58 protein-coding genes and 2 pseudogenes are annotated in these 56,026 nt (G+C 57.5%); 40 read left to right on the forward strand and 20 right to left on the reverse strand.

The features are described 5' to 3' along the window. From ACTF5F_RS11750 to ACTF5F_RS11765, 4 genes are all read left to right on the forward strand, one after another. Positions 1-236 (forward strand): hypothetical protein (locus tag ACTF5F_RS11750; RefSeq protein ID WP_438957063.1); only part of this gene is annotated, 236 nt, incomplete at its 5' end. A 151-nt stretch (positions 237-387) separates the two neighbouring features. Beyond that, positions 388-759: a helix-turn-helix domain-containing protein gene (locus ACTF5F_RS11755; protein WP_438957115.1), complete on the forward strand. Its 372-nt coding sequence runs from the start codon at positions 388-390 to the stop codon at positions 757-759. 67 nt (positions 760-826) lie between these two features. Further along, a complete protein-coding gene (gene hisN, locus ACTF5F_RS11760; RefSeq protein WP_438957116.1) occupies positions 827-1,630 on the forward strand; it encodes a histidinol-phosphatase in 804 nt (267 codons plus the stop codon). Then, on the forward strand, positions 1,623-2,957 hold the full coding sequence (locus ACTF5F_RS11765) for an 8-oxoguanine deaminase (protein WP_438957064.1): 1,335 nt from the start codon (positions 1,623-1,625) through the stop codon (positions 2,955-2,957). Before hisN ends, ACTF5F_RS11765 begins: the two co-directional genes overlap by 8 nt. Here ACTF5F_RS11765 and guaD read toward each other — a convergent pair. Beyond that, positions 2,950-4,239 carry a guanine deaminase gene (gene guaD, locus ACTF5F_RS11770; protein WP_438957065.1) on the reverse strand — a complete coding sequence of 430 codons (1,290 nt, stop codon included), beginning with the start codon at positions 4,237-4,239 and terminating at the stop codon, positions 2,950-2,952. The genes ACTF5F_RS11765 and guaD overlap by 8 nt on opposite strands. A 103-nt stretch (positions 4,240-4,342) precedes the next feature. Between guaD and mgtE the strand changes: the two genes are divergently transcribed. From mgtE to betA, 11 genes are all read left to right on the forward strand, one after another. Next, complete coding sequence (gene mgtE / locus ACTF5F_RS11775) at positions 4,343-5,716, forward strand: magnesium transporter (protein ID WP_438957117.1); 1,374 nt, start codon at positions 4,343-4,345, stop codon at positions 5,714-5,716. Beyond that, positions 5,704-6,258 (forward strand): 5-formyltetrahydrofolate cyclo-ligase, encoded by a 555-nt coding sequence (locus ACTF5F_RS11780; RefSeq protein WP_438957066.1) that lies wholly within the window; start codon positions 5,704-5,706, stop codon positions 6,256-6,258. Before mgtE ends, ACTF5F_RS11780 begins: the two co-directional genes overlap by 13 nt. A gap of 42 nt (positions 6,259-6,300) precedes the next feature. Continuing rightward, on the forward strand, positions 6,301-7,116 hold the full coding sequence (locus ACTF5F_RS11785; RefSeq protein WP_438957067.1) for a TIGR00282 family metallophosphoesterase: 816 nt from the start codon (positions 6,301-6,303) through the stop codon (positions 7,114-7,116). Next, positions 7,113-8,048: a DMT family transporter gene (locus ACTF5F_RS11790; protein ID WP_438957068.1), complete on the forward strand. Its 936-nt coding sequence runs from the start codon at positions 7,113-7,115 to the stop codon at positions 8,046-8,048. The genes ACTF5F_RS11785 and ACTF5F_RS11790 overlap by 4 nt, the downstream gene beginning before the upstream one ends. A gap of 6 nt (positions 8,049-8,054) precedes the next feature. Then, positions 8,055-9,833: an SLC13 family permease gene (locus ACTF5F_RS11795; protein ID WP_438957069.1), complete on the forward strand. Its 1,779-nt coding sequence runs from the start codon at positions 8,055-8,057 to the stop codon at positions 9,831-9,833. A 74-nt stretch (positions 9,834-9,907) separates the two neighbouring features. Continuing rightward, the gene (locus tag ACTF5F_RS11800) at positions 9,908-10,657 is read left to right on the forward strand and encodes a YebC/PmpR family DNA-binding transcriptional regulator (RefSeq protein WP_438957070.1); all 750 of its coding nucleotides are present in this window, start codon (positions 9,908-9,910) and stop codon (positions 10,655-10,657) included. Positions 10,658-10,702: 45 nt separating this feature from the next. Next, positions 10,703-11,602 carry a DMT family transporter gene (locus ACTF5F_RS11805; RefSeq protein WP_438957071.1) on the forward strand — a complete coding sequence of 300 codons (900 nt, stop codon included), beginning with the start codon at positions 10,703-10,705 and terminating at the stop codon, positions 11,600-11,602. A 70-nt stretch (positions 11,603-11,672) separates the two neighbouring features. Then, positions 11,673-12,242 (forward strand): choline-binding transcriptional repressor BetI, encoded by a 570-nt coding sequence (betI, locus tag ACTF5F_RS11810; RefSeq protein WP_438957072.1) that lies wholly within the window; start codon positions 11,673-11,675, stop codon positions 12,240-12,242. After that, a complete protein-coding gene (gene betC / locus ACTF5F_RS11815; protein ID WP_438957073.1) occupies positions 12,239-13,747 on the forward strand; it encodes a choline-sulfatase in 1,509 nt (502 codons plus the stop codon). The genes betI and betC overlap by 4 nt, the downstream gene beginning before the upstream one ends. A 34-nt stretch (positions 13,748-13,781) precedes the next feature. Beyond that, positions 13,782-15,239 (forward strand): betaine-aldehyde dehydrogenase, encoded by a 1,458-nt coding sequence (gene betB, locus ACTF5F_RS11820; protein WP_438957074.1) that lies wholly within the window; start codon positions 13,782-13,784, stop codon positions 15,237-15,239. Next, positions 15,239-16,897, forward strand: a complete 1,659-nt coding sequence (gene betA, locus ACTF5F_RS11825; protein ID WP_438957075.1) for a choline dehydrogenase — start codon at positions 15,239-15,241, stop codon at positions 16,895-16,897. Before betB ends, betA begins: the two co-directional genes overlap by 1 nt. Here betA and ACTF5F_RS11830 read toward each other — a convergent pair. From ACTF5F_RS11830 to ACTF5F_RS11840, 3 genes are read right to left on the reverse strand one after another with little or no spacing between them, the layout of a single operon-like run. Further along, positions 16,894-17,337, reverse strand: coding sequence for an SRPBCC family protein (locus ACTF5F_RS11830; protein ID WP_438957118.1), 444 nt, complete (start codon positions 17,335-17,337; stop codon positions 16,894-16,896). The genes betA and ACTF5F_RS11830 overlap by 4 nt on opposite strands. Positions 17,338-17,396: 59 nt before the next feature. After that, positions 17,397-18,797 carry a helix-turn-helix domain-containing protein gene (locus ACTF5F_RS11835; RefSeq protein ID WP_438957076.1) on the reverse strand — a complete coding sequence of 467 codons (1,401 nt, stop codon included), beginning with the start codon at positions 18,795-18,797 and terminating at the stop codon, positions 17,397-17,399. Positions 18,798-18,849: 52 nt separating this feature from the next. Continuing rightward, on the reverse strand, positions 18,850-20,064 hold the full coding sequence (locus tag ACTF5F_RS11840; protein ID WP_438957077.1) for a multidrug effflux MFS transporter: 1,215 nt from the start codon (positions 20,062-20,064) through the stop codon (positions 18,850-18,852). A 178-nt stretch (positions 20,065-20,242) separates the two neighbouring features. Here ACTF5F_RS11840 and ACTF5F_RS11845 point away from each other — a divergent pair, with 178 nt between their 5' ends. The 5 genes from ACTF5F_RS11845 to ACTF5F_RS11865 all read left to right on the forward strand — a co-directional run bounded on the left by ACTF5F_RS11845 (position 20,243) and on the right by ACTF5F_RS11865 (position 25,218). After that, positions 20,243-21,775, forward strand: a complete 1,533-nt coding sequence (locus ACTF5F_RS11845) for an acyl-CoA carboxylase subunit beta (protein WP_438957119.1) — start codon at positions 20,243-20,245, stop codon at positions 21,773-21,775. A 318-nt stretch (positions 21,776-22,093) separates the two neighbouring features. Continuing rightward, positions 22,094-22,222 (forward strand): hypothetical protein, encoded by a 129-nt coding sequence (locus ACTF5F_RS11850; RefSeq protein WP_438957078.1) that lies wholly within the window; start codon positions 22,094-22,096, stop codon positions 22,220-22,222. A gap of 18 nt (positions 22,223-22,240) precedes the next feature. Then, a complete protein-coding gene (locus tag ACTF5F_RS11855) occupies positions 22,241-22,588 on the forward strand; it encodes a hypothetical protein (protein ID WP_438957079.1) in 348 nt (115 codons plus the stop codon). Positions 22,589-22,927: 339 nt separating this feature from the next. Then, positions 22,928-23,128, forward strand: coding sequence for a hypothetical protein (locus ACTF5F_RS11860; RefSeq protein ID WP_438957080.1), 201 nt, complete (start codon positions 22,928-22,930; stop codon positions 23,126-23,128). A 92-nt stretch (positions 23,129-23,220) separates the two neighbouring features. Continuing rightward, complete coding sequence (locus tag ACTF5F_RS11865; protein ID WP_438957081.1) at positions 23,221-25,218, forward strand: acetyl-CoA carboxylase biotin carboxylase subunit; 1,998 nt, start codon at positions 23,221-23,223, stop codon at positions 25,216-25,218. Position 25,219: 1 nt separating this feature from the next. Here the strand turns inward: ACTF5F_RS11865 and ACTF5F_RS11870 are convergent, their stop codons facing one another. Next, positions 25,220-25,678 (reverse strand): DUF4174 domain-containing protein, encoded by a 459-nt coding sequence (locus ACTF5F_RS11870; RefSeq protein ID WP_438957082.1) that lies wholly within the window; start codon positions 25,676-25,678, stop codon positions 25,220-25,222. Positions 25,679-25,770: 92 nt separating this feature from the next. Here ACTF5F_RS11870 and scpA point away from each other — a divergent pair, with 92 nt between their 5' ends. After that, on the forward strand, positions 25,771-27,897 hold the full coding sequence (gene scpA, locus ACTF5F_RS11875; RefSeq protein WP_438957083.1) for a methylmalonyl-CoA mutase: 2,127 nt from the start codon (positions 25,771-25,773) through the stop codon (positions 27,895-27,897). 67 nt (positions 27,898-27,964) lie between these two features. Here scpA and nhaA read toward each other — a convergent pair whose 3' ends face one another. After that, the gene (nhaA, locus tag ACTF5F_RS11880) at positions 27,965-29,161 is read right to left on the reverse strand and encodes a Na+/H+ antiporter NhaA (RefSeq protein WP_438957084.1); all 1,197 of its coding nucleotides are present in this window, start codon (positions 29,159-29,161) and stop codon (positions 27,965-27,967) included. A 114-nt stretch (positions 29,162-29,275) separates the two neighbouring features. On the opposite strand from nhaA, the gene ACTF5F_RS11885 reads away from it, so the two are divergent. From ACTF5F_RS11885 to ACTF5F_RS11905, 5 genes and pseudogenes are all read left to right on the forward strand, one after another. Continuing rightward, positions 29,276-29,887, forward strand: coding sequence for a VOC family protein (locus tag ACTF5F_RS11885; protein WP_438957085.1), 612 nt, complete (start codon positions 29,276-29,278; stop codon positions 29,885-29,887). Then, the gene (locus ACTF5F_RS11890; RefSeq protein ID WP_438957086.1) at positions 29,884-30,369 is read left to right on the forward strand and encodes a GNAT family N-acetyltransferase; all 486 of its coding nucleotides are present in this window, start codon (positions 29,884-29,886) and stop codon (positions 30,367-30,369) included. Before ACTF5F_RS11885 ends, ACTF5F_RS11890 begins: the two co-directional genes overlap by 4 nt. A gap of 31 nt (positions 30,370-30,400) precedes the next feature. Further along, a complete protein-coding gene (locus ACTF5F_RS11895; RefSeq protein ID WP_438957087.1) occupies positions 30,401-31,081 on the forward strand; it encodes a TerB family tellurite resistance protein in 681 nt (226 codons plus the stop codon). Between the two features lie 35 nt (positions 31,082-31,116). Next, positions 31,117-32,085 (forward strand): annotated as a pseudogene (locus ACTF5F_RS11900) (endonuclease/exonuclease/phosphatase family protein). A 24-nt stretch (positions 32,086-32,109) separates the two neighbouring features. Beyond that, the gene (locus tag ACTF5F_RS11905; protein WP_438957088.1) at positions 32,110-32,469 is read left to right on the forward strand and encodes an AAA+ family ATPase; all 360 of its coding nucleotides are present in this window, start codon (positions 32,110-32,112) and stop codon (positions 32,467-32,469) included. Here ACTF5F_RS11905 and ACTF5F_RS11910 read toward each other — a convergent pair. From ACTF5F_RS11910 to ACTF5F_RS11930, 5 genes and pseudogenes are all read right to left on the reverse strand, one after another. Then, a complete protein-coding gene (locus tag ACTF5F_RS11910) occupies positions 32,466-34,019 on the reverse strand; it encodes a Ppx/GppA family phosphatase (RefSeq protein WP_438957089.1) in 1,554 nt (517 codons plus the stop codon). The genes ACTF5F_RS11905 and ACTF5F_RS11910 overlap by 4 nt on opposite strands. Positions 34,020-34,069: 50 nt before the next feature. Further along, complete coding sequence (locus ACTF5F_RS11915; protein WP_438957090.1) at positions 34,070-36,238, reverse strand: RNA degradosome polyphosphate kinase; 2,169 nt, start codon at positions 36,236-36,238, stop codon at positions 34,070-34,072. 55 nt (positions 36,239-36,293) lie between these two features. Then, complete coding sequence (locus ACTF5F_RS11920; RefSeq protein WP_438957091.1) at positions 36,294-37,004, reverse strand: chromosomal replication initiator DnaA; 711 nt, start codon at positions 37,002-37,004, stop codon at positions 36,294-36,296. Next, positions 36,952-38,049, reverse strand: coding sequence for an AI-2E family transporter (locus tag ACTF5F_RS11925; protein WP_438957092.1), 1,098 nt, complete (start codon positions 38,047-38,049; stop codon positions 36,952-36,954). The genes ACTF5F_RS11920 and ACTF5F_RS11925 overlap by 53 nt, the downstream gene beginning before the upstream one ends. 118 nt (positions 38,050-38,167) lie before the next feature. Beyond that, a pseudogene (locus ACTF5F_RS11930) lies at positions 38,168-38,569 on the reverse strand (fasciclin domain-containing protein); the annotation flags it as partial. Between the two features lie 318 nt (positions 38,570-38,887). On the opposite strand from ACTF5F_RS11930, the gene proS reads away from it, so the two are divergent. The 6 genes from proS to ACTF5F_RS11960 all read left to right on the forward strand — a co-directional run bounded on the left by proS (position 38,888) and on the right by ACTF5F_RS11960 (position 44,638). Beyond that, positions 38,888-40,228, forward strand: coding sequence for a proline--tRNA ligase (gene proS, locus ACTF5F_RS11935; protein ID WP_438957093.1), 1,341 nt, complete (start codon positions 38,888-38,890; stop codon positions 40,226-40,228). A gap of 145 nt (positions 40,229-40,373) precedes the next feature. After that, a complete protein-coding gene (locus ACTF5F_RS11940) occupies positions 40,374-40,892 on the forward strand; it encodes a DUF2937 family protein (RefSeq protein ID WP_438957094.1) in 519 nt (172 codons plus the stop codon). Positions 40,893-40,948: 56 nt separating this feature from the next. Continuing rightward, positions 40,949-42,235, forward strand: coding sequence for a lipoprotein-releasing ABC transporter permease subunit (locus ACTF5F_RS11945; protein ID WP_438957095.1), 1,287 nt, complete (start codon positions 40,949-40,951; stop codon positions 42,233-42,235). Further along, on the forward strand, positions 42,228-42,908 hold the full coding sequence (locus ACTF5F_RS11950; RefSeq protein ID WP_438957096.1) for an ABC transporter ATP-binding protein: 681 nt from the start codon (positions 42,228-42,230) through the stop codon (positions 42,906-42,908). Before ACTF5F_RS11945 ends, ACTF5F_RS11950 begins: the two co-directional genes overlap by 8 nt. A 14-nt stretch (positions 42,909-42,922) precedes the next feature. Next, entirely contained in the window at positions 42,923-43,897 is a 975-nt protein-coding gene (locus ACTF5F_RS11955; protein WP_438957097.1) for an Ldh family oxidoreductase, read from the forward strand. A gap of 288 nt (positions 43,898-44,185) precedes the next feature. Next, positions 44,186-44,638: a DUF3047 domain-containing protein gene (locus ACTF5F_RS11960; RefSeq protein ID WP_438957120.1), complete on the forward strand. Its 453-nt coding sequence runs from the start codon at positions 44,186-44,188 to the stop codon at positions 44,636-44,638. Between the two features lie 3 nt (positions 44,639-44,641). On the opposite strand, the gene ACTF5F_RS11965 is transcribed toward ACTF5F_RS11960, so the two are convergent. Both ACTF5F_RS11965 and ACTF5F_RS11970 read right to left on the reverse strand, forming a co-directional pair. Next, a complete protein-coding gene (locus tag ACTF5F_RS11965) occupies positions 44,642-45,061 on the reverse strand; it encodes a hypothetical protein (protein ID WP_438957098.1) in 420 nt (139 codons plus the stop codon). A 131-nt stretch (positions 45,062-45,192) separates the two neighbouring features. Continuing rightward, positions 45,193-46,395, reverse strand: a complete 1,203-nt coding sequence (locus ACTF5F_RS11970) for a pyridoxal phosphate-dependent aminotransferase (RefSeq protein WP_438957099.1) — start codon at positions 46,393-46,395, stop codon at positions 45,193-45,195. Between the two features lie 81 nt (positions 46,396-46,476). Here ACTF5F_RS11970 and ACTF5F_RS11975 point away from each other — a divergent pair, with 81 nt between their 5' ends. From ACTF5F_RS11975 to ACTF5F_RS11985, 3 genes are all read left to right on the forward strand, one after another. Continuing rightward, positions 46,477-46,869 (forward strand): helix-turn-helix domain-containing protein, encoded by a 393-nt coding sequence (locus tag ACTF5F_RS11975; protein WP_438957100.1) that lies wholly within the window; start codon positions 46,477-46,479, stop codon positions 46,867-46,869. Beyond that, positions 46,866-47,138: a succinate dehydrogenase assembly factor 2 gene (locus ACTF5F_RS11980; RefSeq protein ID WP_438957101.1), complete on the forward strand. Its 273-nt coding sequence runs from the start codon at positions 46,866-46,868 to the stop codon at positions 47,136-47,138. Before ACTF5F_RS11975 ends, ACTF5F_RS11980 begins: the two co-directional genes overlap by 4 nt. A 155-nt stretch (positions 47,139-47,293) precedes the next feature. Then, a complete protein-coding gene (locus ACTF5F_RS11985) occupies positions 47,294-47,734 on the forward strand; it encodes a winged helix DNA-binding protein (protein WP_438957121.1) in 441 nt (146 codons plus the stop codon). Positions 47,735-47,743: 9 nt separating this feature from the next. Here the strand turns inward: ACTF5F_RS11985 and ACTF5F_RS11990 are convergent, their stop codons facing one another. From ACTF5F_RS11990 to ACTF5F_RS12005, 4 genes are all read right to left on the reverse strand, one after another. Further along, complete coding sequence (locus ACTF5F_RS11990; protein ID WP_438957102.1) at positions 47,744-48,418, reverse strand: DUF1194 domain-containing protein; 675 nt, start codon at positions 48,416-48,418, stop codon at positions 47,744-47,746. 29 nt (positions 48,419-48,447) lie between these two features. Then, positions 48,448-48,876 carry a VOC family protein gene (locus ACTF5F_RS11995; RefSeq protein WP_438957103.1) on the reverse strand — a complete coding sequence of 143 codons (429 nt, stop codon included), beginning with the start codon at positions 48,874-48,876 and terminating at the stop codon, positions 48,448-48,450. 168 nt (positions 48,877-49,044) lie between these two features. Continuing rightward, positions 49,045-49,596 (reverse strand): hypothetical protein, encoded by a 552-nt coding sequence (locus ACTF5F_RS12000; protein WP_438957104.1) that lies wholly within the window; start codon positions 49,594-49,596, stop codon positions 49,045-49,047. A 42-nt stretch (positions 49,597-49,638) separates the two neighbouring features. Next, the gene (locus tag ACTF5F_RS12005; RefSeq protein ID WP_438957105.1) at positions 49,639-49,962 is read right to left on the reverse strand and encodes a hypothetical protein; all 324 of its coding nucleotides are present in this window, start codon (positions 49,960-49,962) and stop codon (positions 49,639-49,641) included. A 196-nt stretch (positions 49,963-50,158) separates the two neighbouring features. On the opposite strand from ACTF5F_RS12005, the gene ACTF5F_RS12010 reads away from it, so the two are divergent. The 3 genes from ACTF5F_RS12010 (at position 50,159) to ACTF5F_RS12020 (ending at position 51,758) form a co-directional block, all read left to right on the forward strand. Then, positions 50,159-50,950 carry a thymidylate synthase gene (locus tag ACTF5F_RS12010; protein WP_438957106.1) on the forward strand — a complete coding sequence of 264 codons (792 nt, stop codon included), beginning with the start codon at positions 50,159-50,161 and terminating at the stop codon, positions 50,948-50,950. Next, positions 50,947-51,429 (forward strand): dihydrofolate reductase, encoded by a 483-nt coding sequence (locus ACTF5F_RS12015; protein ID WP_438957107.1) that lies wholly within the window; start codon positions 50,947-50,949, stop codon positions 51,427-51,429. The genes ACTF5F_RS12010 and ACTF5F_RS12015 overlap by 4 nt, the downstream gene beginning before the upstream one ends. A 107-nt stretch (positions 51,430-51,536) precedes the next feature. After that, the gene (locus tag ACTF5F_RS12020; protein WP_438957108.1) at positions 51,537-51,758 is read left to right on the forward strand and encodes a TraR/DksA family transcriptional regulator; all 222 of its coding nucleotides are present in this window, start codon (positions 51,537-51,539) and stop codon (positions 51,756-51,758) included. Positions 51,759-52,228: 470 nt separating this feature from the next. On the opposite strand, the gene ACTF5F_RS12025 is transcribed toward ACTF5F_RS12020, so the two are convergent. Further along, a complete protein-coding gene (locus ACTF5F_RS12025) occupies positions 52,229-52,438 on the reverse strand; it encodes a cold-shock protein (RefSeq protein ID WP_438957109.1) in 210 nt (69 codons plus the stop codon). A 159-nt stretch (positions 52,439-52,597) separates the two neighbouring features. Between ACTF5F_RS12025 and ACTF5F_RS12030 the strand changes: the two genes are divergently transcribed. Beyond that, positions 52,598-52,927 (forward strand): arsenate reductase family protein, encoded by a 330-nt coding sequence (locus ACTF5F_RS12030; RefSeq protein WP_438957110.1) that lies wholly within the window; start codon positions 52,598-52,600, stop codon positions 52,925-52,927. Between the two features lie 44 nt (positions 52,928-52,971). Beyond that, a complete protein-coding gene (locus ACTF5F_RS12035; protein WP_438957111.1) occupies positions 52,972-53,337 on the forward strand; it encodes a hypothetical protein in 366 nt (121 codons plus the stop codon). Between the two features lie 210 nt (positions 53,338-53,547). Here the strand turns inward: ACTF5F_RS12035 and ACTF5F_RS12040 are convergent, their stop codons facing one another. After that, the gene (locus ACTF5F_RS12040; protein WP_438957112.1) at positions 53,548-53,850 is read right to left on the reverse strand and encodes a BufA1 family periplasmic bufferin-type metallophore; all 303 of its coding nucleotides are present in this window, start codon (positions 53,848-53,850) and stop codon (positions 53,548-53,550) included. 217 nt (positions 53,851-54,067) lie between these two features. Next, positions 54,068-56,014, reverse strand: a complete 1,947-nt coding sequence (gene thrS / locus ACTF5F_RS12045) for a threonine--tRNA ligase (protein ID WP_438957113.1) — start codon at positions 56,012-56,014, stop codon at positions 54,068-54,070. Positions 56,015-56,026: the final 12 nt, after the last annotated feature.

The following is a 56,026-nucleotide window of genomic DNA, read 5'->3' on the forward strand; positions in this document are numbered from 1 at the left end:
GCAAAGTTCAAACCGCAGGCTTCAATTCGTATCAATACCTGACCGGCAGAGGGGGCCGGAAGATCAATTTCGACGCACTGTGGTGCAGCCTCAAAACTGCTGACTTGGAAGGCTTTCATGTGTCTATCTCCGACCGACTCAACTTGCAGGTGGCGGTTTACTCGGCTCTTCTGGCGATGAATATCCCCAAAATTAGCCATGATCTCAGTCAATTCGGGCTTTTTGGCCGAATGTAACCTATCCTTTAGTTAGACACCCATAATACAACCCTTGCGTGGATTGAGTCTGCGACCTGATCATTATTTTACCAGGCGATTTTTTTGCGTCGTGAAAGAAAGGTTTGCTTGTTTGGCTATACTCACGTCAGCAAGCGAAGGAGAAGACATCATGAAACACCCTGTTGATGTATATGTGGGCAAGCGCATTCGTCACCATCGCTGGATGACGGGCACAACGCAACAGCAGCTCGCCGAAGCCGTTGGAGTTAAATTTCAGCAAATCCAGAAATATGAAACCGGGATGAACCGGGTCAGCGCCTCCCGACTTTGGGACATCTCGAACGTGCTCGACGTTCATATTTCGTACTTCTTTGAAGGTTTGGACGAAGATGGGTCCGAACGGAAAGAACAAGCGGGCGCAACTGGTGACATCCTGACAGATAAGGAAGCACTAGAGCTTCTGCGCTCTTATTACGCGATTCCTAAAAATCAGCGTCGCCGTCTCTTTGATCTTGCGCGGGTGCTTAGCGGCGCCGCATAAGGACGCGAGGGCGCTTTGAACGGCGTCCCCTCATCCTTGTGTTGGAAAATGGGGCCCCGTCGCTGTGCTGAACCGCCAAGACGAAGAAGACATCAAACGTGTTGCGCACCTTGCGGCTGACGCGGCACGTTTGGAAACGCTGAAATCGTTTCGCAAAACCAACCTACAGACCGAAGACAAAGGCGAGGGGCATTTTGATCCCGTGACGGTGGCCGACCGTGAAGCGGAGCAGGCCATTCGCGCCATCCTTGCTGCCGAACGACCTGACGATGGGATCATTGGCGAAGAATTTGGCACGTCAGAAGGTTCCAGTGGCCTCACGTGGGTGCTCGACCCAATCGATGGGACGCGTGGCTACATCAGCGGCACACCGACTTGGGGGACGCTTATTTCGGTTGGCAACAACGAGGGGCCGATCTTTGGACTAATTGATCAGCCCTACATTGGTGAGCGGTTCTTTGGCGGCACAGGCGGTGCTGGCATGAAGGGTCCACACGGCGCGACAGATCTCAAAGTGAGCACTCAAACCACTCTCTCGGACGCGCTGCTGATGTCGACTTTCCCTGAAATTGGTTCTGACGACGAACGCCGCGCATTTCTGGCGGTTGAGAGAGAGGTCAAACTGACCCGCTACGGCATGGATTGCTATGGCTATGCGCTGCTGGCCTCGGGTACCGTTGATCTGGTCATTGAAGCGGGCCTCGCTGCCTACGACATTCATGCAGGCGTTGCCGTGATCGAAGCCGCAGGCGGCATCGTCACCACGTGGGATGGAAAGCCTGCGCATAACGGCGGGCGCATCCTTGCGGCGGCCACACCTGACTTGCATGCAGCTGCGCTGGGCCTGCTGCAAGCCGCCTTGGATGACTGAGACGCTCCTCAAGAACGCACGTTGCGTCCTGACGATGAATGACGCGCAGGATGAGCTGCGAGGCGTGGATATTCGGATTAAAGACGGCGTGATCACCGAAATCGGGCAGGGGCTTGCGTCGTCGGGGGCGGTGGTTCTGGCTGACAGCACCCTCATCACGCCCGGCCTCGTCAACACCCATCACCACCTCTACCAAACCCTGACCCGCGCAGTTCCAGGTGGGCAAGATGCGCTGCTGTTTGGGTGGTTGCAACGACTTTACCCGATCTGGGCGAAGTTCGGGCCAGAGGAGATGTTCATCTCCGCCCAAATCGGCCTTGCCGAGCTCGCGCTATCGGGCTGCACAATGTCGTCTGACCACCTATACCTCTATCCCAACGGCGCACGCCTCGATGATACCATCGCAGCAGCGGGGGAAGTGGGCCTCAGGTTCCACCCAACACGCGGAGCGATGAGCATTGGCGAAAGCGATGGCGGTCTGCCGCCGGACAGTCTTGTGGAAAAAGAGGAGGCAATCCTCAACGACTGCATCCGCGTCGTGGACCAATTCCACGACCCCAATCCGGGTGCGATGGTCCGCGTCGGGCTGGCCCCATGCTCGCCCTTCTCCGTCACGCACGATCTGATGCGGGAGGCGGCACTGCTCGCCCGCGACAAAGGTGTCATGCTCCACACCCACCTAGCCGAAAATGATGAAGACATCGCCTATTCGCTGGAAAAATTCGGCTGCCGTCCGGGGCAATATGCCGAAGACCTCGGTTGGACGGGGGATGACGTTTGGCATGCTCACTGCGTGAAACTTGATGGGAAAGAGATTGATCTTTTTGCCAAAACCAAAACCGGCGTCGCACATTGCCCGTGCTCCAATTGCCGGCTTGGTTCCGGCATCGCCCCTGTCCGCGCAATGCGCGATGCGGGAGTCCCGGTTGCGCTGGGCGTTGATGGATCGGCCAGCAATGACGTCGGAAACCTTGTCACCGAAGCTCGCCAAACGATGCTGTTGCAACGTGTGGCGTTAGGAGCAGACGCTATGTCCGCCCGCGAAGCGCTGACCATCGCAACCCGCGGCGGGGCGGAGGTTTTGGGCCGCGGCGATTGCGGCCAGATCGCTGTAAGCAAACGCGCCGACATCGCGCTTTGGGATTTGAAGAGTATTGAGGCTGCTGGGTCTTGGGATCCCGCAGCGTTGCTGCTGGCAGGGCCAAGAAAGGTTAAACACCTCTTTGTCGAAGGGCGTCAGGTGGTCCGCGATGGAACTATCACGACGATCGACCTGCCAAGGGTGATTGAACGCCAGAACCAGCTGGCTGCCGCGCTCGCTAACTGACCTTCCGGCCCGCGACCCAGACATCCCTGATCGCACGATCATCGCCCATCATGATGGTTGGGAATATGGCATCCCAGACATCGTTTGCCCGCACGGCCCGTTGTTCAATTGCGGCAGTGGACACCAAATCCATCACTACAATATCCGCCGCAGCTCCGGCACCCAAATGTCCAATCTCACCGCCCGCTTTCAGTGCGTGCGCCGACCCTTCGGTGGCCAGCCACATCAATTGGGAGGGATGCAAAGCGTCCCCCCGCAACTGTGCTATCTCATAAGCGGCCGCCATTGTGCGCAGCATTGAAAAGGACGAGCCGCCGCCCGTGTCCGTCGCCAAACCAACAGGCAAACCGCGCTCCTTCAAGCCTGCCATGTCAAACAACCCCGACCCGATGAAGGTGTTCGACGTTGGGCAATGCACAACTGCTGCGCCCACGTCTGATAACCGATTAACTTCACGTGGCTTTAAATGAATCGAATGACCAAAAAGCCCGTTTTCCCCCAGCAACCCACAAGTCTCATAGGTATCCAGATAATCCCGCGCGTCAGGGAATAACTCTTCGACCCAAATCAATTCCGCCGGCTGTTCGCTCAAATGCGTCTGCATTAACACGTCGGGATGCTCCGCCCAGAGCGCGCCCAAAGCTTGCAATTGCTCCGGTGTCGATGTCGGCGAAAACCGCGGCGTGATCGCATAGCGCGCCCGCGCGCGTCCATTCCAATGTTCCAGCAATTGTTTGCTGTCATCGTAGGCTGATTGGGCAGTGTCCCGCAGGCTATCTGGCGCGTTCCGATCCATACAGGTTTTGCCCGCCACAACCGCCATCCCACGCGCCTCAGCCGCTTCAAAAAACGCATCCACACTTTCGGGATGGATCGTGCAAAAGCTGGTCAGGGTCGTCGTGCCATGCGCCAGCGCCAAATCCAGCGTTCGCCCCGCGACCTCATCTGCGTAAACCTTGTCTCCAAATCGCGACTCTTCGGGAAAGGTGTAGGTGTTGAGCCAGTCAATTAGCTGCTTGCCCCAACTCGCGATGATGCCCGTCTGCGGGTAGTGCATATGCGCATCGACAAACCCCGCTGTGATCAAATCCCGCCCGTAATCGGTGACCTCAGCGTCGGGATGTTTGGCCCGAAGCGCGGCCGCATCGCCCACTGCTAAAATGCGCTCCCCCTCAATCAAAACCGCGCCAGAGGTGTTCACAAGGGCCACCTCATCCCAAGGGGCATGGAACGGATCGTCCGAAAACGTGAGTGTTTGGCCAAGAAGGAGATGTGTCGTCATAACAAAACACTATGCCCAATCAAAACTGGGGTAAATCTTTGCTTTCTCCCATTGTGAAGCGCGGCCAACGCAGTATGTTTTAAGCACATCAGGAGGGCGCATGATGACCGAACACGTGGACATCCCAGAAGAAGAAGCCTTCGGTATTACCGACAAATTCGTCTCAGACATGATGGTGGCGGTGGACGCCAATGATGAGAATGAAGTCGTCCGCATCTTGGAGCCCTTGCACCCCGCTGACGTTGCGCACCTCATCGAACAGCTTGACCCCCGCGACCGGCGCAACTTCCTTACTGTTTGGCCCGGCGGGATCGAAGGCGACATCATCTCCGAGCTTGATGACAGCCTGCGGGAAGAGGTCATCGATACACTGAACCGCGACGAGCTCGCTGAGGCGGTCCAGCAGCTTGATTCCGACGATGTTGTCGACCTGATTGAAGACCTTGATGACCAGCAGACAGAAGCTGTTCTTGAGGCGCTGGACGACACCGACCGCGCCCTTGTCGAACAGGCGCTGGCCTATCCAGAAGAATCCGCCGGTCGTCACATGCAGGTCGAGCTGGTCCGCGCGCCCGAACATTGGACGGTAGGCGATGCGATCGACTATCTGCGGTCTGACGTCGAACTGCCCGATCAGTTTTACCACATCATCCTCGTCGATCCACGCATGAAGCCCGTGGGTTACGTCACTTTGGGCCGCGTGCTGAGCTCAAAGCGCTCAACGCCTTTGAAAGAGGTGTTGGAAGACACCTTCCGCACCTTCCATGTTGCCCAAGACGTTGAAGAAGTGGCGCAAGCGATCAACCACTATCACATGATCACTGCCCCCGTGGTTGATGACGATGACAGGCTTATCGGTGTCATCACCATCGACGACGCGATGGCGTTTCTGGAAGAAGCAGCCGAAGAAGACATCCTCCGCCTCGCTGGTGTGGGCGAAGGGTCGCTGTCCGACCGTGTGATCAACACCACCCGTCAGCGTTTCCCTTGGCTTGCAGTGAACTTGGTGACGGCAATCCTCGCCTCACTTGTCATAGCGCTTTTCGAAGACGTTATTTCTGGCCTCGTCGCGATCGCGGTCTTGATGCCCATTGTGGCGTCGATGGGCGGCAACGCAGGCACTCAATCGCTAACAGTGGCCGTGCGCGCGCTTGCCACTCGCGACCTGACGGATGCCAACGTTTGGCGGGTCATCCGGCGGGAAATTCTTGTGGGTCTCTTCAACGGCCTGATCTTCGCCGTGGTCGTGGGCATTGTTGGCTTTGTCTGGTTCGGCAATCTGACCTTGGGTTTTGTCATCGCCGCCGCGATGGTCATCAACCTCGTGGTTGCGGGCCTTGCAGGCACGGGCATCCCTATCATCCTTGAAAAGCTGGGGATTGACCCTGCACTCGCTTCCGGCGCCTTCGTGACAACCGTCACCGATGTTGTCGGCTTCTTTGTCTTCTTGGGACTGGCGGCACTATGGCTGATCTGACCGTGATCAAAGCCGAGGCCCGAAAAGCCGCCTTCGCCCGTCGCAAGGACGCCCACGCGATGGGGCAAGGCACCGCTGGTCATCTGTCTGAAATCCTTTCTGGTCATCGGGGCGTGCCTCTTGCCGGGTACATGGCGATGCGGACGGAGATTGATCCGACGGCTGCGATGGAGGAGGCATCCGCCCACGGTCCTGTCGGCGTGCCGGTCATTCTGGGCGAAGGTCAACCGCTCAAGTTCCGAACATGGACGCCAGGCTGTGAAATGGAGCAGGGCGCATTCGGCGCGGACATCCCCAAAACGGGCGATTGGATGACGCCTGAGATTGTCATCGTCCCGCTCGTTGCCTTCGAATGCAAAGGCGGGCGGCTCGGCTATGGCGGCGGGTTCTACGACCGGACGCTTGAAGAGTTGCGCGCAAGACGACCCACACTGGCCATCGGTTTCGCTTATGCCGCGCAGGAGGCTGAAAGCTTGCCTTTGGAGCCAACGGACCAACCGCTCGACTACATCGTCACGGAACAGGGCATCATTATCTGCTGAGCATTCATTGCCAGCGCAGGGTTTGCGCCCTAAACCCACATCATGAGAATTTTGTTTTTAGGCGATGTCGTCGGCCGTGGCGGTCGCAAAGCGGTTGCTACCGAACTTCCCAAGCTGCGAGAGGCGTGGAATCTCGATTTCGTTGTTGTGAATGGGGAAAATGCGACGTCCGGTATGGGGCTTTCTGGCGCCCATGCTAAGGGGTTGCTCGAAGCAGGAGCAGATGTCATCACGCTGGGTGATCACGCCTTTGATCAAAAGGACATGATGACGTTCATCACTCAAGAACAACGTATCATCCGCCCGATCAACTTCTCCAAAGCCGCACCTGGTGTCGGCGCACGCGTGTTCATTGCCACAAATAGTCGCAAAGTGTTGGTCGCGCAGGTCTTGGGCCAGGTTTTCATGAAACGGGCGTTTGATGATCCATTCTCCGCCCTCGACTCGGTGCTAAAGCAATACCCGATGGGCGGGCAGGTTCAGGCCAGCGTCATCGACATCCACTGCGAAGCCACATCGGAAAAGATGGCCGTGGGCCACTATTGCGCGGGTCGCGCCAGCCTCGTTGTCGGCACCCACACCCATGTCGCCACCGCCGATGCGATGATCCTACCGGGTGGAACTGGGTATCTCACAGATGCAGGCATGTGCGGTGATTACAACTCCGTCATTGGGATGGAGAAAGAAGAACCGCTACGCCGCTTTATCACCGGAATGCCGAAAGACCGTTTTGCCCCCGCGATGGGGGAGGCGACCTTGTCCGGCGTCTACATCGAAACCGATGATCGGACCGGCCAAACCAAACGGATCGAGATGGTGCGCCACGGCGGAATCTTGCAAGGCGCCGGCCCCGTATGACACGGCAAGAGCAGGCGATGCTCACCTCAGCGCTCATCTTATTGGGCGCGCTCTGGGGCTTGATGCAGCCGATGGTCAAAACCGCTGTCAATGGCGGGTATCAACCGCTTGGCATGGTCTTTGTGCAAATGCTGGTCGCAACGGTCTTGCTGGGGGCTATTCAGGTCCGCCGCCTCGGTCGCTTGCCTTTTAGTAAAGGCCCTGTCGCGATCTGGATCATGCTGGCCTTCGTCGGCACTATCCTTCCGAACAGCGCTAGCTATGAGGCGTTGAAGTCCATTCCAGCGGGCATTTATGCTGTCCTGATCGCCACAATTCCGATGATGTCATTCCCCATTGCGCTGGCATTTCGAAACGAAACCTTCTCTGCCAGACGCCTCTTGGGCCTGCTTGCAGGGCTGGCGGGCGTGGCCTGCATCGTCTTGCCAGATGCCAGCCTTCCGGAACGCGCCATGCTCGCTGCGATCCCTTTGGCGCTAATCGCACCCTTTTGCTACGCGCTTGAAGGCAACCTCGTCGCCCGCTTCGGCACCGCTGGTATGGACGCGATCCAAGTAATGTTCGGGGCATCCGCTATCGGTGCGGCAATCTCCCTGCCGTTGGCGATCAAAACGGGCCAGCTCATCATCCCTGCGGCCCCTTTCACAGCGCCGGATTACGCGCTGTTCGTTGCCTCTGCCATCCACGCCTTTGTCTATGTCGTCTACGTCTGGCTCGTCGGGCGGGCAGGGCCGCTTTTCGCGGCACAGGTCAGCTATTGGGTGACGGGCTTTGGTGTTCTTTGGTCGATGCTGCTGTTGGGAGAGCGGTATTCTGGCTGGATCTGGATTGCGATTGTTTTCATGGCGCTGGGCCTCAGCCTTGTGCAGCCACGGCGCCCTATTGCAGCGCCACCGCCGACAGGTGATAGTGAAGCAACCCCAACGGCTTAAATCGCAATGACCAACTTTCTGTCCCTGACGGCGACGCAAAGCGCCCTCCTGACGCTGGGCGTCGTGTTCGTGATGTTTGCGCTCTTTCTGTGGGAGGTGCTCCCAACCGAAGTCGTGGCGATGATCGGCGCGGCATTTCTGCTGATTACGGGCGTGTTGCCCTACGACCAAGTGCTCGTAGTCTTCTCAAACCCCGCACCTTGGACAATCGCTGCGATGTTCATCATTGTCGGGGCGCTGGTGCGGACGGGGGCCCTGACCACGCTCACCCAAATGGCGGAGCGACAAGCCAAAATAAGCCCAGCCCGCGCCATCGGTGGGGCGCTGCTGTTTGTGGCACTTGCCTCCGGCATCATGAACAATACACCACTGGTTGTCGTCATGATCCCCGTCTTTGTGCAACTGTCGAAAACCATGGGAACGTCCGCCTCTAAGCTGCTGATCCCACTTAGCTATGCCGCCATCGTTGGCGGAACCATGACCCTGCTCGGCACCGCCACCAACTTGCTCGTCGATGGCGTCGCCCGCGAACAAGGGTTGGAGCCGTTCGGCATCCTCGAAATTCTGCCCATCGGCGTGATCGTCGTCACATGGACCTTTATTTACCTCTACTTCATCGGGCGTCGATTGTTGCCCGACAGAATGTCTATGGCTGGAATGCTTTCCGACCGCTCTAAAATGAAGTTCTTCTCGGAAGCGGTGATCCCACGCGATAGCAACCTTATTGGGCGCGAAGCGTTCGACGTGAACCTCTTCAAACGCGATGGTGTGCGGTTGATCGATGTGGTGCGCGGCGATGCCTCCCTCCGGCGCAACCTCAAGAATGTAGTCCTCGAAGCCGGCGACAAGGTGGTTCTTCGCACAGAAATGACGGAGCTTTTATCCTTGCAAAACAACAAGAATTTGCGCCGCATCGATCAAGTCTCTTCGATAGAAACAACGACGGTCGAAGTTCTCATCACCCCCAACTGCCGCATGATTGGCCGCAACCTCGCTTCCATGCGCCTGCGCCGCCGTTATGCGGTCTATACACTCGCCGTGCACCGCCGCGATACCAACCTGCCACAGCTCGACGACGTTGTGATCCGTATCGGCGACACGCTGTTGTTGGAGGGCGCTCCGGCAGACATCGAACGCCTCGCCGCTGATATGAATCTTGGCGACGTGTCGCTCCCCTCTGAACGCGCTTACCGCCGCCGCCACGCGCCCATCGCCATCGCAGTTCTCTTGGGCGTGGTCATCCTTGCCGCCCTCAACGTGGCCCCAATCCTGCTGTTGGCGATGGTGGGCGTCACGGTCGTCCTCGCCACCCGCTGCATCGATGCGGAGGAGGCGTTCGGCTTCGTCGATGGACAACTCATGGCGCTCATTTTTGCGATGCTCTGCGTCGGCAGTGCGCTGCAATCCTCCGGCGCGGTCCTGTTGATCGCGGAAGCCCTGTCACTCGTCATGACGGTTCTGCCCGGTTTCGCCATCATTCTCGCGGTCTATCTGCTATCCTCAATCCTCACCGAATTGGTCAGCAACAATGCTGTCGCCGTGGTCATGACTCCAATCGCGATTGGTCTCGCCTCCACCCTCGGTGTTGAACCCAGACCGCTCGTCGTCGCTGTCATGATCGCGGCGAGCGCTAGTTTTGCCACGCCCATCGGCTATCAAACGAACACGCTGGTCTACGGTCCGGGCGGCTATAAACTCACCGACTTCCTCAAGGTCGGCATCCCGCTCAACCTCACCCTTGCGCCCATCGTGTCTTTCGCGATCCCGTTTATCTGGCCGCTGTAGCCGCCCTGCTTGCAGCCGCGCCCTGCCGTGTCCTATAGAGTGTCGGAATTCGGATCGAAAAAGGGACAGCTGTCATGGCAGGCCACTCCAAATGGGCAAATATCCAGCACCGCAAAGGGCGTCAGGATAAGCTCCGCTCAAAACTGTTCTCCAAGCTCGCCAAGGAAATCACAGTTGCCGCGAAAATGGGTGATCCCGATCCCGATAAAAACCCGCGTCTGCGCTTGGCGGTGAAAGAGGCCAAGTCGAACTCTGTGCCCAAGGACGTCATCGACCGCGCGATCAAGAAATCGCAGGGTGGCGATGCGGAAAACTACGACGAAATCCGGTATGAAGGATACGGGCCCAACGGCGTGGCCGTGATCGTTGAAACCATGACCGACAACAAGAACCGCACCGCCTCCACAGTGCGCTCCACCTTTTCGAAGAACGGTGGCAACTTGGGCGAAACCGGTTCCGTCGGTTTCATGTTCGAACGCAAGGGTCAGATCATCTATCCGGGCTCCGCAGGTGACGAAGACACCATCATGATGGCCGCGATTGAGGCAGGCGCCGAAGACGCGCAATCTGACGAAGAAACCCACGTCATCATCTGCGCCGACACGGATCTCAACGACGTCTCCAACGCGCTAGAGGCGGAGTTGGGCGAAAGCGAAAGCACAAAACTCATCTGGCAGCCGACCACAACGACAGAGCTTGACCTCGAAGGGCTCACCAAGCTGATGAAACTGGTCGACACGCTGGAAGAAGATGACGACGTACAAACCGTCACAACCAACTTCGAGGCCTCAGATGAAGTTATGGAAGCCTTCGGCAATCAGTAAATTTCGCGGGTTGTGAACCCACAGGAATGAGCAGACTGTGGGCGCATGTCAGATGCGCCTTCTCGCCCCATTGCTGGTATCTTTTGGATGGCTGTCACAGGCGTGATGTTCGTCTGTGTGACTGCTGTAGTAAAATACATCGGCGATGATGTGCCCGCTGCGCAGAGCGCTTTCCTGCGCTACGTACTGGGCCTCGTCTTTCTGATCCCGATGATCCGCCCGATCCTTGCCGCGCGGTTGTCGAAACGGCAGGTCATGCTGTTCTCGGCACGTGGGTTTGCGCACACCATCGCGGTCATACTGTGGTTCTACGCGATGGCGCGCATCCCAATCGCGGTTGTGCCGGATATGAACTACCTCGCGCCCGTCTTTGTGAGTGTCGGCGCGGCGCTGTTTCTGGGCGAAAAACTCCCGCCGCGTCGGATGGCGGCTGTCGTCGTCGCTCTGATCGGTGCGCTCATCATCCTGCGCCCTGGTTTCCGCGAAATCTCCCCCGGGCATATTGCGATGCTCTTTACCGCCATTGGTTTTGCCGCTGGATACCTGTTGGCCAAGCAACTGGCGGGGGAGGTGGCGCCAGCCGTGGTCGTTGGCATGCTGTCCATTACTGTCACCATCTTTCTGGCCCCCTTTGCCTATGCCGTCTGGTTGCCGGTGAGTTGGGAGAATATCGGCTGGCTTTTCCTCGTCGCCTGTTTTGCGACTGCGGGCCACTACACTATGACGCTCGCCTTTGCTGCGGCACCGCTCACCGTCACGCAGCCAGTCACGTTCCTGCAGCTGGTTTGGGCGGTATTGCTAGGAGCCTTCGCGTTTGGCGAGGGTATCGATGGTTGGGTCATTCTTGGCGGCGCAGTTATCATGTCGGCGGTGTCTTTCATCACATGGCGCGAAGCCGTCGCCCGTCGCCGCATCACCCCGACAACCAACGCGACGAAGGTCTGATATTTTTATTGATTGACGAGTCAATAAAAAACAAATTACGGTTTTGTATCTGCAAACTGAAAGCCGCCTCATGCCCAAAGTTGGAATGGAACCGATCCGTCGCGCGGCGCTGGTAGAGGCGACGATCGCCGCCATTGGGGAGGCGGGATCGCTCGAAGTGACTGTCAGCCAAATCGCAAAGCGGGCCGGAATGTCCTCCGCTCTTGCGCACCATTACTTTGGCGGCAAAGATCAGATTTTCATGGCGGCGATGCGACAAATCCTGCGGGATTACAGTGCGGAGGTCCGCAAAGAACTTGCTAAAACCACCCGTCATGATCAACGCGCCGAAGCGATTATCCGCGCCAACTTTGCCGAGTCTTGCTTCGATCCTGCCGCCGTCAGCGCATGGATGACCTTTTACGGTCAGGCCCAAACCAGCCCTGAAACCCTGCGCCTTCTGACCCTCTATCAAATGCGCCTGCGCTCCAACCTGACCCACGCGCTGCGCGGCCGTACAACCGCCCCGAAAGAGGCGGCTGACCTGCTCGCCGCGCTGATCGACGGTCTCTACATCCGTGTCGGCCTGACCGCACCTGACGAGGATGCCGAAGCCACCGCACTGGCGCTTCTCGCCAAATTGACAGGAGGGGTCGCATGAGCAAGCCCAACATCCTTATCATCATGGTGGATCAGTTGAACGGAACCCTCTTTCCGGATGGTCCTGCCGACTGGCTCTATGCGCCGAACCTTAAGAAATTGGCGGCGATATCGACACGTTTCAAGAACTGCTACACAGCCTCCCCGCTCTGCGCCCCAGGCCGCGCGTCGTTCATGTCGGGCCAGCTACCCAGCCGCACGGGTGTTTATGACAACGCGGCGGAGTTTTCCTCCTCTATCCCGACCTACGCCCACCATCTGAGGCGGGCGGGGTATCAAACCTGTCTCTCCGGCAAGATGCATTTCGTCGGTCCGGACCAGTTGCACGGGTTTGAGGAACGGCTCACAACCGACATCTATCCACCTGACTTCGGCTGGACGCCCGACTACCGCAAACCCGGTGAACGCATCGACTGGTGGTATCACAACATGGGCTCTGTCACCGGTGCTGGGGTAGCGGAGATCACCAACCAAATGGAGTATGATGATGAGGTCGCCTACCACGCGACCCGCAAACTCTATGACCTCTCCCGCGGTCATGATGATCGCCCGTGGTGCCTGACTGTCAGCTTCACGCACCCGCACGATCCCTATGTGGCCCGCAAGAAATACTGGGATCTCTACGAAGACTGCGCTCATCTGATGCCAGAGGTGGAACCAATCCCCTACGCCGATCAGGATGCCCATTCCAAACGCATCCTCGACGCCAACGACCACGAAAATTACGAGATCGCGGAAGATCAAATCCGCCGTGCCCGCCGCGCCTATTTCGCCAACATCTCTTACCTCGATGACAAAGTCGGGGAACTGCTCGATACGCTTGCGGCGACCCGCCAAGAGGCGACCATCCTCTTTGTCTCCGACCACGGCGATATGCTTGGCGAACGCGGTCTCTGGTTTAAAATGTCGTTCTACGAAGGTTCCGCTCGCGTCCCCATGATGATTGCGTCATCATACATGGAGCCGGGCCTTGTCGACACGCCCGTCAGCAACATCGACGTCTGCCCGACGCTCTGCGACCTCGCGGGCGTCGATATGTCAGAGGTGATGCCGTGGACCGATGGTGAAAGCATCGTCGTGCTAGGGCAGGGGGGGTCCCGCGACACGCCGGTTGCGATGGAATACGCGGCCGAAGGGTCTTACGCGCCGCTGGTCTCCCTCCGCTACGGCAAGTGGAAATTCAACATGTGTGCCATCGATCCCGATCAACTCTTTGATATGGACGCGGACCAGCACGAACTCACGAACCTCGCCGATCACCCCGATCACCAAGGCACGCTGACGACGATCAAGGCAAAGGCTGAAAAACGCTGGGACCTTGCCCAATTCGACGCCGACGTGCGCCATTCGCAAGCGGGCCGTTGGATCGTCTACGAAGCCCTGCGCAATGGCTCCTATTTCCCATGGGACTACCAGCCGCTGCAAAAAGCATCGGAACGCTACATGCGCAATCACATGGACCTCAACGTCCTCGAAGAAAACCAAAGGTTCCCAAGGGGCGAATAGCTCTTTTGGTCCATCTCACCCTCGGAGTTTCGCCATGCAAATCCAACCAACCGCCAGCCATTTCATCAACGGCGAATACGTCGAAGACACGAACGGCGAGTTGATCGACGTGATCTACCCCTATACGGGGGAAGTTGTGGCAAAGGTCTACTCAGCCACGCCTGCGATCATTGAGAAGGCGTTAGCCTCCGCCACAGCCGCGCAAGCGGAGTGGGCGGCGATGAGCGGGACAGAGCGGGGCCGCATCCTGCGCCGTGCCGCCGACATCATGCGCGAGCGGAACCACGACCTGTCGGTCGTGGAAACCTATGATACCGGCAAACCTTACCAAGAAACCAGCGTTGCCGATGCGACTTCTGGTGCGGATGCGTTTGAGTATTTCGGCGGCTTGGCTGGGGCGCTGACGGGTGAACACATCCCCCTAGCAGGCGGTGATTTCGTCTATACGCGCCGCGAAGCGTTGGGTGTCTGCGTTGGTATCGGCGCCTGGAACTACCCAACACAAATCGCCAGTTGGAAAGGGGCACCTGCGCTCGTCTGTGGCAACACGATGGTGTTCAAACCATCTGAGACCACACCGCTCTGCGCCCTGAAAGTCGCCGAAATCCTGCATGAAGCGGGCGCGCCAGCGGGTGTTTACAACGTGGTGCAAGGCCTTGGAAATGTTGGCGCGTCGCTTGTGACCGACCCGCGCGTCGCAAAAGTGTCGCTGACAGGGTCCGTTCCCACAGGGAAAAAGGTCTACGCTGCCGCGGCCGAAGGATTGCGCCACGTGACAATGGAATTAGGCGGCAAATCCCCTATCATTATTTTTGACGATGCGGACCTCGAAAATGCCGTCTCCGGCGCAGTGCTCGGCAATTTCTATTCCACGGGCCAAGTCTGCTCCAACGGCACCCGCGTTTTTGTTCAGAAAGGCATCAAAGAAGCCTTCCTAAACCGGATGGCCGAACGCCTCGCATCCGGCGTCGTAATGGGCGACCCGCAAGACCCCGACACAAACTTCGGCCCAATGGTCAGCGAGAACCAACGCGCCATCGTTGAGGGTTATATCGAGGAAGGCAAAGCTGAGGGCGCGCGGCTCGTCTTTGGCGGCGGCACCCCTGACCGCGACGGGTTTTTCATCGAACCCACCGTCTTTGCCGACGTCACCGACGACATGACCATCGCGCGGGAGGAGATTTTCGGCCCCGTACTTTCTGTCCTCGACTTCGAAACGGAAGAGGAAGCGATTCGCCGAGCCAATGACACAGAGTTCGGCCTCGCCGCGTCCGTCTTCACCAGTGATCTCACCCGCGCACACCGCGTCTCCGCCGCGTTTGAAGCGGGCACCTGCTACATCAACACCCATAACCTCGCGCCGGTGGAGGCGCCTTTCGGCGGTTCCAAAATGTCCGGCGTTGGGCGCGAAAACTCCAAACTCGCTGTTGCCCATTATTCTGAGATGAAGACGGTCTACGTCTCCATGAACGACGTGGAGGCGCCCTTCTAATGCAAGCCGACTACGTGATTGTTGGCGCAGGCAGCGCCGGATGTGCGATGGCCTACCGACTGGCAGAGGCGGGTAAGGACGTGCTGGTCATCGAATACGGCGGGTCAGACGTGGGACCGCTCATCCAGATGCCCGCTGCGCTGTCTTACCCCATGAACATGTCGCATTATGATTGGGGGCTGAAGACTGAACCTGAACCGCACCTCGGCGGCCGTCGTCTGGTCACACCGCGCGGCAAAGTCATCGGCGGCTCCAGCTCCATCAACGGCATGATCTACGTGCGTGGCCACGCGCTTGATTTTGACCATTGGGAGGAAAGCGGCGCCGATGGTTGGGGCTACGCCGACGTGCTGCCGTACTTCCGACGCATGGAAAACTGGGACAGCGGCGGGCATGGCGGCGATCCGTCATGGCGCGGCAACAATGGCCCGTTGCACGTTTGCCGCGGTCCGCGCACCAACCCGCTCACGAAAGCCTTCGTGAAGGCGGGTGAACAAGCAGGATATGACGTCACTGGCGACTACAACGGCCACAAGCAAGAAGGCTTCGGCCCCTTCGATGCGACGATCCACAAAGGCCGCCGATGGTCCGCCGCCAACGCCTACCTCAAACCCGCCTTGAAACGCGCCAACTGCGCACTCATCCGCGCCTTCGCCCGCAAGATAGTCATAAGAGAGGGCCGCGCTGTCGGGGTCGAGGTCGATCGTGGTGGCAATAAGGAGATTATTGAGGCCCACCAAGAAGTTATTATCGCTGCATCCTCCCTCAATTCGCCGAAACTCTTGATGCTTTCTGGCATCGGACCTGCGGCGCATCTGACCGAACATGGGATCGACGTGGTGGCGGACCGCGCGGGCGTCGGACAAAACCTGCAAGATCATCTAGAGCTTTACATCCAGCAGGCTGCAACGCAGCCCGTCTCCCTTGCCAAGCATTGGAATTTCGTTAGCAAAGCCATGATTGGGGCGCAGTGGTTGTTCACAAAAACCGGTCTCGGCGCCTCGAACCAATTTGAAAGCGCAGGCTTCATCCGGTCGAAAGCGGGCGTAGAATACCCTGACATCCAATTCCACTTTCTGCCCATCGCCGTCCGCTATGACGGCCAAGTCGCGGCCGAAGGGCACGGGTTCCAAGCCCACGTTGGACCGATGCGGTCCGCCTCCCGTGGTTCGGTCACACTGCGATCCGCCGACCCGAACGACGACCCAAAAATTCTGTTCAACTACATGTCAGAGCAAAGCGATTGGGAAGACTTCCGCACATGCATCCGCCTCACCCGCGAGATTTTCGCGCAAGACGCCTTTGCCCCGTTCCGTGGTCACGAAATTCAACCGGGGGACGCCGCGCAAACGGATGATGCGCTTGATGATTTCATCCGCGAGCATGTGGAAAGCGCCTATCACCCCTGTGGCACCTGCAAGATAGGCCGCGCGGATGATCCAATGGCTGTTGTCGACCCTGAAACCTGCGTGATTGGCGTGGATGGCCTGCGTCTAGCTGATAGTTCGATCTTCCCACGCATCACCAACGGCAACCTCAACGCCCCGTCGATCATGACGGGGGAGAAAGCGGCAGATCACATCCTAGGGCGCACACCGCTCCCTGCCGCGAACGACCAACCGTGGGTCCATCCAAACTGGCAAACGGCGCAGCGTTAACTGGCTTCCACCTGCTCTTGGAAGCGTTCAAAAAACTCGTCTGCCATTTTCTTGGCAAAGCCGCCAACGATACGGTTGCCAAGCCGCGCCAGCTTCCCGCCGACCTTTGCGTAGGCGGTGTACGTCAGCTCCGTCCCGCCGTCGACATCGCGCAGGGTGACGTCGGCGCTGCCTTTGACAAAGCCCGCAACGCCGCCTTTGCCCTCACCCACGATGGTATAGCTTTCGCCTGCCACCACATTCTCAAGCGACACCTCACTCTTGAACGTCGCTTTCACGGGTCCAACCTTTTGCTTCACCGTTGCGGCAAAACCATCCTCTGGCGTGCCGGTCAGTTCCTCACAGCCGGGGATGCAAGCGGCGAGCGTGTCTGCATCGTTTAGCTTTTGCCAAACCAACGCTCGGTGTGCCGCGATAACGCGCGTGGCTTCTAAGTCTATCGGATGCTTCCCCTAGTCAGTGATCGTTCTAGAGAACTCTAGTTCTGCCGCATGGTCAATCAATCGACCTGATAGGGCAGCACGTCGCGACGGTCGAGATCAACTTTCAAGCGCCGCTCCAACGGTGGGACGGAGCGTTGATGGCACGATTGGCGCTCACAAATCCGGCAGGAGATGCCGATAGGCTCAAACGCCTGCGCGCTGTTGAGCTGCATGTGATCGGCATAGACCAAGGCACCGGCATGCTTCACTTCGCACCCCAATCCAATCGCATACCGCCGCATCGGCGCGCCCCAACCGCCGCCCGATTTGCTGACATCCCGCGCCAGACAGAAATAGCGGATACCATCTGGCGTTTCCGCCAACTGGCGCAAAAACTGCCCAGGCAATTCAAACGCCTTGTGCACGTTCCAAAGCGGGCAGGCCCCGCCGTACCTTGCGAATTGCAGAGTGGTGGCCGAGTGGCGTTTCGTGATCGTCCCCGCCTGATCGACCCTCACAAAGAAGAATGGGATGCCTTTCGCACCCGGGCGTTGCAGTGTCGACAGACGGTGCGCCACTTGTTCCAATGACGCGCCAAACCGTGTCGACAGGATTTCCAAGTCGTGCCGTGTGTCCCGCGCCGCCTCCAAAAATTGCCCGTAAGGCATCAGGACCGCGCCCGCGTAGTAATTCGCCAATCCGATTTTTGCGATATCGCGGGCCTCATCCGACTGAAACCGCGCAAGGTCGAGTGTTGCCTCCAACAATGGATCTTGCCTGATCAGCGCCATCTGCAACAGTAATTGGAACCGCCGCGTCTCCGGCGTCGCGTAGCGCGACAGGGCCAGCGTTTTGGTCTTTCGATCATAGTTGCGTACTTGGCCGTCTTGCGCTTCCACAACGCGGATGCCTTGGCCCTCCAGCATCGCGACCGCCGCGTCCTCCAACGTTTCCTGCTTTGGCTGTGCGGCGGCAAACCGTTCCGCCGCGCGATCCACGGCGTCGATGTAGTTGTCGCAATAGTGAAAGAAGTCGCGCACCTCTTCCCAAGGGGACGACCGGATCTGCGAATCCTCCCGACCCAACGCCTCATCTAGTGAAGCAAGCCGCTCGTGCGTCCGGCGATAGGCCGCGTGCAGGTCCAAAAACGCCCGCGCTAACGTCGGCGCGTTTGATGCCGCAAGTCGCAAATCTGCAAGGGCAGGGGTCGGACCCGTCAGCACAGGGTCGGCAAGAGCCTCTTTCATATCCCCAATGAGTCGCGCCTCATCACCTGACTGAAGCTCCGAGACGTCGAAGCCAAATTCCTCGCTCAAACCCAACAAAACCGCTGTACTGATCGGGCGGTTGTTGTTCTCCATCTGGTTAAGATAAGGCACTGACACATTCAGCCGGATCGCAAAATCCTTCTGGGTGATGCCTAGTCGGCTGCGCATATCGCGCAGCTTCGCGCCTGCAAAGAGTTTTTGAGTGGCCATTGTGGGTCTCTGCGTTGTCTAATTTGCAGATTGATTTTGCAAAGACTGCAAATCAACCCTTAACCTTCCGCGTGCGCCGGATTACATAGATCATTGAGGCGACAGCCAGTGCTGATGTCGCCACCATCACCCATTGCAGGGGCAGTGGGCTGTCCCCACCATCCAGCAGTGTTGCGGCCATTTGCGCAGCCGCAGCACCCCCTGCGATCATCATCGCGCTGCCAAGCCCGCTCGCCGTGCCCGCCAGATGTGGTCGCACGGACATCAGGCCGACGGCCGTGTTCGGGATCAAAAGTCCGTTGCCCAAGCCGAGCAATGTGACGAGACCGAAAAAGATGTAAGGGGAGGGCTCCATCACCAACAAGAAGATGAGGGAGATCACCATGCCGCCAAGCGTGATCAGCGACCCCACGAGCGCCATAAGGTTGATCCCAAACCGTTCGCTATACCGCCCCGACAACCCGTTCCCCACCGCGTAGCCAATCGCTGGTGCGCCCAAGGCCACGCCTGCCCAGAAGGGGGACAGGCCAAACACGGTGGTAGAGACATAGGATGCCCCGCCCAGCAGCGCAAAAAACGCACCTGATCCGAAAGACGCGGCCAAGGCATAGCCCCAAAACCGCGGCGATTTCAGAAGTTCAGGATAAGTCTTGATCTGCTCGGCAAACCCCATGCCGCCATCGCGCACCGTTTCACCCTGATCGAAATAGCAGAGCGCTAAAACAACCAGTCCCGCAAAAACCAGAAAGCCAAAGACCGCTCGCCAATCGAAGAGCTGGTCAATCGCGCCGCCGATCATCGGGCCAAACATCGGCACCAAAGCCATGCCCATTGTGACATAGCCGATCATTGAAGCCGCTTTGTTCGTCTCAAACATGTCCCGCACAATCGCACGGCTCAACGCAACGCCCGTGGCCACCACGCATTGCATCATGCGAAAGAACAGAAACATCTCCGCGCTCGTCGACAGCATCGCACCGACTGTGGCGACAACGAAGATCGTAAGCGACCAAAGCACCACCATCCGCCGCCCGTATCTGTCAGAAATAGGCCCGATCAGGATTTGCAAGATCGCCGTCGCTAGAAAATATCCCGACACCGCAATCTGCATGGTGGCGTAGGTCGTACCAAAATATTCCGTCATGCCTGCCAGTGACGGCAGGAAGATCGACAGGTTCAGCGCCGAAATGCCTGCCAGCAGGGTCAGCGTCAAAATATGTGGCGGGGTGGTGCGGTCTAAAAATCGAACCGCGGTTTTACTGGTCATTCCGCTACCCTATGCCTGAGGTTGCCGATGTCCATGCCTGTAGCAGCAAATTTCAGCGCCGCTTGATAATTTGCATATTTGCAGATTTATAAAAAGATAGGACGGTATATTTGCAAAATTCACCTTCTCCCCTGCTAACCCGTTTGATATGCCCGATCCAACTCTAGGGGAGGCCATGATGAAAGATATCCTGCAAGAGCTTGAAGACCGCCGCGCGGTCGCTCGCATGGGGGGCGGTGCACGCCGCATTGACGCGCAGCACGCCAAAGGTAAGCTCACCGCGCGTGAGCGGATTGAACTGCTGCTCGATGCGGACAGCTTTGAAGAGTTCGACGCCTTTGTTGCCCACCGCTGCTCTGATTTCGGTATGGAAGAACAGCGCCCACCGGGTGATGGCGTCGTCACAGGCTGGGGTACGATCAACGGCCGCATGGTCTATGTCTTCTCGCAAGATTTCACCGTCTTCGGCGGCTCCCTCTCCGAAACGCATGCTCAGAAGATCTGCAAGATCATGGACATGGCGATGCAAAACGGCGCGCCTGTCATCGGCATCAACGATTCAGGCGGTGCACGTATTCAGGAAGGCGTCGCCTCCCTCGCGGGTTATGCAGAGGTTTTTCAACGCAACATCATGGCGTCCGGCGTGGTGCCGCAAATCTCCGTCATCATGGGGCCATGTGCCGGTGGCGCGGTCTACTCCCCCGCGATGACCGACTTCATCTTCATGGTCAAAGACACCTCCTATATGTTCGTCACTGGCCCCGACGTTGTGAAGACCGTCACGAATGAGGTTGTCACGGCAGAGGAGTTAGGCGGTGCTTCCACCCACACCAAGAAATCTTCCGTCGCCGATGGTGCGTTTGAGAATGATGTGGAAGCTTTGGCCGAAGTGCGCCGCTTGGTGGACTTCCTGCCGCTCAACAACCGTTCTAAACCGCCAACTCGCCCATTCTTTGACGATGTCGACCGGATTGAGGACAGCCTTGATACACTGATCCCCGACAACCCGAACATGCCTTATGACATGAAAGAACTCATTCATAAGCTGGGCGACGAAGGCGATTTTTACGAAATCCAAGAAGACTTCGCCAAGAACATCGTCACAGGCTTTGTGCGTCTCGAAGGCTCCACTGTTGGCGTTGTTGCCAACCAGCCGATGGTCTTGGCCGGATGCCTCGACATCGACAGCAGCCGGAAAGCCGCGCGCTTTGTCCGATTCTGCGACGCCTTTGAAATCCCGATTTTGACGCTCGTTGACGTCCCTGGCTTCCTGCCCGGCACCTCGCAAGAATACGGCGGCGTAATCAAGCACGGCGCAAAACTGCTCTTTGCATATGGCGAGGCGACCGTGCCAAAAGTGACGGTCATCACGCGCAAAGCCTACGGCGGGGCCTACGACGTGATGGCGTCCAAGCACCTGCGCGGTGATTTTAACTATGCATGGCCCACAGCGGAAATCGCTGTGATGGGCGCCAAGGGCGCGACAGAGATCATCCACCGCGCCGACCTTGGCGATGAGGAAAAGATCGCGCAGCACACCAAAGACTATGAAGACCGCTTCGCCAACCCGTTCGTGGCGGCGGAAAAAGGCTTCATCGACGAGGTGATCATGCCGCACTCCACCCGCAAACGGATTTGCCGCGCCTTTGCCTCCCTCCGTGGCAAATCGCTGCAAAACCCGTGGAAAAAGCACGACAACATCCCACTGTGATCCGGTCGGCCAACATATGTTGCGGGCGTGCAACGCCCGCGCGGGAAACCGCCGCTGCTGCGTCCGCGGCTGTCACGCAAACGCGGGCGCAACCGCGCGCCGTCCAAATGCGCCTCAGCATCTGGGGGGCGTTTTGATGTCCCAGCGAAATATTGTGCGTCCTCAGCCCCTTGGTGCGGCAAAGCAACAGTTGCCAGCATCTGCATTGCGCCCTGCTTCCGTGCTCAATTTTTCTGCTAATGATCAAGAAATAACAAAAAACACGCTGACCGGATCAAAAAGCCGTCAGCATGAGGCAGATCAGAGCGGAACGCAAACATGGCTAACGGGGTCAAAGTGTTCGTCGTGGCAGCGCTTATGGCGGTTGTCGCCATCAGTGCAAGCCAAGGGCAGGCGAACAACGTCGTGCACACAGACCTTCGACAATTGGGCGGGCCAGAGCACTAGCGCAAGCGGGGTGCTTTGATGGAAAAGCACCGCGGTTTTCCCGGTCGTCTGCCAGGCACGGATTTTCAATTCACTATTAGACGGGCTAACAAAGCGGGCGCGACCAAACTCATCGCCCGTGAGCGTTACAATGACCGTAGACCTGCGGACAAGCGCGCCGATGCGGGGTTCATGCGCGCGCTTTGGGATCATTTCGGGGCAGAGCCGTTTGAACGTGGTAATCTCGACGCGGGACGCCTCTCTTGGCTGTTCGAGCGGGAGGTCATTGCTGCCGAAGACCCGTTCGATCCTGAATCCTATGAGGCGCTGCTCCAAATCGACGAACCCCGCGCCCGCGCCAGCTTTCCCGACGTTATGGAGGGATAAAGTGAGCGTTTTCGGCAAATCCACGCAGATAAACACGGATTTTAAGCGAATCTTCGCTTATTTTCCGTATTCCCAAGTGGCAGGGTTTATTTCGTCACCTCTTGCGCGCAACCTTTCTTCAGCTAAGTGCAAAACCAGCAATTTTACTCCTTCATATTGTCAACGCTGTTACCGTTCCCCAAGCCGGTCCGTTTCCATAAGAAACCGACGGGCTTACCCTTATCTGAACACCGCTTATGAATTGGCGGAAGCGTGCCTACGCCCGCGCTGCTGCATTGCTATTCTGCCCGCTTCCGATAAGTCTTCTGAGTATCAAAACTCACAGAAGGGCGTGTACCGATGCTCAAGAAAACATGGATTATTGCAGCCGTCACCAGTGTCACGCTTGCAGGTTGCCTTAACACAGTTGGCGAACGCGCTGTTGTCGGCGCCAGCGCAGGCGTCATTGCTGCTGATGTTCTCGGCACCGACCGCACGGGCACTGCACTTGTCGGTGCTGCCGCAGGCGCATTCTGCGACGACGTCGGCCTTTGCGACTAATACTCTGACTTCGCCCCACGGGGCATCTACGAAATCTGACCGCCGTTGGGGTGCTCCTCCTGCGGCGGTTTTGCGTTCAAGGGACCACGCTCATGTTTAAAAAAATGCTGATTGCTAACCGGGGCGAGATTGCCTGCCGCGTCATCAAAACCGCGCGTAAGATGGGCATCAAAACAGTTGCGATTTATTCCGACGCGGACCGGAACGCCCTACACGCGAAAATGGCGGATGAGGCGGTTCACATTGGCCCGCCACCCGCAAACCAATCATATATCGTGATCGACAAGGTCATGGACGCGATCCGGCAAACGGGGGCGGAGGCTGTTCACCCTGGCTATGGCTTCCTTTCAGAGAACGCGAAATTTGCCGAAGCGCTCGAAGCCGAAGGCGTTGCCTTCATCGGCCCGACGAAAGGCGCGATCGAGGCGATGGGCGACAAGATCACCTCCAAGAAAATCGCTCAGGACGCGAAGGTCTCCACCGTTCCGGGCTACATGGGTCTGATCGAAGACGCGGACGAAGCTGTCAAAATCTCCAACGACATCGGCTACCCTGTGATGATCAAAGCCTCCGCTGGTGGTGGCGGCAAAGGCATGCGCATCGCATGGAACGACCAAGAGGCGCGCGAAGGCTTCCAGTCCTCCAAGAATGAAGCTGCGAACAGCTTTGGTGACGACCGCATCTTTATAGAGAAATTCGTCACGCAGCCGCGCCACATCGAAATACAGGTGCTTTGCGACAGCCACGGCAACGGCATCTTCTTACATGAGCGGGAATGCTCCATCCAGCGCCGGAACCAGAAGGTGATTGAAGAGGCGCCATCGCCGTTCCTTGATGAAGCGACCCGCAAAGCGATGGGCGATCAATCTGTCGCTTTGGCGAAGGCCGTGGGCTACACCAGCGCAGGCACGGTGGAGTTCATTGTCGACGGCGACAAAAACTTCTACTTCCTTGAAATGAACACCCGCTTGCAGGTGGAACACCCTGTTACGGAACTCATCACCGGCGTCGACCTTGTTGAACAGATGATCCGCGTGGCCAATGGCGAAGAACTTCAGATCAAGCAAAAAGACCTCAAGATCAACGGCTGGGCGATGGAAAGCCGCCTTTATGCCGAAGATCCTTACCGCAACTTTCTACCGTCTATCGGACGTCTGACCCGTTACCGCCCGCCCGCAGAAGGTAAAACCGCCAACGGCATCGTGCGCAATGACACCGGTGTCTATGAGGGTGGTGAGATCAGCATGTACTACGACCCGATGATCGCAAAGCTCTGCACATGGGGCCCAAACCGCGCCACTGCGATTGAGGAAATGCGTCTCGCCCTCGATGGATTCGAAGTGGAAGGCATCGGTCACAACCTGCCATTCCTCGCCGCCGTTTACGATCATGAGAAATTCACCTCTGGCAACATGACCACCGCCTTCATCGAGGAAGAGTATCCAGACGGTTTTGACGGCGTGGAACTGCCGGAGGATGACCTCAAGCGTATCGCTGCCGCCACCTCTGCCATGCACCGCGTGGCCGAGATTCGCCGCACCCGTGTTACGGGCCGGATGAGCAACCACGAGCGGCACGTTGGTTCTGTTTGGGTTGTCACCCTGCAAGGCCAAGCGTTCGAGACAGCCATCGGTGCCGACAAAGACGGTGCGACTGTTGCGATTGGCGATGACACTTTCCGCGTGGAAAGCGATTGGACCCCAGGTAAGCCGCTGGCACGGCTTGATGTGGACGGATCACCGCTGGTTCTGAAGGTGGAGAAAATCTCAGGCGGGTTCCGCGTGCGCTACCGTGGTGTGGACCTCAAAGTCCACGTCCGCAGCCCGCGTCAGGCCCAATTGGCGAAACTGATGCCGGAAAAACTGCCGCCCGACACCTCCAAAATGCTGCTCTGCCCAATGCCGGGCCTCATCGTGAATGTCGATGTGGAAGTTGGCCAAGAAGTGGAAGAGGGCCAAGCGCTCTGCACCGTTGAAGCGATGAAGATGGAAAACATCCTGCGGGCTGAACGCAAAGGCACAGTGTCCAAAGTCAACGCCGCCGCTGGCGATAGCCTCGCCGTGGACGACATCATTATGGAGTTTGAATGACCTACTCGGTCAACTCCCTCCGGTCGCGGATTTCTTGCTGTCGCAACGGCATCTTGTCGATGGAGCGGGACAATTCCCGCACGTCCCACGGGGCAGGTTTGCGCAGCTTGATCTGCCCGTCCTTGCCCACAAGGGCGAGCATGAATGACCGAGGCCGGAACCGTGTGCGCAGGTCACTGCGCACGTCAGGATCGGTGTCCACGATGATGATGACGTCACGCTCCGCCAAACGCTCCGCTTCAGCGATTAATAGCTCAAGCTGCCGTTGTAACTGGGGGTCAAATTCTGATTCCCCAAACACGATGATCGGCCGTGCGACCCAGCGCAAGTCATCCATGTTGATCTCTGACGCATCGAAGACCTGCGTACGGTCTTCGTTCCAGCGGTCAACTAGACTGTCTTGTGCCGCCGCAGGTCCTGGCAGCAGTGCCGCACTCAGAATCGCGAATAAAATTCTCATAAATAAAGATATAGGATCGATTTCTGACTTTGCTAAGTCCGATCTGACCCAAAGCCCGCCAAATCACGCATTTGGCATAAGCGGAGCCTGATATGACAGACAAAACTGAATGGGAAAAACTGGCGGAAAAAGAGCTGCGCGGGCGGCCTTTGGATGATCTGACGTGGAACACCATCGAAGGCATCGCCATTAAACCGCTCTACACCACCGAGGATACCGCTGATCTGCCGCATCTGGGCGGCACACCCGGTCAATCGCCCTATACACGCGGCGTAAAGGCTACGATGTACGCAGGCCGCCCTTGGACGATCCGCCAATATGCGGGCTTCTCCACCGCTGAGGAATCGAACGCTTTCTACCGCAAAGCGCTTGCCGCAGGGCAGCAAGGCGTCTCCGTCGCGTTCGACCTCGCGACACATCGCGGATACGACAGTGACCACCCTCGCGTCGTCGGTGACGTGGGCAAGGCGGGCGTTGCCATTGACAGTGTTGAGGATATGAAAATTCTCTTCGACGGCATCCCTCTCGACAAAGTCTCCGTTTCCATGACCATGAACGGCGCGGTGATCCCGATCCTCGCCAACTTCATCGTCGCGGGGGAAGAGCAGGGGCACGACAAATCCGCGCTCGCAGGGACCATTCAGAACGACATTCTGAAAGAGTTCATGGTCCGCAATACCTACGTCTACCCGCCGGAGCCGTCCATGCGGATCATCGCGGATATCATCGGCTACACAGCGGACCACATGCCGAAGTTCAACTCGATCTCGATCTCCGGCTACCACATGCAGGAAGCTGGCGCGAACCTGGTGCAAGAGCTGGCTTTCACCATCGCCGACGGGCGCGAATACGTTCGAACCGCCATCGCCGCGGGCATGGACGTCGACAAATTCGCCCCGCGCCTGTCGTTCTTCTTCGCAATCGGCATGAACTTCTTCATGGAAGCGGCCAAGCTCCGCGCGGCGCGCCTTCTCTGGTCGCGCGTGATGGAGGAGTTCAAGCCTCAAAACCCAAAATCCTCCATGCTGCGGACACACTGCCAAACCTCTGGCGTGTCGCTGCAAGAACAAGACCCCTACAACAACGTCGTGCGCACAGCCTATGAAGCAATGTCAGCCGTACTTGGCGGTACGCAGTCGCTCCATACCAACGCACTCGATGAGGCCATCGCGCTGCCAACCGAATTTGCCGCCCGCATCGCGCGCAACACCCAGTTGATTCTGCAAGAAGAAACCGGCGTGACCAATGTCATCGACCCGCTCGCTGGCAGCTACTACGTCGAAAGCCTGACCCATGAATTGGTCGAAGAGGCGTGGAAGCTCATCGAAGAGGTTGAAGAGATGGGCGGGATGACCAAGGCAGTCGCCTCTGGCATGCCAAAGCTGCGGATCGAAGAAAGCGCCGCCACCCGTCAGGCCAACATCGACCGCGGCACCGAAGTGATCGTCGGCGTCAACAAATACCGCCTCGACAAAGAGGAACCCATCGACATCCTCGACATCGACAACGCAGCTGTCCGCGAAGCGCAGGTCGCTCGCATCGAAAAGACCCGGGCCAAACGGGATCAGGCGGCTTGCGATGCAGCGCTCGATGAAATCACCCGCCGCGCCAACGAAGGAGGTAACCTCTTAGAGGCGGCAGTTGAGGCCGCCCGCGTCCGCGCCACTGTAGGAGAAATCAGCATGGCTATGGAAAAATCATTCGGTCGCCACCGTGCAGAGGTGAAAACACTCGCCGGGGTCTACGGCGCGGCCTACGAAGGCGACGAGGGCTTCGCAGAGATCCAGAAGTCTGTGGAACAATTCGCCGAAGACGAAGGCCGCCGCCCACGTATGCTTGTCGTGAAGATGGGTCAGGACGGCCACGACCGTGGCGCCAAGGTCATCGCAACAGCGTTTGCCGACATCGGCTTTGACGTCGACGTGGGACCATTGTTCCAAACGCCAGAGGAAGCCGCCCAAGATGCGGTCGACAACGACGTTCATGTCATCGGCATCAGTTCACAGGCCGCGGGTCACAAAACGCTCGCCCCGAAACTGGTGGAGGCTTTGGAAGCCGCAGGGGCAGGCGACATCCTTGTCATCTGTGGCGGCGTTATCCCGCAGCAGGACTATCAGTTCCTCTATGACGCCGGCGTGAAGGCGATCTTTGGTCCCGGCACCAACATACCGGCAGCGGCCGAAGACATTCTGAAGCTGATTCGAGAAGCCCGCGCCTAAAGCTCAACGCTCAACAAAAAAGGCCCGCGCTGATGGTCAGCGCGGGCATTTTTTCATTTCTGAACGCTTACTCGGCAGGCTGCGCGACCAGCTGGTCCTCCGCACGCGACCGGCTCGCCGCCAGCATCAGCGCGACATAGCCCAAGATGCCCGAGATGATAGAGCCGGAGAGAACACCCATCCGTACTTGGTTAATCATCGCAGGGTCTTCAAAGCTGAGACCACCGATAAAGAGCGACATCGTAAAGCCGACACCCGCCAAACAGGCGACGCCGTAGATGTGCAGCCAGTTCGCCCCATGCGGCAACCGTGCCATGCCAAACTTCACCATCAGGAAGGTGAGGCCAAAGACACCGATCTGCTTACCAAGTATCAAGCCAAGCGCGATGCCCATCGGGAGCGGCTGCAACAGGTCCGCAACCGACATGCCCGCCAGAACCACGCCGGCGTTTGCAAAGGCAAAGATTGGGATGATGACATAGGTCGACCAAGGGGAGATTGCATGTTCCCAAGCGTGCAGCGGGCTTTTGTCCCAGCGGTCCACCAGCGGAATACAGAACGCAGTCACAACACCCGCCAATGTCGCATGGACACCTGAGCGCAGGACGAGGAACCACAGCACGATTCCAAGCAGCAGCGTCGCCCCTTGGCGGTGCGTTCCGCGCAAGTTCAAGGCGATCATCGCGGCCAGTGGCAGCATCGCCCAGACTAGGTAGGTGATATTGAGCTCAGCGGTGTAGAACAGCGCGATAATGATAATTGCGCCCATGTCATCAAGGATCGCCAAGGTCAGTAAGAACACCTTCAGCGATGAGGGCGCGCGGCTTCCCACAAGTGCCAACAAACCAAGGGCAAAAGCTATGTCGGTGGCCGCTGGAATGGCCCAGCCGTTGATGCTTGGCAGGCCCCAGTTGAAACATGCAAAAACCAACGCAGGCACGAGCATACCGCCCAAAGCGGCCATGCCTGGCAGCACCACATCGCGGGGGTTTTTGAGCTTGCCTTCCATCAACTCGGCCTTCAATTCGAGGCCGATCAGGAAGAAGAAGATCGCCATCAAACCGTCGTTGATCCATAGGATCAGCGGTTTTTTCAGACCTTCACCACCGTAGGTGACGGCGACATATTCGCCCAAGATGTCATTGTAGACAGGGGCCAAGGCAGAGTTTGCGACGATCATCGCGGCAACCGCCGCGGCCATCAACAAAATGCCACCAAAAGCTTCGTGTTTAAAAAAACGTTCGAGAAAATCGGGGAGTGCCATTTCAATCCTATGTGGTTAATGGTTAAACATGGGAAATAGTCCAAAAACCCCTTATATCAAGCGGTTTTCGTCGCCCCTCGGCAGCATACTGATTGACGGAATTTTGTGCGGTAAATGTTAAAATTTGATCACATCGCGCTCGTCGCCGAAACGCTTGAGGAAGGCCGAGCATATGCTGAGCGCGCGCTTGGCGTCCCAATGCAGCCCGGTGGCAAGCACGCCCACTTTGGCACGCATAATGTCCTCTTGGGATTGGGGCCTGAGCTCTACCTCGAAGTCATCGCCAAAGACCCGGACGCGCCTGTCACCGGCCGCGCCACATGGTTTGGCCTCGATCAGTTCAAAGGCCAGCCCAAACTCGGCAACTGGATTTGCACGGCGGACGACTATGCTCAAGCGATTGCGCATGCTCCCAATGAGGTCGGCCAACCCATCGCCTTGGCCCGCGACGACATCACATGGCACTTGACCGTCCCTGAGGATGGCAGCCTGCCGTTTGGCGGGGCCTATCCAACGCTCTTGAAATGGGGCGCAGGCGTCACTCCGCCGCCTGCCAAGCTCCCCGATCAAGGCGTCCGGCTGGTCAAATGGACCGCCTCACACCCCAATGCAGACCGTATGAAGGACATGGTCCCCCTCGCAGACGGGCGGGTGGAATGGGTCACGGGCCCGATGGGGTTCGAGGCGGAGTTCGACACACCAAATGGTCGTAAGGTGTTCAGATGATCCGCGCTGCCAAACCCACCGACGCCGCGCAAATATGCGCGTTCTGGAATCCAGAGATTAGGAACACCCTGATCACCTTCAATTCTATTGAGAAGACTGAGAGAGACGTCATCGACATGATCGCAGCGAAAGAGGCTGAGGGTTACGCCTCCCTCGTTGTGGAAGAGGAGAGCACTATCCTTGGCTTTGCAACCTACGGCCAATTTCGCGGCGGCATTGGCTACCGCCACACTGCCGAACATACCATCGTTCTGTCGGACGCCGCACGCGGCATGGGCCTAGGCCGTGCGCTGATGGCAGAGCTTGAAGATCATGCGCGATCTGCCGGCATCCACACGATGTTCGCAGGTGTCAGCGCAGACAATCCCGACGGCATCTCCTTCCACGACCGCGTCGGTTACAAAACCGTTGCAACCTTGCACGAAGTTGGCCGCAAGTTTGATCAATGGCTCGACCTCGTATTGATGCAAAAGCGCCTCTGACATCTGCGAAAGGCTGATGTAGACTCCTCCCATGTCAATTTGGACCCGAATTGCCGAAGCTCTCTCTGCCCTTGCCGCTGGCGAAGGGTTGTCTGTCGTCTTCGAAAAACTCCGCACGCCACCAGAACGCACGGTCGCCTTCACCATTGCCGTCATCGCCTTGGGCGCGAAGATGGCCAAAGCGGACGGCCGCGTGACGCGGGACGAAGTGACCGCTTTCCGTGAGGTGTTCCACATCCCAGAGCATGAAGAACAAAACGCCGCGCGGCTCTTCAACCTCGCCCGAACGGACGTCGCGGGCTACGATGTCTACGCCCGCCGGATTAAAGCCATGTATAACGACGGCGACCCTGCGTTGAGCGACCTGCTCGAAGGTCTCTTTCACATCGCTGTGGCCGATGGCCATTACCAAGAGAGCGAAGACAATTTCTTGCGCCACGTCGCCGAAATTTTCGGACTTGATGAGCGTTGCTTCAAGCGGATCAGGTCGCAATTCGTACCAGAGTCCGAACGCGATCCCTATGATGTTTTGGGCGTCGAACCCGGCATGGCGTTGGACGACATTCGCAAGATCTGGCGCGAGCGCGTCATCGAAACCCATCCTGATCAACTCATGGCCCGCGGCGTTCCAGAAGAAGCGCTACGCCTTGCGGAAAAACGCCTGATCATGATCAACCGCGCTTGGGAGCAAATCTCGGAAGCGCAGGCGTGAGGATCGCGACCTAAAACGTTGAATGGTTCAACCGTTTGTTCGATGATGATTGTCAGTTGATCGACGATGAAACGTTGTCCAGCCGCTGGAACGTGACCAAGGCCCGCCAGACCGAAGCCCTCGGGATCGTCCTGACCGCGGTGGACTGTGACGCCATCATGATTTTTGAGGCCCCCGACAGCAGCCGGACGCGCAGCACAAAGCGTGCGCTGCAAAACGTTGCGGATAACTTTGGACTGTGCACCAACACCGCCTCGATCGGCTTTCCAAATGACACGCAGCAGGAAATTGTGTAGCTCTATGACCAGAACCTCATGTCGGCGACCCACAAACCTTTGGGCAGTGCAGATGCGGACAACCCACGATTTGATGGGGAGTTTTGGCTCAATATCGACGTCGACGCCCACCCAGACCCGATTCGATGATCAAAGCCTCCTTTAGAGGCACACATTATCCTAAAGACGGGAGCAGAACTAAACCTCATCGTTGTTCACGCCAAATCGAAAGCTCCACATGGGGCCACGGCGCCGGCGGAAGTCACGCAAATCTCCATCGCCAACCGCCGCAAGCAATTGGCGCAATGCGTCTGGCTGCGCACACGGGTGCAGCAGCATTTGACCAAAGGCAATCCGCTGATTGTGATGGGCGATTTCAACGACGGTCCGGGGCTCGACGAATATGAAAAGCTTTTCGGTCGCTTCGGCGTGGAAATTGTGCTGGGGGAAGGGGAGACGGACAAGCTTTTCGACCCCCACGCCAAACAAGTCCTCGGCAACCGCTTCGGCGCGATCATTTCGACAGCCCGTTTCAGGCGACTGGACGGGCCATAGCTTCAAGCCCTGCTCGACTACGTCATGGTGTCACCAGATCTGATGGCCAAACGCCCAAAATGGCAAATCTGGCACCCCTTTGATCATCTCGAATGCTTTGCGCGGCCCGTATTGCGGGATGCGCTACTTGATGCCTCCGATCACTTGCCTGTGGTGCTCGACATCGACCTTTAAGCTGTATTGTGGTATCATTCCGACATGAAACACATGCTCGCAATCCTCGCACTCGCGACCCCTATGACCCCCGCCATAGCCGAAGAAGAGGCGGAGCGGGGCTTAAACCTGATGGAAGAAGGCGCGCAACTCTTGCTGCGTGGCCTGATGCAAGAGATGGAGCCAGCAATAGACGAGCTTCAAGGTTTCGCGGAGGATTTGGGCCCCGCGATGGATCAATTCTCCCGCGAAATGGGTCCCATTCTGGCGGATATCCTGAAACGGGTCGATGACATCAGCAACTACCAGCCGCCAGAATTCCTGCCCAACGGCGACATCATCATGCGCCGCAAGAAAGATGCGCCGCTTTTTGATCCCGACGCGGACGACAGTATCGAGCTTTAGCGTTTTGACACTTTCACGCTGATCTCCACACCCAGCGCGTTCCCCAACGCTTTGAACCGCGCTTCTGCCACCTCGCCATAAAGCGGGATCGTCGCTTTGGAGAGGTGCAGCGTCAGCGTCCGCGACTTCGGCTTCCATTTCAGTTTCGCCGGTGGCTCATCCCCGTTGATCCACAGCATCGCACCAAATCGCATCGCGGTGCCAAGGATGATCGCTTCGCGCTTTTGCTCTGGCGACATCAGCATAAAGAGGTTCTGGAACGGTGAATTGTCGATCTTGCTGGTATAACGGGTCAGCAGGGCGAGGCCCAACATCACACGCTCCCCATGCTTCAACCCACCAAGGTTCGCTCGCGTCGCGTTATCAAATGTCACCTCAGCGCGGTAATCAGGATGCGCCCGCCAGCTCACGTCATGCAGCAAACAGGCCGCGCGGATGATCCGCTTGCGCTGCCATCCCGCGCGCGGGAAGAGGGGTATCACAAAGTCATAAAGCTTGCGCCCAAACCCTGGCAAACGCGCGTCTTTGGCTTCGGCAAATCGCGCTGCCTCGATTAGCGGATCGCGTTGGCGCAGGGCGTCGGGCATCTGCTCATAGAGCATTCCTTCCCGAATACCGTAGGACGACACCGCAATGTCCTTGGGCTTGAAGCGCTTCAAAATCTCTTTCAACACTTCCACAGCAAACGGCACCAACGCCATCCGGGATTGGGAAATGCCGCATTGCTTGCGCAGCTCTTCCAGATCCGATTGCGCGATATGGGTGGCGGTGCGGCTCACCCGCCGTGCGGTCATACGGTATTCGTGCAGAACCGACAGCGGATACCCCCGCCGCTCCATATCGACCCGTGCAATCGCCCGCCATGAGCCACCGACAAGGAACAACCGCATCCCCATAGGCTTGCCCATGTCTTTGTGCAGTTGTGCGATCGTTTCCTTGATGTAGGCTTTCCGCGCTTTCTTGCTCTTGAATTCCCGAAGTTTCAAAGGCCCCAAAGCCGACGTCACCCGATCGCCAATCTCGCCCTCTGACAAAAGTGCCAGCTCAAGGCTCGACCCGCCAATGTCGCAGACCATCCCATAGCTGCCCGGCCAACCCAGAAGGACGCCTTGCGCCGACAGTCGCGCTTCTTCTTTCCCGTCGATCACACGGATCTTGACGCCTGTTTTATCCTCAACCTCAGCGCAGAATTCCGGCCCGTCCTCGGCCTCCCGCACGGCGGCGGTAGCCACCGTCATCAAGGGTAAAATGCCCATGCCCTCAGCCAGTGCGGCAAAGCGGGCAATCGCCTTTAGCGCACGTTTGCGGCCTTCGGGGTTTAGCTTGCCCGTTTCCGACAAACCCGCGCCTAAGGCACACATGATTTTTTCGTTGTAGAAATACGCAGGGCTCCGCGCCGCGCCATCAAACACAACCATCCGGACGGAGTTTGAGCCGACATCAATCACGCCAACACGGTGCAAGCCTTTCAGGATGTCCGAACCTATGAGGGGCTTTTCAAAAGGGCCCCAATCAATCTGATCGGTCGATTGGTTGTCTTGTCCGTCCATGAATACGCGACTCCCCTTGGGGCTAAAATGCGCCAGCGAAGGGTGAGGCGTCAATCATCGGTATGCGTCAATTTAGGAACGTCTGACGCACCAGCAGAGCCGCGCCCTGAGAGCGACGGGTTTTCCATGAAATACCGGTGACAGTTGAACGCAAAACTGCCGTCCTCTGTCATCGCCCGCTCGTAAGAGCCATCGCCCGACATCACCCAGCATTGCGCCACATCATGCAGGTTGGCCGCCATGATCTGTTCGATGATCTGCGTCTTCACAGTCGCATTCTCAATCTCGATGAGCGTCTCCACGCGGCGGTTTAAATTCCGGCTCATCCAGTCCGCAGAGCTGATAAACACCCGTGCTTTTTTGGATGGCAGGGCCTTCCCGTTGCCAAAACACACGATCCGTGAATGTTCTAAGAACCGCCCGACGATGGATTTCACGCGGATGTTCTCTGACAATCCCTTTACACCCGGCCGCAAGCCACAGATGCCGCGCACTACAAGGCTGATCTGCACACCCGCTTGGCTGGCGGCATAAAGCGCATCGATCACATCCTGTTCGATTAGGCTGTTCATCTTCGCCCAAATCACCGCAGGCTTGCCCGCCTTCGCAAACTCGACCTCCTGCGCAATCATGGCTAGCAGGTTCTTCTTCAGATGGTTTGGCGCAATCGCCAGATTCTCCAACCCCTCGGGCTGCGCATAACCAGACAGGTAATTGAACACCTTCGTCGCATCGCGCCCAAGCTTTGCGTCACAGGTGAAAAAGCTCAGGTCCGTATAAACCCGCGCTGTTATCGGGTGATAGTTGCCGGTGCCAAAGTGCGTGTAGGTGACAAGCTTGTCGCCTTCGCGCCGCACCACAGTGCTGATCTTCGCATGGGTCTTGTAATTCAAAAACCCATAGACCACGTGCGCGCCCGCGCGCTCCAACCGCCGCGACTGCCGGATATTGGCCGCCTCATCAAATCGGGCTTTCAATTCCACAAGCGCCGTGACCGATTTCCCGTCTTCTGCCGCCTCACACAACGCCTCAACAATGGGGGAGCGTTTCGATGTCCGGTAAAGCGTCTGTTTGATCGCCACGACCTTTGGGTCACGAGCTGCTTGGCGCAGAAAGCGGACCACCATGTCGAAGGTCTCGTAGGGGTGGTGCAGCAACATATCCTTGTTGCGAATGGCGGCAAACATATCGCCTTCAAAGTCCTGCACCCGCTCCGGCACCCGCGGTGCGAAAGCAGGCCAGAGAAGATCCTGCCGCTCATCCATAACGAGTTCCTGCAAGTCGGACACACCGATCAGGCCCTCAACCTCCACGACCTCTTTTGAGGTTACGCGCAGTTCCTGCATGATGAGCTTGGTCAGCGCTTTTGGCGCATCGGCCGACATCTTGAGGCGCACAACCTCGCCACGGCGTCGCCGCTTCAGCGCGGTTTCAAACTCCCGCACCAAATCTTCGGCTTCATCCTCAACCTCTAAATCGCTGTCGCGCAGCAGGTTGAACGCACAACTGCCTTTCATCTTATGACCGGGATAAAGGCGGCTGACATAGAGCAGCAGCAATTCTTCCAACGGTAGGAACCGCGCACCATCTGCATCCGGCAAACGCACAAAGCGATCAATTTGACCCGGAACTGGGAGCAAAGCGAAAAGTGCCCGCTTGTCTTTGATCCGCTCCAATTGCAGCGTCAAAGCAAACCCTTCGTTCGGCAAGAACGGGAAGGGGTGCGCGGGGTCGATGGCAAGGGGCGATAGAACAGGAAAGACTTTTTCGAGGAAGACCGTTTCTAGAAACTCCTTGTCCGCGTCAGACATGTCATCCCGACCGACGATGTAAATCCCGTTCTCCGCCATCTCCTCTTGCAGATCGCGCAACACGCGCTGTTGTGACGCCATAAGCTTGCGCGCGTCCTCATCAATCAGTACCAACTGCTCCGCCGGGGTCAGGCCATCGATGGACGGATTGGTGTTCGCCTCCAGCACCAACTCCCGCAGACCCGCGACGCGGACCGTGAAAAATTCATCAAGGTTGGTTGCCGAAATCGACAGAAACCTCAGCCGTTCCAACAGCGGCACGCGCGGGTTTTCAGCTTCTTCCAGAACACGCCAGTTAAAGCCAAGCCAACTGAGCTCACGATTCACGAACCGGCTCGGACCGGAAAGGTCCAAATCCAACTCCATCGGGGCCGGAAAGGCCGCGTCTAAGAAATCAGCAGTCATCATGTGGCTTTCTGTGCTGCAAACCATTGCAACGGAATGACAAATATCGCGCGTTTGCCTATGGTTTGTCTAGTATTGCGGCAGCCATCTTGGTGTTTGGCGGTTTGTTTTGTGTCATCGCCTCCCGATCCAAGGCAGCAATGATGCGTTTTGCCTCGGAATAGGTGCGGTCCATCCGCGTCGACAAATAGCGGATGACGCTGGGCGACGGCATTACCTGACGGTCAGCGAAAAGCTTGGTCAGCAGCACCGCCAAAAGCTCGTCATCCGGCTCTTCGATATGCACGGGCGTTGTCGCCTGCATCCGGCTTGCCAAGTCAGGCAAAACAAGCGGCCACCGCGATGGCGCAGTCTTGGCGGTCAAAAGCAAAGGAATATCACGGGCGCGCAGGTTGTTGTGCAGGTGAAATAGCGCCTCGTTCTGATCTAGGGGAAGGGTATCCGCATCCTCCACCACAACAGGTGTGACACCTTCATAGGCCTTGGGGATGGCACCCACGGTCACGACAATGGCGTTATGCTCCTGCTCAAAGATGCGCGCCAAATGCGACTTCCCGCTGCCTGCCGGCCCAACCAGCACGAGCTTTCGCTCCGGCCACGCTTCTGGCGTGCGCAGCATGGTCACGGCGTTGCGGTTGGCATCTGAGACGTAGAAATCCTCAGCGCTCAGCCCTTCGGGAGAGGGCCAATCAAAGATCAACTGATCCGGCATGGTGTTACTCTGACAGCCCGCGATAAAGCCGCCCGTCACGATATTGCGCAATCGCAAATCGCGCCACGACGCCCAACATGGCAGCCACAGGCACGGCCACCAGCATTCCGACAAAGCCGAAAAGAGAGCCAAAGACCGACAGCGCAAACAACAACCATACCGGATGCAGACCAACGGAACTGCCGACAAGTTTCGGCGTCAGGATGTTTCCTTCTAGGAATTGGCCCACCATGAAGATCGACCCGACGATGCCGATCCTGAGCCAGTTGGTCGCATGGGTCACAGTCTCCCCATTCACCGTTTCGCTGAAGCCCCAGAATTGGAAAAGTGCCAAACCAATCGCTAAAACGCCACCGACCAAGGCACCGACATAAGGGATGAAGGTGATAAGACCTGCGATGAAGCCTACGACGATGCCAAAGTTCAGACCGGCAATCATCAGAGCAATCGCATAATAGAGGCCGAGCACAAGGCACACGGTGCCCTGTCCGCGAATGAAAGAAGCGAGCGTGTTGTCAATCTCGCTCGCTAATTTGCGGATCGTTGGCGCGTGATCGCGTGGCAGCAGCTCGTCAATCTTGGCAATCATGTTGTCCCAGTCGAGCAGCAGGTAGAACGCCACAACTGGCACCACAACGATCAACACCAGCACGTTGATGATCCCCAGCGCTGAATTGAGAACGCCATTCAACAGATCACCACCCCGTGACTGGATCATTTCGCCAAGCTTCAGGATTTGCTGCCGAATAACGCTGGTTTCCTCACCCATCTGCGGGAACCGCTCGCTGAGCGAGGATTGCAAGGTTTGGAAAATGCCCGGTGCTGCTTCAATCAGCGCTTTTGTCTGCTGGATTAGTGTCGGAATGACAAGCAATATCAATAGGATGAATAGAAATAGCGCGACAAGCGAAATGATTGTCACTGCAATTGCACGGGACAGTCCGAGAGCTTCCAAACGGTCCGCTACGGGATCGAGAAGATAGGCAATCGCGCCGCCAACAACGAAGGGTAAAATGACATCGCCCAGCCCCCATAACACCAAAAACAGAGCCGCTGTCGCGATCCCCCAATAGATGGTTTGTTGTCGGATGGGCAGAGCCATGCTTTCCTCTCTTTCCACGAAAGATGCGCATTTGGCCGCACGGGATCAAGAGAGAAAGCCAAAGCAACCTCAATCGGTTGCGAAGAGTGGCCCCCTGAGGGAACACTCTTAGATCATATTAGTAGCAAGCTGGGCAGGTACCTGGCAGCAGAACCTTGTCGATGACATGGATGACACCGTTGTCGGCCATGATGTCCGCGATCACAAAGTTTGCGACTTCGTCAGTGCCGTCAGCGATTGTGACGCCGTCAGATGCTGTGATGCACAGACGCTCGGACTCGAGGATCGGCTTGTAATAGTTCGCACCGGACGCAAACATGTTGGACTTCAGCACGCGGTCGTCCACATGGTAGAGCAGCACGTTGGTTAGCTGGTCCTTGTTCTATGGCTGCAGCAATGTCTCAATAGTGCCTTCTGGCAGCGCTGCGAATGCATCGTTGACTGGCGCGTAAACGGTGAAGTTGCCTGGGCCTACGAGCGTATCAACGAGGCCAGCAGCGGATACCGCAGCAACAAGAGTTCAGAAACGCTAATCGCCAGACGCGATCTCAGCGATGGAGGCAGCGTTGGCAGCGCCAGCGAACGTCGTAGCAGTGGCCACAACAGCGATGATAGATTTAATAGACATGATGTGGTCCCTTTTGTTTGTGAGGCCACTCTCCTCGTTGGCATGTGAAAGGCATTACGGGGGCAGCGTGACCTTTGGTCACTTCCCTCGTGCGCTTGTTAATTACACGAAATCTTTGATCCAAAAGGCGCCTACGGACGTGCGACGTCTTGTCAGTGCCGATGGTGCGCCCTAAACCCTACAGAAACAACGAATTCAAAGGTCCCCGCCATGCGCATGAGCCGTTACTTCCTCCCCGTTTTGAAAGAAACGCCGCGCGAAGCGCAGATCGTTAGTCACCGCTATATGCTGCAAGCTGGCATGATCAAACAAGCCAGCGCAGGGGTCTATTCGTGGCTGCCGCTTGGCTACAAAGTCCTCAAAAAGATCGAAGACATCGTGCATGAGGAACAGATCAAGGCTGGGCACCACCCCATGCTGATGCCGACGATCCAGTCTGCCGATCTTTGGCGCGAAAGCGGTCGCTATGATGCCTATGGGGCGGAAATGCTGCGCATCAAAGACCGCCATGACCGTGACATGCTGTTCACACCGACGGCGGAAGAATTGATCACCGACATCTTCCGCGCCAACGTCACATCCTACAAAGACTTGCCGCTGACCATGTATCAAATTCAGTGGAAATTCCGGGATGAGGTCCGCCCACGCTTTGGCGTAATGCGCGGCCGCGAATTCTATATGAAGGACGGCTATAATTTCGATTTGACGAAAGAAGACGCGCTCCACGCCTACAACCGCCACTTGGTGACGTATTTGCGGACGTACGAACGCATGGGCTTGAAGGCGATCCCAATGAGGGCGGATTCCGGTCCAATCGGCGGTGAAAATACCCACGAATTCCTCGTGCTAGCTGAAACGGGTGAGTCTGAGGTCTTCTACGACAGCGCTGTCACCGATCTCACCTTTGGCGACCGTGAGATCGACTATGATGATAAAGCTGCCTGCGCTGCCGTGATGGAAGAGTTCACCACAAAATACGCCCGCACCGATGAAACCCATGATGAGGCACTCTTCAACGAAATCCCCGAAGAGCGGCGCATGACCGCGCGCGGGATCGAAGTTGGCCAAATCTTCTATTTTGGCACCAAATACTCAGACGCTTTGAATGCTGCCGTCGATGACGGGCAGGGCGGCAAGGTCAACGTGCACATGGGCTCCCACGGCATTGGTGTGTCTCGTCTACTGGGCGCGATTATTGAGGCGAGCCATGACGACAAAGGCATCATCTGGCCGGAAGGTGTGGCGCCATTCCATGTTGGCATCCTCAACATGCGCTCCGGCGATGAGGCGGCAGACGCGGCCTGCGAAGACCTCTACAAGCAACTCACTGCGCTGGGGCTAGAGCCGCTCTATGATGACCGCGACGAACGGGCAGGGGCGAAGTTTGGCACAATGGACATGATCGGCCTGCCTTGGCGGATCACCGTTGGCCCGCGTGGTCTAAAAAACGGCGTGGTCGAAGTCACCTGCCGCCGCACTGGCGACAGTGAAGAGATGCCCCCTGCAGAGGCTGTCGACAAGATCGCACGAATTTACGAAGGCAGCGCCTAAAGAATTGCCACAGATCACACGGTGATCCGGTTCGCACCCGACCCGCCCCCTAGGGCGGGCGCGAAACTCATGTTTCGACAAAATTTGGCACGAATCCCCAAATTATGGTATCCACAGAAAAAACAAGGGCCTGAGCAGGTTTGACATGATCAAGACAATATCCCTCGCGGCTGGGGTCGCTGGTGCTGTTGCGGCCAGCCAATACCCAGCGTTCACCCAGCAATATATCCAACGCCTCGGCGGTCAGGTTGATGCGCTTTCCCGAGTGGTTTCGGATTTCGACAATAGCGCGCTTGAAGCAGGGCTGGGACGTGATGCCGCTCTCTTGCAAATGACGGGAACGGAGTTTCTGACCTTCCGACAGTCCGACATGCGCGCCACCTTCCGTCGCCACGCGGACTTGACTGATCACCTCGCCATCCTCAATTCAGCCACACCGATGGCTCGCCTCACCATGCCGCACCGCATCGCGGATGCAGAAACTTTTGCGGCGACATGGGACAGCTTCTCCCCCGCGATTCCGGTCACACGGGCAGGGGCGCTGGCCACCGGCGTTGGTGGGTTTTTGGGCTTTGCTGTCGTCCTCTCTGTACTCTCTGCCTTTGCACGGCCTTTCCGCCGTAAGCCTGCCCCGCGTAGGTTAGAGCCGGTCATCTCCCGATGACTTGCGAAACCCGCAGCGCTGGGCTTTAACGCCCCTAGATGGCAAGAGCGGATTTGATGACCAACAGCACACGCCCGTTTTCAAAGTTCGAATTCATGATCGCTTGGCGCTACATCCGCGCCAAACGCGCTGAAGGTGGTGTAAGCGTGATGACATGGATCAGCTTGATCGGTGTCACCCTCGCGGTCTTCGCGCTGATCGCCACGCTCGCTGTGCGGTCTGGGTTTCGGGCAGAGATTGTCGACACCATTGTTGGCGCAAACGCCCATGTGACGATTTACAAGAATACCCAGATCGAAGGCACCAATCAGGTCACGCGCCTGATCCAAGACTATGAAGCCTTGGCCGATCAGATCAAACGAGCGCCTGGCGTGACACGCGCCGCGCCCTTGGTGCGCGGTCTTGTCCTTGCCAATAGCGGCAACGCCAGTACGGGCATTGAAATTTATGGCATCACCAAAGAAGACATCCTCGGCATCCCCCGCATCGCCAATCCAGAGGTGAGCCAAGGCTCGCTCGACCGCTTCGACTATGGCATCGCCATCGGGTCCGAAGTGGCCCGTACCCTCGGCGCAAATGTCGGCGACAAAATCCGCGTGGTGAACCCCAACGGCACGCGTGGCCCCACAGGAATCACACCCCGAACCAACGCCTACGAAGTCGTCTATATCTTCACCGCAGGCCGCATCGACATCGACAAAACCCGCGCCTATCTGCCGCTGTCTGAGGCGCAAACCTTTATGAACCGCGACCTCGTCGTGGATGAGATCGAAGTCACCGTCGTCAACCCTGATGAGATTCATGAATACTCGGCGGAAATTGCCTTTGCCGCAGGCCAAGGCGCATTTCTCTGGACCTGGAAAGACAGCTCCAGTGCCTTCCTCCGCGCCCTCACCGTCGAAGACAACGTGATGTTCATCATCCTGTCGATCCTCGTCCTTGTCGCCTCAATGAACATCATTTCCGGCCTTATCATGCTGGTGAAAAACAAAGGCCGCGATGTGGGCATCCTGCGGACGATGGGACTTACTGAAGGGTCGATCCTGCGCATCTTCTTCATCTGCGGGGCTGGGATCGGCACCTTGGGCACGATCCTTGGTGTCGTTATCGGCTGCCTTTTCGTGATCTACATCGACCCAATTTTCAGCTTCGTGAACTACGTCTCCGGCGGCGGTGTCTGGGATCCAGAGATACGGGGTATCTACCGCCTTCCAGCAGAGCTGCACGCATGGGACGTGATGAAAGCGGTGATTCTGTCGCTGAGCCTGTCATGGATCGTCACGATCTTCCCCGCCCGCCGCGCCGCCCGCATGAACCCGGTGGAGGCACTGCGGTATGAGTGACGTTCTCACCCTCACCCGTATCGCCAAGACCTACAACGCAGGCAAACCCAACGCGCTGCAAGTCCTCGACGGGGCTGAACTTACGGTCAAAGTGGGCGAGGTCGTAGCCCTCGTCGCGCCTTCCGGCGCTGGGAAATCCACGCTACTGCACATCGCGGGCCTGCTCGACACAGCTGACGCGGGACAAGTCGCCATCAAAGGCCAAGACAATACCCACCTCAGCGACCGCCGCCGCACTGCTGCCCGTCGCGCCGACATCGGCTTCATTTACCAGTTCCACCACCTGCTGCCGGAATTTTCGGCACTCGAAAACGTCGTCCTGCCGCAACTCGCCAATGGCATCCCTCAGGCGGTGGCTGAAAAGCGCGCCCTTTCTCTCCTCGAAACCGTCGGCGTGGCAGACCGCGCCGCGAACCGCCCCGCAGCCCTCTCCGGCGGTGAACAACAGCGCGTCGCCTACTGCCGCGCCCTTGCCAATCAACCTGCGCTCCTGCTGGCAGACGAACCCACGGGCAACCTCGACCCTGCAACATCCGACCGCGTGTTTGATGCGCTGATGTACTTGGTCCGCGAAAGCGGCCTCGCCGTCCTCATCGCGACGCATAACCTCGACCTCGCGGCGCGTATGGACCGCGTCGTCCGGCTCGATGGTGGTAAGCTCGTAGCAACTTAGCGAAAGGCCCCCCGATGAAAGTTGCCGTCACTGATATCTTTGACACCTCCAAAACCGCCTTGCAGGCCTATGGCGCAGGCGACAGCCAAGCCGACGCCGTTGCTAAAGCCGTCGTGCGCGCCGAAGTCTTGGGGAATATCATCTGCGGCCTCTATTATTTGGAAAGCTACTGCACGCAACTCGCCTCCGGCCGCGTCAACGGCACGGTGGAGCCTGTCGTGACCCAACCGCGCCCAGGCGCTGTCTTTTCCGACGCGCGGTTTGGCTTTGCCCAACCCGCCTTCGCCGCAGCGCTCCCAAAAGCGATCGAGGCGGCCCGCACCAATGGTGTCGCAACCCTCGCCATCGCGCATTCGCACACCTGTACATCGCTCGGCTATTTCACTGAACAAATCGCCGACGCTGGACTGATCGGCATCGGCGCCACCAATGCCTCCCCTGTGGTTGCCCCTCCAGGCGGCAATAAGGCGGTGATCGGCACCAACCCCTTCGCCATGTCCGTCCCCGGCGATGGCAAGCTCGCGATGCATTTTGATTTCTCCACCTCCGCCGTGGCCCTTGGCAAGATCACGATGGCGAAAGCCGCGGGGGAGAAGATCCCCTTGGGCTGGGCCGTTGATGAAAACGGCGACCCCACAACGGACCCAGAGGCAGCCCTCAAAGGCGCACTGGTCAGCGCGGGCGGCTACAAGGGCTGGGGCCTCGGACTGATGGTAGAACTTTTGGCGGCAGGTCTCACAGGTTCCGTCAACTCGCTAGACGTGGGCGGGCTGAAATTGCCAGATGGCCCACCGCACGGGCTTGGCCAATTCTACATCCTCATCGACCCCACCACCCACGGCGACCACTTCGCTGACCGCTTCGCCCGCGTGGCCAACGCCGTCGCCGCGCAAGACGGCGCCCGCATCCCGGGTGCGGCGCGCAAAGAAATGGAAGTCATCGACGTGCCCGACGCGCTATGGTCCGCTGTCACTAAGCTCGCAAGCTAAGCGTCCATCACATCCCGCTAACTTTGGCGTGAGCCGCGCCAATTCTGAGTGAAATGCTTGCGGCCTTATGAAATGCATAGGGAAACCCGATAAACGGAGACACTCATGCGCACACTCGCCCTTAGCCTTGCCGCCACGATCCTCGCCGCTGCGGCCTCTGCTGGCCCCGTCAGCTTTGCCAATGGCTGAAAAGAACAGCGCCTGTCGCTTTTCTCCTCGAATGACTACAATTTCGGCTCCACCCTCAGCATGGTCTCCGACGGATAGGTCAGCATCGCATGGACGCGGCTGCCCACGTCCGAATGGAACGCCAGCGGCGCATCGTGGAGCCGGACCGTCGAACAATCCGTCCCACCCACAGACCTCAGCCGCAAAGGCGGCGATGATCGCAACATCTCTCTCTATTTCGTCTTCGTCGCTGAAGCGGTGGCCTCAAGTCTTGAAGGCAAGGGCATTCGCTCCCTTCTTGGCAGCAATGATGTGCGGGTGATGCAATACGCATGGGGCGGCAACCACGCCCGTGGCACGGTGATCCCGTCGCCCTATGGCTCTGGCGGCGTCACCATTCCGCTGCGGCAAGCCAGCACCGGCTCCCACTCGGAACGTGTTGATCTCGCCGCGGACTACGTCCGTGCCTTTAGCGGTGCGAAAGGGGCACTCATTGGCCTCGCGGTCTCTGGCGATAGCGATGACACCGACTGTAGGATCCACGCCGCCATCGGAAGCCTTTCGCTGAGCTAAAGCCTAGCTGTCGCTCTTGGCCTGCGCCTTCATTACCTGATCGGCCTTCTTGCGGACCAAGACCGTCCGCAAGTCATTCATCGTCATCAGCAACGTATCCGTGATCTCGGCCGACTCCTCGTCAGAGGCTTTCGACTGCGCCCATTGCGTCGTCTTATTCAGATGATCGACCGCGCTGTGAATATCATCGAGCGTCCGCGCCTTCAGAAGCGCGATCCGCTTCTCCATCCACGCTTCAATCGCGGCCAGATCTTCCGCACTCAGCTCACGGCTGCCATGCGGTTTGATCTCTTGCTTGTTGACGTTGACCACGGCGATCTGATCCATGTCGATCCGCCGCTGCCGGTTTTCCGTATTTACATGAAACACCACTGCGCCGTTCTCACGGATCCGAAAATAATACTCAGGAGGCTCTACGCTCATCTTCGCCTCACATCTGAGCCCTCACCCAAACAGCCAAACCGGTGCCCGACCAGTGCGACTTCTCTAGAGTCTTTCGCTTCAAATACCTCCGCCGGACGCGTCCGACGTAAGCAAGGATTAAACTGCCCCGATCACTTTAACCCGTCACAAAATGTCCTGATCCGCGCGCAGGCTTCGGTAAGGTCTGCGTCTGAGGTGGCATAGCTCACCCGAAAGTTGGGGCTGACGCCGAAGGCCGCGCCAAACACGACTGCGACGCCGGTGTCTTCGAGCAGCGCTGTCGCGAAATCCTTGTCCGTTTCGATCAGAACTCCATTGGACGTCGTCTTGCCTATGCAGCCCGCAATGGACGGATAGACATAAAACGCGCCTTCTGGCCGGGGGCAGGTGATGCCGGGGCAGGCGTTGAGCGCGTCGACCACCAAATCCCGTCGGCGTTCAAAGAGCTTGGCATTGTCGGCCAGAAAGTCTTGCGGCCCGTTCAACGCCTCAACCGCCGCATATTGTCCGATGGAGGAGGGGTTGGAGGTGGATTGCGACTGCACTTTACGCATCGCTTTGATCAGCATCTCCGGCCCCGCAGCATAGCCAATCCGCCAACCTGTCATCGCATAGGCTTTTGAGACGCCATTTACCGTTAAAGTCCGATTATAAAGCTTCGGCTCCAGCTGCGCCGGCGTGCAGAACTTGAAATCGCCAAACGCCAGATGTTCATACATATCGTCGGTGATGACCCAGACATGCGGGAACTCTACCAGCACGTCGGTGAGCGCCTTCAATTCCTCCCATGAATACCCAGCCCCAGTCGGATTCGACGGGGAATTAAACAAGAACCACTTCGTCTTGGGTGTGATGGCAGCTCGTAACTGATCTGGCATGATCTTGAACTGGTTTTTCAACGTCGCCTCAATCACCACAGGCTCCCCACCGGCGAGCAGCACCATATCGGGGTAGCTGACCCAATAGGGGGCGGGAATGATGACCTCATCGCCCGCGTTCAGTGTCGCCATGAACGCATTGTAGAGCACTTGCTTGCCGCCGGCACCCACAGTGACCTGAGAGGGCTCATAGTTCAGACCATTGTCGCGCTTGAACTTGTCGCAGATCGCCTGCTTCAACTCCGGCACACCATCGACAGCGGTATAGCGCGTCTTCCCGCTCTCAATCGCAGCCTTACCTGCCTCCTGAATATGCTCCGGCGTGTCAAAATCCGGCTCGCCCGCGCCAAGCCCTATCACATCGCGCCCTGCCGCCTTCAACTCCGCCGCCTTCGTCGTCACTACGATCGTTGGCGAGGGTTTGACGCGGTCTAGTGTCGCAGAGAGGAAAGTCATTGTCGGCTCCTGTGTGGCCATTGAACTCGATTGATGTCATAGGATCATCAAATGCCCCGTTGCAAGCCAAGAGGCCGGAAAATGAGCACTGATGACTGGTACGCGGAAGACGCCGCCACCTTTGGCGACAGGCTCGCCGCCGCGCGGGAGATGGCAAGTTTGAGCCAAGCGGACCTTGCCAAAAGGCTTGGCGTAAAAACCAGCGTGATCCGCGCGTGGGAGGAAGACCTCAAAGAACCTCGCGCCAACAGGTTGCAAATGCTCTGCGGCATGCTCAGCGTCTCGATCCCGTGGCTCTTGACGGGCGACGGTGACGGGGTCGATGGGCCCGTGGGCGACGATGCCGCGATGGACCAAGACCTGAAAACTATTTTGGCCGACATGCGCACGCTACGCGCCGAAATGACACGGTCGGCCGATCGCTTGGCGCTCCTAGAAAAGCGCCTGCGCAAAATGATGGGAGATCAAGCATGACCGAGCCACGGGATATGAAAATCAAACGCTTGCACATGCGCTCCATCCGGCGCGGGATCAAAGAAATGGACCTGATCTTTTCGGACTACGCCACCAAGCATCTGCCTGACCTCTCTGACGCCGATCTCGACCTCTATGACCAGTTGCTGTCGGAAAGCGATCTGGTAATTTACAGCTGGATCACAGGTCAAAAGTCCGCGCCAGAGCACTACGCCCAGATGATGGAAACCGTCGTCGCTGGCGCCCACGGCCTGACGCGTCCAAACTAATCCACAACGATTAACTCTAATTTTCCGATTGCCAGTCATAACCGCTGCAAGCAACGGGAACGGAGTTTTTGAAAATGAGCATCCACAGCGCACTGTCCAAGGTGCCTCAAACGCCTGGGCTGTTGCCAGAAGACACAGCTTTTATGGCCAGCTAGCTGGAAGGGCTGACATTGGTTGAATGGCTCCATCGTCTGCCGCTTGATGTCATCAAGGACGAATTCGAACGCCTCGGTATTTTGGAGATTAATCCTGTTCAGGCGCTGCTTCTTTTCAACGTCGGCGAAAACGAAGTGACAGCGGGGGAGTTTAAGAGCCGCGGTTACTATCAAGGCTCAAACGTCAGCTACAACCTCAAGAAACTGGTGGATGCCGGTTATATGCATCATGAGCGGAGCGAGGTTGACCGCCGATCGGTCCGCGTGCGCCTGACACAAAAGGGCCGCGGTATCCGCGATGTTGTCGCCAAACTTTTCGCGACCCACTCCGATGGCCTTGTCAGTCGTGGTGTGGTCGATTTGATGGGGATGGATGATATCGTATCATCCTTGCGCCGGATCGAACGCTACTGGACCGAACAAACCCGCTACATCTACTGATCGCGCAGATCAACCGGGCGGGTGCATGGCGGTCTCTAACCCACCAATGGCAAAACTGCTCAACTCACGGATCAGCTTGCGGCGCATGGCGTTGCCATAGTCCTCAAACCCCTTGGCCTCCTCCACGAAAGACGCGGGACCGCGAATGACACGTTGTTCGAAATAGTCGATCAGCCCCTCTTTGCGGTCCGCGCCTTCGACATTGATGACAAGCCCATTTACGGTGATCCCGTCAAAGGGCATCGAATTGTAGATCATGCGGGGACTGAAACCTGAGTTGTTTTTACCATCCCCCGACACATCAATGGTGTGGGCAAAACACTCCGGCCGCTCCGCTAAAAGGTTGATCCCATAGCGCAGAGCCAGCCCAAGCGCCGTCATATCCGCGCGGGTGATCCGCCGAGATTGTCGAATGATGTCAGATACTTGATGCAAATGATTGGGCTCCTCGATCAGCACCCAAGGCAGGATTTGCGTCTGTGCTGACGGCCCTGACCAATCAAACACAGCCAAAGCAACCGGATCAGGGCTGACAAAAAACGCATCCTGAACGTCTTCTGCCAGCAACGCATCGGCCAAACCGTTGCGTTGCAGCCGATCCTCATCACCATCGACAGAGGCCGATACATCCAGCGCCAAAACCAATGCCAGCCGACAGGCCGAAGCGGGCAGCGCCAAAAGCATGCCCAAGATCAAAGAGAGGCCGAAAAGCCTTACCAATGGCCTGTATTTTCCATGCTTGCCCAAGGCTCTGCGGGGTCCTTTGCACCGCCCTTCTGCAGCAACTCAATCGAGATATTGTCAGGCGAGCGGACAAACGCCATACGCCCATCGCGGGGCGGACGGTTGATCGTCACGCCATTGTCCATCAGATGCTGGCAGAGCGTGTAGATATCATCGGTCTCATAGGCCAGATGCCCAAAATGACGACTGTCAGAAGGCAACCCCTCATCCCCGTCCCAATTGTGGGTCAGCTCAACTGGGAAATCCTCATCCCCCGGCGCCGCCATGAAAATCAGTGAAAACCGACCGCTTTCGCTGTCATGCCGCCGCGTCTCCCGCATCCCCAGAAGTTCAAAAAACTTCATCGTCGCGTCCAGATCCTTCACGCGCACCATGGTGTGTAGATATTTCAAGTGCATCCCAGCCTCCGTCTAACGTCTTTGACAAAAACTTAGAGCGCGACCGCTCCGGAGCCAATGCAGATTGGACTAAAACGCCGACCGAAAGTTCAGGCCAAAGGTGCCAGCGCTGCTGCCAAACTGCTCGAGGTTGGATTCAGTTTGCTCATACCCAACCGAGACGACCGGCTAAAATCCAAAAAATTCCGCCTGCGGGATCGCAATGTCGGCACTGAACGTGACCGAGGTATCAGTGCGGTCAAACGGTGCAAAGCGCGTGTCGCCAATATCTTCGGCCAAAACTTTAGCGTTGCCGAAGAATGTGCCATCCGAAGCAACATCTGCGGGCTCAAATCCAACATCTAGCAACACAGGCGACAATTCCGCATCCAAAACAGTTGGTGCCACCGTGGTTCCTTCGGACATGCCACCGTTTAAGCTCATGTTCACAAAATCTGTGTTGATCAAAACCTCGCCTTGGACGCGAGCGGGTTGCCCAGAAAGCAATCCGACGTGGACCCCTGACGTTGGGGTCAACAACAGGCTTGTGTAAACTTCATCAAAATTCAGAATGCCAATATAATAGTCGGTATAAGCAACCAAGTCTTTGTCCGGCTGGCTGGCCAAAGGTGCGGTATAGCCACCCGCCTGCGCATAGTTGGTACCAGCCATGAACGTCTGGAACTGACCGCCATCCATGACAAGCGCGCCAACCGTGGCCTCATCCTCGCTGGTCTGCACATAGGAGACAAAGAACCTGTCGAGCGGATCTTCCTGCTGGGTCTAGGCAATATAGCCCGGCACATCCAAGGCAGGGGTCCGCTCACACACAGCACTCTCTGGTGTTGAGTCGAGCGACCTGATGCGTACTTCCAGCGTCCCCGCATTCGGATCGTAGGAGTCACCGTCCAAAGTTCCGGCGATCGCCTCCGGAACGCCATTGCCAGCAATCGGAACCTCTTCCCCGTCATCATCTAGCAAAGGTTCCTCATCATCCGGCAAATCAACCGGTGTGTCGTCCTCACTCAAACCAAAATCCAAAGGATGCTGATTATCGCATGCTGCCAATAATGCGATAAAGGATGCCATCGTTAGAAAACGTGTCATGTGAATGCCCTGCGCTCAGTTTAATTGTCGCTTTTTTGGGTACAAGTCAGATGCGGCAAGAATAAGTCAATGCAAAGCTCGTGCAGCATCAGCCAAAGATTGCCAAATATCGAGGTTTTGCCATACCTTCCCTCAAGATATAGTGGCTTCCGACTCAACAGCAGCCACCGGTTGATCCAACGGGCAGGGGACAACGATGCAAGAATACCTCAACGCACTCAAAACCGTGATGGAGCAGGGCATCCCATCGGATGACCGCACGGGCACGGGCACGATTTCCCACTTCGGTATGCAGTGTCGTTATGACCTTAGCCGCGGCTTCCCACTTGTTACCACCAAGAAACTCCACCTCAAATCCATTATCCACGAACTCCTCTGGTTTCTCGATGGCGACACCAACATCAAATACCTCAAGGACAACGGCGTCTCCATTTGGGACGAATGGGCGGATGAAAACGGCGACCTCGGCCCTGTCTATGGCCACCAATGGCGCAGCTTCCCGAAACCGGGCGGGTCGACCGACCAGATTACCAACCTGATCGAGCAGATCAAAACCAACCCCGACAGCCGCCGCCTCATCGTCTCCGCCTGGAACCCTGGCGAGGTGGACGACATGGCGCTCCCCCCCTGTCACACGCTCTGGCAGGTCCGCGTCCAGAACGGCACCATGCACCTGCAACTCTACCAACGCTCCGCCGACATGTTCCTCGGCGTGCCCTTCAATATCGCCTCCTACGCGCTGCTCTTGGAAATGCTCGCCCATGTGACGGGCCACACAGCGGGGGAGTTCATCCACACCATGGGCGACGCGCATATCTATTCCAACCATGTGGAGCAGGTGAAAACCCAGCTTGCCCGTGAACCACGCGAAGCACCGCGCCTCATCATCAATCGCAAGGTCGACAGCATCTTCGATTTCAAGCTCGAAGATTTTGAATTCGAAGGCTACGACCCGCACCCCCACATCAAAGCACCGGTGGCTGTATGATCTCTCTCATCGTAGGACGTGCCACGAACGGCGCCATTGGCCGCGACGGCGACATCCCGTGGCACGTGAGCGAAGACCTCAAGTTTTTTCAGAGGGAGACGATGGGCGGCGCCCTCATCATGGGCCGCAAAACATGGGAAAGCCTGCCCTTTAAGCCCCTGAAAAACCGCCTGAATGTGGTGGTGTCTCGGGGGGAGGTTGCGCGCGCCGACCTATCCGTTAATTCAGTCATGACGGCCGTCAACGCCTGCCGCGCCGCTGGTCATTCCCGCATTTACGGCATCGGCGGCGCCGGCATCTACGAGGCCATGCTGCCCATCGCCCACCGCCTGTTGATTACAGAGGTGGATCTGGAGATCGCCGACGCCGACACCTTCTTCCCCGCTTTCGATGAAAGCGGCTGGACAGTCGAGCCGGGGATCGTGCTGAATGCCGAGGGGCCACGGTGCGTGATGCGGGAGTTTTTGCGGGTTGGGTGATTGCACACCTTCAGCGTTTGTTTGGCGTATTTTACTGAACTAGAGCGCGAGTCTATTTGTTGCTGAATTTTGGATTTAGGGTGAAAAAATCGTTCACGGTAAAGTTGATGCAGTATGCAAATTTTGTTCTTAAGTTTGGTGAAAGAGAGCTTTTGGACGAATTTGAGATTGTAAGCCGCGCTTCCGAGCGTCAGAGAATCCACGCCGCCCTCAATCGCATCACGGAGGGCGAATACGGCTATTGCATCGATTGTGGGGAGGAAATCGCGCCCAAACGCCTTACCGCCGACCCTGCGATTGCGCTCTGTCTGGACTGTCTCAGGGGATAGGCGATTCGGCGTGAATGTAGCGAAATTTGTGCGCGGATTCCTGCTTTTGTTTTGTTCTAAAACCCGTCCCGCCGCACCCGCTGGGATTGTTTTTGACCAAAGTCGAAAGTTAAAACCTGTGGCAATTTTTGTTAACATGCTGAAATTTTAATAAATTCCTGTTTAGGAATCAGCGAGTCAACCCGAGTGGTGCTTGGCTACGTGGGGAATACAATTTTGGCGTTCCTACGACAGCACGTTAAATAATCACCTAGCTTCGTAGATAGTGCTGTTGGTTCCGAGTAAGGGGATGACCATGAAAACTGCTGCTGAGATTAAATCTGACAAACAGACGTTTCCGACAATACGGCGTTATCCGCTAGACCGCCTATCGGACAAAGCTGAAGAGATGATGCGCCCTGAAAGCGCCTCGGATCTCTCGAAGAAGACAGTAAAGACAAGGTGGGCGGGCTAAAGCGCCCGCTCTCGTGTTACTCGACTTTGCCGAGGTTGCCCGCCATCTGGCGGCCATCGCGACCTTCGATCAAGTCGAACGTCACTTTCTGATCGTCGGCCAAACCGGTCATACCGGCCTGTTCTACGGCTGAAATATGTACAAAAACGTCTGATCCGCCTTCGTCGGGCGCGATAAATCCGAACCCCTTCGTGGTGTTGAACCACTTTACTGTGCCTGTCGGCATGGTCTTTCTCCAATCAATGCGCCAGTCTTGCAGCGCCCCGATCGGGCGTAGTTCTTCTGGCTTTGTGGAGAAAGAGGTAAGTGTTTTTTAACAAAAGGCAAATGACAACTCCGCATGATGGGCTATGGTGTGGCGATATTGCCCAGTTCGAGGACCCTGATGCGCGTATTTGCCTTAAAATCATGCGAAACCTGCCGAAAAGCCATCAAAGCGCTGACCCAAGCAGGCTTGACGTTTGAGGTCATTGATGTCCGTGCCGATGGGGTGGCGGAAGGCGAACTGGTGGCCATCCTCGACCAGTTCGGCGAAGAAGCACTCAACAAAGCCTCCACCACCTGGCGCGGCTTGGATGAGGCGGCGCGCGCCGATGATCCGCTGGCGCTCCTCACCGCGCATCAAACGCTGATAAAGCGCCCTGTAATCACCGATGGGAACCGCTGGACGCTGGGTTGGAAAGCTGACGCGCAGTCAGTTTGGCTTGGCGAATAGCTCAATGATGCATATCTAGGGTCCGAGTAGTACGGGAGAATAACATGCGCAACGCCGCCACGTTTCTAGGCATCATCGCAGGGTTGATGGGCATTTTCATCGGTTTCTTTGGCTTTGCCTATGTTGAGTTTAGTGAGGCACAGCCGCAAATCGCGGAAAACCTCGGTCTTTTTGAAAACCCCGCTTTGATCCAATTCGCGAGCTTCATTGCGCCGCTTCTGGCCATCGCGGGCGGTGCTGTGGCTGCCTCCCGCGGGCTTTGGGGCGGCATCGCGATGCTTTTGGCGAGCGCGTGTTTCTATTACGCCTTCGGGTTCAACGTCTTCACGTTTTTCCCGATTGGCTTTGCCGGTTTGGGTGGGCTGCTTGCTATTGCGGCGCGTCAGCCCGATAGCCCAACATCACATTAAGTGCACGATTGAGCGAAAAGCTGCCTGCGCCTTTGAAGACCAGCACCAGTAGGCCAAGGATCCAAAACGTGCGTTGATCGAGGATTAACGCATCGGACGCTACATCGAACCATGCGCCAAATACCCTAGGATCAGATGCGCCGCCATGCGCATTAAGGTCGGTCTAGGACTGTACCACAATGAAGCCGATCATGCCCAAGGCATTTCAGCTCATGCTGGAAGGTCGCGGTCGAGTGCTTCCAAAGAACCCATGCGCTCAGTTCCGTCAGCCATTGCAGGAACTTTGATGTCGCCGCACGTGCCTGTTGGAACCAGTGTCCAAGCGTTGCCTTGGTAATCAACTGTGTATGTGCCTACACATGTTGTGCCTAGGCCAGCGGCACAGTCGTTTTCGCCAGCCAGCGATACGCCGTAACACTTTTCATTTTCTTGAGCGGCCGCACCAGTTGCGATGCCAGCAATGGCTGTTGCGACTGCAGATGCGACGACGAGTGTTTTAGATACCGTGGACATGGGTTCCTCTGTCTTTGGTTGGCTAACTTGTCCGCCGTGATTGGCGATGGGTGAACCGTATGCGGTGGGATGCCGTGCAGATACTTCCAAACTTGTGTCTCGCGCTTCTGTGAGCGGTTTGTGAGGGATTCCTGATGACGGGTGAGGGAAATCCGCTCAAAAAACAAACCCGGCGGGGTGAAGCGCCGGGTTTGTTACAATTTCGAGGCTGTGTTTGTTACAGAAGGTCGGGCGCTTTGGCGGCGCTGGCTAGTTCTGTAACAATCTCAGCCAGAGATGTTACAGACGTCTTGTTCTCACCAAGGCGTCGGATGCTCACGGTCTTCTCTTCTACTTCACGCGCGCCGATGGCGAGGATGATGGGCACCTTGCCGTGGCTGTGCTCGCGGACCTTGTAGTTGATCTTTTCATTTCTGAGATCAGCTTCCGCCCGGACGCCGACCGCTTTCAGGGCCTCGAGCACCTCATGCGCATAGTCATCTGCGTCAGAGATGATGGTGGCGACGACAACTTGGCGGGGGGCGAGCCAGAACGGCAGCTTGCCTGCGTGTTCTTCGATCAGGATGCCGATGAACCGCTCGAACGAGCCGAGGGTCGCGCGGTGCAGCATGACGGGGCGGTGTTTGCCACCGTCTTCGCCGACAAAAGTTGCATCGAGGCGTTCGGGCAAGTTTGCGTCCACTTGCAGCGTGCCGCACTGCCACTGACGGCCGATGGCGTCGGTGAGGGTGAATTCCAGTTTAGGACCGTAGAACGCGCCTTCGCCTTCAAGGATTTCAAATTCATGCCCTGCCGCGTTGCAGGCGGCACCCAGCGCTTCTTCCATCATGTCCCATGTTTCATCCGACCCGATCCGCTTTTCTGGACGGGTGGAGAGTTTGATGGTCCAGTCGTCAAAGCCGAGGTCGGAATAAATGCCGCTGAGGAAGTCGATGAAGGTTTTTGTCTCTGCTTCGATCTGGTCTTCGCGGCAGAAGATGTGGCCGTCGTCTTGGGTAAAGCCGCGCACGCGCATGATGCCGTGGAGCGCGCCGGAGGGTTCGTAGCGGGCGCAGGAGCCGAACTCCGCCATGCGCAAGGGCAGGTCGCGATAGGATTTGATGCCTTGGTTGAAGATCTGCACGTGGCATGGGCAATTCATGGGCTTTAGCGCGTTGATCGCTTTCTCGCGAGCGTGCTCTTCGTCCACTTCGACGATGAACATGTTTTCTTGATACTTATCCCAGTGGCCAGAGGCCTCCCAAAGCTTGCGGTCGACGACTTGCGGGGTGTTCACCTCCACATAGCCGCCTGCGCGTTGCTTGCGGCGCATGTAGTTTTGCAGCTCAGTATAGACAGTCCAGCCGTTGGGGTGCCAAAACACTTGACCGGGCGCTTCTTCCTGCATGTGGAAGAGGTCCATTTCGCGGCCCAGCTTACGGTGGTCGCGTTTGGCGGCCTCTTCCAGCATGTTGAGGTGCTTCCGCAGCCCTTCTTTATTGGTGAAGGCGGCACCATAGATGCGTTGCAGCATTGAGCGGTCGCTGTCGCCGCGCCAATAGGCACCCGCGATGGACATCAGGCGGAAACCGTCGGCAGGCACTTGGCCGGTGTTTTGCAGGTGTGGGCCGCGGCAGAGGTCTTGCCAATCGCCGTGCCAATACATGCGCAGCGGTTCGTCGCCTGGGATGCTCTCAATCAGTTCGACTTTGTAAGGCTCGTCGCGATCCTTGTAATAAGAGACGGCTTTTTCACGGTCCCAAATCTCGGTCGTGACCTCATCACGTTTGTTGATGATCTCTTTCATCTTCTTTTCAATGAGGGCGAGGTCTTCGGGAACGAAAGGCTCCTTCCGATCAAAGTCATAGTACCAGCCGTCTTTGATAACTGGGCCGATGGTGACTTGGACGTCGGCCCAGATTTCCTGCACAGCGCGGGCCATGATGTGGGCAAGATCATGGCGGACGAGTTCGAGCGCATGCTCCTCATCCTTCATGGTGTGCAGCGCGATGGAGGCGTCTTCGGTGATTGGCCACTGCAAATCCCAATGCTGACCATTCACAGTCGCAGAGATTGCCTTTTTGCGCAGAGAACTGGAAATGTCGGCAGCAACATCGGCAGGGGTGATGCCCGCGTCGTATTGACGTGCGTTGCCATCGGGAAATGTCAGGGAAATTTGAGTCATCTTTGGCCAAGC

Origin of the sequence: Cognatiyoonia sp. (assembly GCF_965661665.1) — a bacterium.
In the GTDB taxonomy this organism is placed as follows: domain Bacteria; phylum Pseudomonadota; class Alphaproteobacteria; order Rhodobacterales; family Rhodobacteraceae; genus Cognatiyoonia.

Coding starts and splice junctions, on each gene's coding strand:
- ACTF5F_RS12030 (WP_438957110.1), top strand. CDS start 52,598: ATGCGCGTATTTGCCTTAAAATCATGCGAAACCTGCCGAAAAGCCATC.
- mgtE (WP_438957117.1), top strand. CDS start 4,343: ATGACCGAACACGTGGACATCCCAGAAGAAGAAGCCTTCGGTATTACC.
- ACTF5F_RS11865 (WP_438957081.1), top strand. CDS start 23,221: ATGTTTAAAAAAATGCTGATTGCTAACCGGGGCGAGATTGCCTGCCGC.
- ACTF5F_RS11845 (WP_438957119.1), top strand. CDS start 20,243: ATGAAAGATATCCTGCAAGAGCTTGAAGACCGCCGCGCGGTCGCTCGC.
- proS (WP_438957093.1), top strand. CDS start 38,888: ATGCGCATGAGCCGTTACTTCCTCCCCGTTTTGAAAGAAACGCCGCGC.
- scpA (WP_438957083.1), top strand. CDS start 25,771: ATGACAGACAAAACTGAATGGGAAAAACTGGCGGAAAAAGAGCTGCGC.
- ACTF5F_RS11975 (WP_438957100.1), top strand. CDS start 46,477: ATGAGCACTGATGACTGGTACGCGGAAGACGCCGCCACCTTTGGCGAC.
- ACTF5F_RS11915 (WP_438957090.1), bottom strand. CDS start 36,238: ATGATGACTGCTGATTTCTTAGACGCGGCCTTTCCGGCCCCGATGGAG.
- ACTF5F_RS11785 (WP_438957067.1), top strand. CDS start 6,301: ATGAGAATTTTGTTTTTAGGCGATGTCGTCGGCCGTGGCGGTCGCAAA.
- betI (WP_438957072.1), top strand. CDS start 11,673: ATGCCCAAAGTTGGAATGGAACCGATCCGTCGCGCGGCGCTGGTAGAG.
- ACTF5F_RS11870 (WP_438957082.1), bottom strand. CDS start 25,678: ATGAGAATTTTATTCGCGATTCTGAGTGCGGCACTGCTGCCAGGACCT.
- ACTF5F_RS11790 (WP_438957068.1), top strand. CDS start 7,113: ATGACACGGCAAGAGCAGGCGATGCTCACCTCAGCGCTCATCTTATTG.
- ACTF5F_RS11995 (WP_438957103.1), bottom strand. CDS start 48,876: ATGCACTTGAAATATCTACACACCATGGTGCGCGTGAAGGATCTGGAC.
- ACTF5F_RS11980 (WP_438957101.1), top strand. CDS start 46,866: ATGACCGAGCCACGGGATATGAAAATCAAACGCTTGCACATGCGCTCC.
- ACTF5F_RS12005 (WP_438957105.1), bottom strand. CDS start 49,962: ATGACACGTTTTCTAACGATGGCATCCTTTATCGCATTATTGGCAGCA.
- ACTF5F_RS11955 (WP_438957097.1), top strand. CDS start 42,923: ATGAAAGTTGCCGTCACTGATATCTTTGACACCTCCAAAACCGCCTTG.
- ACTF5F_RS11940 (WP_438957094.1), top strand. CDS start 40,374: ATGATCAAGACAATATCCCTCGCGGCTGGGGTCGCTGGTGCTGTTGCG.
- ACTF5F_RS11835 (WP_438957076.1), bottom strand. CDS start 18,797: ATGGCCACTCAAAAACTCTTTGCAGGCGCGAAGCTGCGCGATATGCGC.
- ACTF5F_RS11970 (WP_438957099.1), bottom strand. CDS start 46,395: ATGACTTTCCTCTCTGCGACACTAGACCGCGTCAAACCCTCGCCAACG.
- ACTF5F_RS11765 (WP_438957064.1), top strand. CDS start 1,623: ATGACTGAGACGCTCCTCAAGAACGCACGTTGCGTCCTGACGATGAAT.
- ACTF5F_RS11925 (WP_438957092.1), bottom strand. CDS start 38,049: ATGGCTCTGCCCATCCGACAACAAACCATCTATTGGGGGATCGCGACA.
- ACTF5F_RS11860 (WP_438957080.1), top strand. CDS start 22,928: ATGCTCAAGAAAACATGGATTATTGCAGCCGTCACCAGTGTCACGCTT.
- betA (WP_438957075.1), top strand. CDS start 15,239: ATGCAAGCCGACTACGTGATTGTTGGCGCAGGCAGCGCCGGATGTGCG.
- ACTF5F_RS11990 (WP_438957102.1), bottom strand. CDS start 48,418: ATGCTTTTGGCGCTGCCCGCTTCGGCCTGTCGGCTGGCATTGGTTTTG.
- ACTF5F_RS12010 (WP_438957106.1), top strand. CDS start 50,159: ATGCAAGAATACCTCAACGCACTCAAAACCGTGATGGAGCAGGGCATC.
- ACTF5F_RS11910 (WP_438957089.1), bottom strand. CDS start 34,019: ATGGACGGACAAGACAACCAATCGACCGATCAGATTGATTGGGGCCCT.
- ACTF5F_RS11885 (WP_438957085.1), top strand. CDS start 29,276: ATGTTAAAATTTGATCACATCGCGCTCGTCGCCGAAACGCTTGAGGAA.
- ACTF5F_RS12015 (WP_438957107.1), top strand. CDS start 50,947: ATGATCTCTCTCATCGTAGGACGTGCCACGAACGGCGCCATTGGCCGC.
- ACTF5F_RS12020 (WP_438957108.1), top strand. CDS start 51,537: ATGCAGTATGCAAATTTTGTTCTTAAGTTTGGTGAAAGAGAGCTTTTG.
- ACTF5F_RS12035 (WP_438957111.1), top strand. CDS start 52,972: ATGCGCAACGCCGCCACGTTTCTAGGCATCATCGCAGGGTTGATGGGC.
- ACTF5F_RS11755 (WP_438957115.1), top strand. CDS start 388: ATGAAACACCCTGTTGATGTATATGTGGGCAAGCGCATTCGTCACCAT.
- ACTF5F_RS11905 (WP_438957088.1), top strand. CDS start 32,110: ATGAAACACATGCTCGCAATCCTCGCACTCGCGACCCCTATGACCCCC.
- ACTF5F_RS11965 (WP_438957098.1), bottom strand. CDS start 45,061: ATGAGCGTAGAGCCTCCTGAGTATTATTTTCGGATCCGTGAGAACGGC.
- ACTF5F_RS11895 (WP_438957087.1), top strand. CDS start 30,401: ATGTCAATTTGGACCCGAATTGCCGAAGCTCTCTCTGCCCTTGCCGCT.
- thrS (WP_438957113.1), bottom strand. CDS start 56,014: ATGACTCAAATTTCCCTGACATTTCCCGATGGCAACGCACGTCAATAC.
- betB (WP_438957074.1), top strand. CDS start 13,782: ATGCAAATCCAACCAACCGCCAGCCATTTCATCAACGGCGAATACGTC.
- ACTF5F_RS12040 (WP_438957112.1), bottom strand. CDS start 53,850: ATGTCCACGGTATCTAAAACACTCGTCGTCGCATCTGCAGTCGCAACA.
- guaD (WP_438957065.1), bottom strand. CDS start 4,239: ATGACGACACATCTCCTTCTTGGCCAAACACTCACGTTTTCGGACGAT.
- ACTF5F_RS11805 (WP_438957071.1), top strand. CDS start 10,703: ATGTCAGATGCGCCTTCTCGCCCCATTGCTGGTATCTTTTGGATGGCT.
- ACTF5F_RS11950 (WP_438957096.1), top strand. CDS start 42,228: ATGAGTGACGTTCTCACCCTCACCCGTATCGCCAAGACCTACAACGCA.
- betC (WP_438957073.1), top strand. CDS start 12,239: ATGAGCAAGCCCAACATCCTTATCATCATGGTGGATCAGTTGAACGGA.
- nhaA (WP_438957084.1), bottom strand. CDS start 29,161: ATGGCACTCCCCGATTTTCTCGAACGTTTTTTTAAACACGAAGCTTTT.
- ACTF5F_RS11840 (WP_438957077.1), bottom strand. CDS start 20,064: ATGACCAGTAAAACCGCGGTTCGATTTTTAGACCGCACCACCCCGCCA.
- ACTF5F_RS11780 (WP_438957066.1), top strand. CDS start 5,704: ATGGCTGATCTGACCGTGATCAAAGCCGAGGCCCGAAAAGCCGCCTTC.
- ACTF5F_RS11800 (WP_438957070.1), top strand. CDS start 9,908: ATGGCAGGCCACTCCAAATGGGCAAATATCCAGCACCGCAAAGGGCGT.
- ACTF5F_RS11890 (WP_438957086.1), top strand. CDS start 29,884: ATGATCCGCGCTGCCAAACCCACCGACGCCGCGCAAATATGCGCGTTC.
- ACTF5F_RS11850 (WP_438957078.1), top strand. CDS start 22,094: ATGGCTAACGGGGTCAAAGTGTTCGTCGTGGCAGCGCTTATGGCGGTT.
- ACTF5F_RS11945 (WP_438957095.1), top strand. CDS start 40,949: ATGACCAACAGCACACGCCCGTTTTCAAAGTTCGAATTCATGATCGCT.
- ACTF5F_RS11855 (WP_438957079.1), top strand. CDS start 22,241: ATGGAAAAGCACCGCGGTTTTCCCGGTCGTCTGCCAGGCACGGATTTT.
- ACTF5F_RS12025 (WP_438957109.1), bottom strand. CDS start 52,438: ATGCCGACAGGCACAGTAAAGTGGTTCAACACCACGAAGGGGTTCGGA.
- ACTF5F_RS11795 (WP_438957069.1), top strand. CDS start 8,055: ATGACCAACTTTCTGTCCCTGACGGCGACGCAAAGCGCCCTCCTGACG.